Genomic DNA, 57671 nt, shown 5'->3' with positions numbered 1-57671 from the left:
GTCCGCGCTCAGGCCAAAACGATTCGCGATGCGCGTGGCCGCCGCGCTATTGGTTTCGCCTTCCTGCAAGGCGCTGGTGAAGTAGAAGCCGCGAAAAATCGGCTTGTACTGGAACGGGTTGGTCTCGAACAGCGTGGCGAGAAACGCGCGCAACGCGGGCTTGATGGTCGAGAATTCGAGCGGAAAGCTCAGTTGGCCTGGCGAGAGCTTGTTGCCGCGGTTGATCGACATCTGCGCGACGCTGATTTCTTTCAGGCCGTCGTACAGTTCTTCGAAACGCTCGTCGAACAGGCCGACCACGTCGCGCTTCTCATCGGGTTCGTAGGGCAGGGTGGCTCCCCACACGCGGTCAAATTCCTGGCGGTCGCTGCCGCTGAAGAATTCGGTGAAGCCGGTAATCAGGTCGGCCTTGGTGAACATCACGTACACCGGCGCGAACACTTCGAGTTTCTCGGTCAGCTCCTGCACGCGCTGGCGAAGATTTTTCGCGAGATTGATCGCGAACTCGGGCTTGCTGCTGGTCAACTCGGCAATGCTGGCCGTGACGATGATGCCGTTGATCGGCGCCTTCGGCCGGAAACGCTTGAGCAGGCCGAGAAAGCCGAGCCATTCCGTGCGGTCCTCTTCGTGCACGGAGTAGCGCCCGGCGGTGTCGAGCAGAATGCCTTCCGTCGTGAAGAACCAGTCACAGTTACGCGTGCCGCCAATGCCGTGAATCACCGCGTTGTTCTTGTCGGCGAAGGGGAATTGCAAGCCCGAATTCAGCACCGCGCTGCTCTTGCCGGCGGCGGGGTTGCCGATCACGATGTACCACGGCAGTTCATACAGCGCCGAGCCGCCCGAGACCTGGCCGATCTTCGAGGTCTTGATGGTCTTCACGGCGTCGACAAGGCGCGTGCGCAATACGTCGAGTTCGGCCTGGCGCGCGAGAGTGGGCGCCGGGCCGGCCTCGGTTTGCTGCTCAGCTTGCTGTTCGAGCATGTCGCCGAGCTTGCGGTTCGCGCTCCGCGTGCGCAGGCGGCGCACCAGCCAGACCAGCAGCCATAGCGCGATCACCGTGCCGAGCACGATGGCGGGCCACATCAGGTCGATCTGCAAGGTATCGGCGCCGATGAATAAAACAGCAGCGAGCGCGAGCAGGCCGATGATCGAGAGCGTGCGTGTGTGGGTCAACACGTTGAGGATGCGTCGCATAAGCCGTTCAGGTCTTGGTAATAGGTGTTGTGGCGCGTGGCGTGGCAGACAGCATGGCGCGTGTGCTGCGTTTGAAACAAAACGAAAGCATATTCAAAAGAATGGAAATTCGGCCGAATTGTTAAATCCATAATAACGGGTCGCCATGACGGTATCGGGATCAACGCCGTTATGCGCGCGGCATTGCCGCGTTTCGCCAGAAAATTTGCTTGAATGCCCCATTGCCGACCTCATTACTACCCGCCTCACCTTAATGAGCGCGCCCGATGACGAAGCCGGGTTTGTGATACTCAACATGCCCAAGATCCATCAATTTCCAGCGGCCACCCCACGTCAGACCTACCTGTTCGGCTGTCTGCCCGTATAACTGATAACCTCGCATGGCCCAGGGATCTTTTTCTGAAATGACGAGCTTGCCGTCACGCAAAAACGCGTTGTCCGCGGCAAGGCCGTATTGGTGATAGCTTTGAAACGCTGCGGCATTGGTGACGTTACCCCCCATTTGCGCAAGCCGGTTTTGCCGCTCCGGACTGCGATAACCTTCCAGCAAAGCCATTTCATATCCGTATTGCTCGTGCATGATTTTGTAGACGAGCAGCAAACGGGTTCTGAAATCGGCATCGAGCAAATTCCAGTCGCGGCTCGCGTCTTTAAGCGCGGGCCGAATCTGCTCGACTTCCTGCGTTGCGAACACCTCGGGCGGTAGCGGCGGCGGGGGTACGAGCTGTTCGCCGTTCAATAACGCAGCAATTTTCTCGTCCGGAACCCGAGCGGTGTCATCGAATTGGAATAATTGCCTGCCGCGTAATACCAATGCCACCAATGGCGGCGTCGCAAGAATACCTGTCGTAGTGAAAATCAGCAAGCGCCGCTTAATCAGTAACTTTTGCATATCCACTGCGGCTGATTGCGAAATTTTTGCCGAGCGAGTTAATTGACCGCGAGCACGAGATGCGCCGCGCGATGCCCCGCGCATAAATCGTCCGTGAATAGTGAGTGCCGCGCCCAATAAAGAGGCGCGTACAGCCGGCAATAGCAGCATTGCGGCGATCAGGACCGCGACGGCGAAATAAGCGAGAAGGACTACGGCAATCAAAGGCGACCCCGGAAATTGGAAACAATTGTATTTTGTAATGCTTGCTCTTAGAATCAGGCCTGCTCGAAGATGAGCCAGAACGTATTATCACGGCGAAATAATCCAGGATTCAATGAGACAGTGAATGAGTGCGCCGGAAAGTTCGAATTCCAAAGTCCCGCCTAGCCTGCTATCCGATAAGGCTAAGGGCACTGATGGCAATGGTTCGCGAATTCTTGCAAACCTCGAAGGCCGCGTCGCGCCGCCTACGGAAAAGCCACGCCGGTCCAAAGCTCCGCTTGCGCTGATCGCCTTGCTCGTTATCGCGGCAGGCGGCTGGGGCGCCTGGCATTTGCAGCAGCGTGGGCAGAGCGAGTCGTTGGCATCGGCTACCTCGGCCAGCGTCGAGAAGCCAGCCATGGCTGCGGCTGCAGCGAGTGCCGTGCCGCAGGTTGCGGCAAAAGCGGAGGCGCCGGCTCCGGCGTCGTCGCAAGCGGCGACGATCGTGGCGGACGATTCCGACAGCAAGGCCGCGTCGGGATCCGTGAGTGGCGACGAGAGCCGCCTGTCGCGTGCGCTCGCCGACGGCGCCGAGCCGAGCAGCGCACCTGCACCTGTTGCGTCCGCAACGTCCGCTTCGGCGGTCACCGTGCCGGCGGCGAAGCATGGCAAAGCCGCGACGGCGGTTGCAGCGAGAGACAAGCACGGCAAGAAGGAAAGCGCAACCGCCAGCAGTCACCACGCAAGCGCGCCGACAGCGGTCGCTCAGGCGAAGAAAACGCGCCCGAGCGGCACTGCTGCAAAAGATGATTCGGATGCCGATCTATTGGCGGCGCTCGTCGCACGGACCAAACCGGCGGAGACTAAAACCGCCAGCGGCAACGTCGCCACCAAGGTCAGCGCATCGACAACGGGTGATGCCAAACTCGCCGAGCGCGTCAAGGAGTGCGGACAGCGCGGCTTTTTCGAAGACCAGTTGTGCCGCTGGCGTGTGTGCGACGGCCATTGGGGTAAGGATCCGGCATGTCCTGGGTCGGCGACGCCGGCTCGTCCACAGTAGTGTCCAGCTTGGCGCGTCCGGTTACTGCGGCGCGCGAACCGTTCGGCTAGTGCCTTCCACGAGCGTTATCGGCCGCAATGGGCTTCGTCCCGTTGCGGCTCGCCGCTTGCTCTGCGCGCCATTCCAGGCGCACGTGTTCCGTCAACAAAACCGGGCATTGCGCGTATTCGTGCAGGGAGATGGCCACCCTGGACTTTCGTCCGGTACAGCAATATAAAAAAGGAGATATCAGTGAAGCGACTCTTCGTGGCAATGACGTGCGTGGCGAGCGTGATGGCGCTCTCGACGCTGTCGGCGTGTGGCGGCAGCGAGATCACGGCTCAAGATCCTCCCAAAGTCATTATCGACAGCGACTACAACACGTTGAGCGACGACGGCCAGCTCGGTGTCATGGCCGCGCAATTACAGGCGCAGGGCTCGCTGAAAGAGTTGGGCATTACGGTGGTGTCGGGCAACCAATGGTTGAAGCAGGGTGTGTCTGACGCGTTGAAATCGGTCGAACGTCTGGGCGTTGAGAAAGAGATTGGTGTGTATGCCGGCGCCAACTATGCGTTGTCTCACGATTTCTCCACCATTCAGGCCGAATTGAAGAAATTCCCTGGCGGCGACGGCTATCTTGGCGCATGGAGCACACCCGAGCCGAAATCGGACAGTGACCTCGTGGCCCCGCCGGATGGTTTTGCCACGCACACCAAAGTGCAGAGCAAGAGCGCGGTGGATTTCATCGTCGATTCGGTGAAGCAGTATCCCGGCGAGGTGACCATTCTGGCGATTGGTCCGCTGACCAATATTGCACTGGCCACTCGTCAGCACCCCGAGATCGTGCCGTTGATCAAGCAGATCATTTACATGGGCGGAGCGATCGACGTGCCCGGCAACACCACACCGACAGCGGAATTCAACTGGTGGTTCGATCCGGAGGCCGCAAAAACGGTATTGCGTCTGCCGATCAAACAGGTGGTGATTCCGCTCGATGTGACGGACACCGTGAAGATGGACAAGGCGCTTTACGACCGCGTCGCGCATGATCCGGCGAAGCAGACCATCATTACGCAACTGTTCAAGACGTTGAACGGTTATGGGTACGACGGCAAGAATGGATTCGAGACGAACCCGAACTACACGACGAACATCTGGGACACGCTCACGCTTGCCTATCTGATGCATCCCTCGTTTGCCACGCAAACGGTGGACGAGTGGGTGGATGTGGACATGAGTTTCGGCGCCAACGATGGCAAGGCTACCGGTTATGCGAGTTCGCCGCCGGCGGGATTGCAGAAGATGACCATTGTGAAACGCTTCGATAATCCGAATTTTTTCAATTTCTATGTCGATCTGCTGACACGGCCGGTGCCGGTCACGCTATCGAACTGATGTAGTTCAGGCTGTATTGCGCGCCTGCGTCCAGCCCGCCTCAGGCGGGATGCAGGCCGCGCAGCAGCTGACGGACACGCGAGAGATCCTGATCGACGTGCTCTGCTTTCTCGAACAGTTCCGCGAGCCAGTCGACGAAGGCCCTCACCCGAGGCGACACGCGGCGATTTTTCACATACGCAATCGACACCGGCATTGGCACGGGTTTCCATTGCGGCAGCACTTCGCGCAGCAGTCCCGAGTCGAGGAACGGTTGCGCGGCGATGCGGGCGGGCTGGATCAGGCCGAGGCCTTGCAGTCCGCAGGTGAGGTAGGCCTGTTCGTCGCTGACTTTGACAAATCCGCCGACCTTGACGCTTCGCGCTTCGCCGTCCACTTCGAAATCGAAATCCACTTCGCGTCCGTTGTGGGGCGACATGCAATTGACCGCGGCGTGTCCACGCAGATCGTCGAGATTGGCGGGCGTGCCGTAGCGGGCCAGGTAGGCCGGACTTGCGCAGGTCGCGTGTTCGAGCGTGCCCAGTTGCCGTGCGACCAGATTTGAGTCCGGCAGTTCGCCGAGTTGGATGCTGCAGTCGATTGCTTCGGATACCAGATCGACGGTGCGATTGCTGACGCCGATCGCCAGGTCGAGGTTGGGGTAGCGGGCGTGGAAATCGTCCAACGCGGGGAGGACGATGGCGCTTGCTACGGCACCGGGCATTTCGATACGCAGACGGCCTGTCAGGTTGTCGGTCGCGTGACGGATGCTGGCTTCCATTTCGTCGATGTCGGCGAGGATTTGTGCGCAGCGTTCGTAGTAGGCTGCGCCTTCTGGTGTGATGCTCAGGCGCCGCGTGGTGCGGGTTAGGAGGGTTGTGCCCAGTAGGGCTTCCAGATTCTGGACGGTTGTGGTCGCTGTCGCGCGTGGAATGTTTAATGATTCCGCCGCGCGGGTGAAGCTGTTCGTGTCCACGATTCGGATGAACGTGCGCATGGCGGTTATTCTGTCGATCATGGTTCGTGCTCCTGTGGGTTTTGGGGTTACGGTTTTTTGCCTGCGCGGCGGGTTTGGCTGTGTTCTTATGGTGTTGGCCTTTTCTTGAATTCGTGGTGGTCTGTTTTGTAGTGTTGGCCTTTCCTTGAATTCACGGTGGTCTATTAGCGTTGCCCCTGTGCGGGGCGGCACCTACTTTCTTTGCCGCGGCAAAGAAAGTAGGCAAAGAAAGCCGCTTCACACCGCTAACCATTAAGCGGGTCCCCTGGCTTGGAGGGGGCAGTGGAACATCTGGAATCCGTCGCCTCGCACACTCCGCGTTCGTGACAAGGCAGTCATTCTTCCGGCGGCGCTGCGCGCGCCGTCGCGGTATTTCTTTGGGATTGCTGCTTTTTTAGCGTGTCGCCGAGGCGAAGCCGACGGCTCCGCCGCGCAGAGGCAACGCGCTAGTTTTCCGTGCGGACCCTTCCGGCAAGCGCGTAGCGCGAGGCGGGAAGTATGACGGCTTTGTCACCACGGCTGAATGTGCGGGGGGCACCGATTCCAGATGCACCACTGCCCCCTCCAAGCCAGGGGACCCGCTTAAGAATTTGCGGTGTGAAGCGGCTTTCTTTGCCTACTTTCTTTGCCGCGGCAAAGAAAGTAGGTGCCGCCCCGCACAGGGGCAACGCTAATAGATCACCGCGAATTCAAGGAAGGCCAACACAAAAAATGATAGAAAAAGCTTACTTCCGTAAGGAATCCAGATCAACAACAAACCGATACTTAACATCCCCCTTAAGCATCCGTTCATAAGCCTGATTAATCCCCTGCATGGCAATCAGCTCAACATCAGAAGTAATCCCATGCTCACCGCAGAAATCCAGCATCTCCTGCGTCTCGGCGATCCCGCCAATCAGCGACCCCGCCAGCCTCCGCCGCTTGAAAATCAGATTGAAAACCTGCGGCGACGGATGATCATGCTCCGGCGCGCCCACCAGCGTCATCGTCCCATCCCGCTTGAGCAGATTCAAAAACGGATTCAGATCATGCTGCGCGGCAACCGTATTCAGAATGAAATCGAAACTATTCGAATGCGCTTCCATCTCCTGCGCATTCTTCGAAATCACCACCTCATGCGCGCCAAGACGCTTCGCATCCTCAATCTTCGACGGCGACGTCGTAAACAACACGACATGCGCGCCCATCGCCCGCGCCAGCTTCACCCCCATATGCCCGAGGCCGCCAAGGCCGACAATGCCGACCTTTTTGCCAGGACCCGCACCCCATGTGCGCAGCGGCGAATACGTCGTGATGCCCGCGCACAGCAATGGCGCAACCGCGGCCGGGTCGAGATTCTCCGGCACGCGCAGCGTGAATGCTTCGTCTACAACGAGTTGGGTGGAATAGCCGCCGTACGTAAGCTGACCGTCGACGCGATCGACACCGTTATACGTGCCCACAAAGCCGTTTTCGCAAAACTGCTCGAGACCTTCCTCGCAACTCGCGCACGTGCGGCACGAATCGACCAGACAGCCGACGCCCACCAGATCGCCTGCCTTGTACTTCGTCACGTCCGGACCCACCGCGGTAACGCGGCCGACAATTTCGTGTCCCGGCACCACCGGAAATACCGTGTTCTTCCACTCGTTACGCGCCTGATGCAAATCGGAATGGCACACACCGCAAAACAGAACTTCCATCTGCACGTCATGGGCGCGCAGTGCGCGGCGCTGGATTTCGAACGGGGCGAGCGGCGCGCTGGCGTCGGTCGCTGCATAGGCGTAAGTCGTGCTCATGGGTAGCTCCAGCTAAGAAGGTAACGTTGCAAGGCGCGGGCGGCAGTCGACGCATGTCGCCGTTCACGCCAACCTCGTCATGGACCGGGATCACGGCGCGTGCGGTGGCTGACGAATCCGTCGGATGGAGAATGGGCAGCCGAGCCCTGCGCAGCGGGGAAAAAGGTGATCCGGCAGGGTTCCCATCTTAGGAGCGCAACAGGAGCCCGGGAATACCTGAATGTCTTGAAGGTTTGCCTAAATCTCCTGGGAAGGAGCGCGATAGGCTGTTTGATGCTAAATTTCAAGCATTATTCTATTGCGCGTCACTATACCGTCATGTCAACCCATTCCGCTCAGGCCGTTCTGGCCGATCCCGCCCAGCAGCGTGTGATCGAATTGTTCGACGCGCTCGCGCCTAATCCGGGCATGACGCAATCGAGTCTCGAAGGCGTCAAGCTGTTGCGCGCGAATCGCCCCATGCCGCGCATACCTGTGATGTACGAGCCGAGCATCGTGATCGTCTGCCAGGGGCGCAAGCGCGGCTTTCTCGGCGATCAGGTGTTTCAGTACGACGCGCAGCAATACCTCGTACTCTCCGTGCCGCTGCCGTTCGAATGCGAGACCGAGGCGAGTCCTGAGACGCCGTTCCTCGGCATCTCGGTGCGCGTCGATCTGACCATGGTGGCGGATCTGCTGATGGCGTTGAACGAAACGCAGGGCGCCGCGCAGAACGAACCGGTCGGCATCTACTCGACGCCGCTCGATCCCGCACTGAGCAACGCGGTGCAGCGTCTGCTGGAAGCGTTGGCCTCGCCGCTCGACGCGCGCATTCTCGCGCCGGGCGTGGTGCGCGAAATCTGTTATCGCGTGCTGACCGGCGAGCAGGGCGATGCGATCCGTGCGGCGCTCACGCATCAGAATCATTTCGGCCGGATCGCGAAGGCACTGCGGCGCATCCACGCGGACTACCACGGCGATCTCGACGTCGACACGCTCGCCGCCGAAGCGGGCATGAGCCTCGCCGTGTTTCACGCGCAATTCAAGGCCGTGACGGCGACCTCGCCGATGCAATATGTGAAGACCACGCGTTTGCATCACGCGCGCGTGCTGATGGTGCAGGATGGGTTGAACGCGGGCGCGGCCGCGGCGCGCGTGGGTTACGAAAGCGCATCGCAGTTCAGCCGCGAGTTCAAGCGCCTGTTCGGCCTGAGTCCGGTCGACGAGGTCAAGCGCATGCGTTCTGTCCACGAAGCGCCGCGCGTGGAGAAGCCGGCGCCGCGTTACGTCACCGCGGTATAAACCGCTTCAGCCGCCGGCCGCGTCGCCCTGGCTCACCGGCTGGTTCGTGTAGTGCGCGCGTTTTTCTTCGTACATCAGCAGATCGGCACGCTGCACGCCCGCTTCGAGCCGGTCGCCGCGCTGGCAGGTCGCGGCGCCCATCGAGAAACTCAGCGGCGAACCGGGATAAAACTGGTTGTTCATCTCCACCAGCTGGTGGATCGCTTCGATCATCGCGGTGCCGCCGCGTTCATCCGTATCGGGCATGAGGATCGCGAATTCATCGCCGCCAATGCGGGCCGCGTGAAACGGCGTCTCGGTCGCCTTGGCGAGCACTTCACCGGCGCGGCGCAGGAGCGCGTCGCCCGCCGCGTGGCCAAGCTGGTCGTTCACGCGCTTCAAGCCGTTCAGGTCGGCCATGATGATCGTCACCGGCCACGGACCCTTGCGCTCCAGGCGGTTCAGCTCGTCCATATAGAAGGAGCGGTTGCGCAGCTTGGTCAGCACGTCATGCTTGCCGAGGAATTCGAGGTACGCTTCGGCCTTCTTGCGCGCGGTGATATCGGTGAGCGCGACCAGCACCAGATCCCAATTGTTTTCGTGACCCGGCAGCACGGAGAATTGCAGGTGCACGTGCACCTCGCTACCGTCGAGCGAATAGTTGAGCACTTCGCGCTGCTGGAACAGTTTGCCGTCCCAAAGATCGATCAGCTGCTCGCGGAAATGCGGACGCATATCGTCGCGGAACACGTCGGCGAGATGCGATAGCAGTGTCTTCTTGTCTTTCGCCGCAAACATGTCGAGCGTGTGCTGGTTCACGTCGAGCACGTGGATTTCCTGCATGCAGCGCTCGACAAACTCGGGATGCACGTCGGTAAACACGCGGAAATCGTTGATGCCGGCCGAGCGCGCTTCGTCGAGCAGGCGCTTGACCGCGCTGAAATCCTCCACCCAGAGCGACACCGGCGAATGCTCGAACAGGCCGCGCACATACTGTTCCGCGAGCGTCACGCGCTGCCGCGCCTTTTCCATCTCGGTGATGTCCTCGACGGACACCAGCACGCGGTCCCAGCGCGCTTCGTGGCCGGGCAGCACGGCGCCCTTGAGCAGCACGTCGAGCCGCCGTCCGCCGAGCGTGTAGTTGACCGTCTGGCTCGTGAAGTGCGATTGCCCCGCCCACAACTGACATAGCTCTTCGAGGTGCGTCTTGAGCATGTCGTCGCGGAATACCGAGGCGAGATTGTCGTTGAGCGCCTCGAAATCGGCCGCCTCGAATTGCGTCAGCGTCTTCTGATTGACCTTGATGACCCGGATGCTGTGCGCGCAGTCCGCAACACAGCCCGGATTGGCGGCGAAGTGGGCACGCAGATCGGTAATGCCTTCTTCGCGCCATGCGTCGAACAGTGCGCGTACGCCGCTGAAGTCCTCGAGCCAGAGCGAGACGGGCGCGAGTTCGAACATCTCGGAATCGTCGTTGGCGAGGGCGGGGGCGCTTGGGGGAATGTCCAGCATGGTGTTCTCGGGGTCGGAAGTACGGCTATTCTAAGGCGGGTCGCGCTGTGGCCGAAAAGAAAGACCGGATGCGCATGATCGTTGCGCCGGACTATCCAACACGATAACGGCCGGGCGGGGATGGACTTGAGCCGCGTCAGGCCGCGTTTGGCGGCGTGCGCTGCGGCATGCGGACCGCGCGCGGCAGGGGCGTCGGCCGGCACGTCTTTCAGAGCCTTGCTACACTGACCCGCAACCCGTTCAGCCCGCCGACGCCGCCACACACATGACGCCATCCCTGCTGGTTCTGATTCCGCTAACCGATGCAAGCCGCGCGAGTATCGAGGCCGTGTTCAACGTCGTCTACGCGCCCGATGCGACCCGGCGAGCCGCCGCGGTCGCCGCGCATGGCGGCACGATTCGCGCCGTGCTGACCAACGGCACGACCGGACTGAGCGCCGCGGAAATCGACCGCATGCCGCAACTCGAACTGGTCAGCGCGCTGGGCGCCGGTTATGAAAATCTCGCCATCGAGCACGCCCGCGCGCGCGGCATCGTGCTCGTCAACGGCGCGGGCACCAACGATCATTGCGTGGCCGATCACGCGTTCGCCTTGCTGCTCGCGGTGGTGCGCGACGTGCCGCAACTCGATCGGGAGACGCGCAAGGGCGCCTGGCGCGACACGCTGCCGATGCGCCCGAACGTCGCCGGCAAACGCCTTGGCATTGTCGGGCTGGGCAATATCGGCGACAAGGTGGCGCGCCGTGGCGCAGGCTTCGACATGGAAATGGGCTATCACAATCGCAAGCCACGTGAAGGTTCGCCGCTGCGGTATTTCGACAGCGTGGCAGCGCTCGCGCAATGGAGCGATTTCCTGGTGGTGGCGACGCCCGGTGGTGCGGGCACGCGTCATCTGATCGGCAAGACGGTGTTCGAGGCGCTCGGTCCACGGGGCTTCGTGGTCAACGTCTCGCGTGGCAGTGTGCTCGACACGGCGGCACTCGCCCAGGCGCTCACGGCGGGCACGATTGCCGGCGCTGCGCTCGACGTCTATGAGGGCGAACCGCATCCGCCGGAAGCGTTGCTGGCGCTGCGCAATGTCGTGCTGACGCCGCATGTGGGCGGGCGCTCGCCGGAGGCGGTCGCCGCCTCGGTCGAGAATTTCCTGAGCAACGCCCGGCGGCATTTCGCGGGTGAAGCGGTGTTGACGCCGATCTGAGCTGTCGGTTACACCATAAAATGAAATGATGTTTCTAATAAAATCAATGACTTACGATGGGTCCATTCACCATAAATTGAAATCAACCGACCGCATAAAGTGAAATATTCACCACACTTTTCCCCATAAAGTGAAATTTCCTCCAAAACGGGCGCAAAGCCTTACCCCGTAAGGCGCGGCGATTTCGGAATAACCGAACCGCACTGTGAATATTGCATGTAGTGCAAGCTTTTGCTCGCCGTAGGAGTGCCGGAAAATTGGAGCTATCTACGCCGGTTCGGGTTCACGAACGTCTCCAGCATCCTCGCTGCTTCAATGCTGCGATGAAAGAGGTCGCGGTCGACGCCAGCGTTCCTGGCGATGACGCTCTTGTTTGGCCTTCCGTAACACGTGGGAAGCGACTCGCCGCTTTGTTTCAACTGTTCCAGGTAGCTCCGCAATCGGACTACGGGGCGATCCGTGAAGTCGCCTGCAACTACTCGTCGATCACGTTCCTTGCACACAAAAGCGCGAAAAAGTTCGATTGCTTCTGGATTGGTGTAGAACACGTCGCGATCGAAACCGCACGCTCTCGCGACTGCGATTTTGTTAGGCAGGCCGCCTCGCCATGGCAGGGGTTGCCCGTTGTCTGTGAGATTCTGAAGATATGCGCGGAGTTGGTCGACGGGGTTTGGTTTCGTTTCTTTTGGCGTCCCAGCAGATCTGGCGCGGTTATCGTCGTTGAATGCTTGATGCAAAAGCTGAGAATCGCGGCGTTTGATGAAAGGAGACTTGCCGTTTTCGTAATGTGCAATTTCGAGTACTTTGATTCGTGCTTGACGGCAGATCTGTTTCAGATGCCGCGAACTCGACGCCCAGTCGGCAGCGCATCTGGCGAGCGGTACGTAGCTCTGGGCGAACCGCTCGACCGAATCTGCATCAATGTGGACCGACTTACCTCTCGTCACGTTCTTGAGGTATTTTTCATGGAGCAAGCCGCTTATTACCTGAACGTCGCACCCAATCGCTTGAGCGGCCTGCCTCTGTGTAAGTGCGCCTTCGGCAATGACAGCGCGGCTTGCTTCTGCGAGTGCCATGACTCGCTCTCTGTCAAAGAAGATTTCACCCAGGGTGTCGCCTGTTCTGCCCAAAGACGACAGCTCACCGTTCAGGTAGCCGATAAGAAGTTGCGCCTTATGCTCCACACTATGGAGCCGTAACGTGCGCAATATCTGACTCAGGCTGATCATCTGATCGGGTAAAGCCGCGTGTGCGATGAGCGGGCTACGATCGATCAGTCGCTCCCTGAACGCCATCAGATCAGCCCGATGATAGCCATATCGGAATGAAAGATGGTGACGCATAGGGAACTGGCCCAGATCCCGTAAGCGCTCGAGGACACTCACTGGGATTCCTATCCAGGCGGCTGCCTGGCGCTCTCCGAGAATCTCATTTCTTTGCGGTCGAGGCGGCAAAGTAATCGATTCGGTATCGACGACGTACCGCCGGTTCGTCCCGGCTCCTACACTGATAATATCCAGAGATCCTCTCTGATGCCATGCTTCAAGTGAGCGTATGTCGTGGCCGGTACGTCTTGAAAACTCTCTCAACGGGATGCGCCTGCGTTCATGAGAGCGATCAGGTATGGCTCTCGGATCTACGTACGATCGCTTTTCGTGTGCCAGTCCGAACTGGAGAAACTCGGAATGCAGCCAGTTAAATTTCATGCGCGTTTCTGGTGCGCCGAAGAACAGTTCGGAGAACTGCTCGAAGCGCTTATGAAATGAGGGAGCCTCCTTGCTCTGGCCGTGTAGGTCGAGAAACCGATGGAAGCCGTGAGGCCAATCCTCAAGAGCCTCTGCGGCGCCATCAATAAACTCCAGTGAATCTGGCGCGTAGGTCGCACGATTGAAGCGGCCGAATTTCGGAAGGTGCGTCAGCAATGAGCGCAGCGGCATGCTTAGCAACTGGCCAGTCGGGAAGCCTGCTACTGGCGTGGTTGATGAGAGTTCAACGCGCTCGAGATTGGCCTTCAGAACGGCCATCAGTGCAATGATCCGCTCACTTACGGTAGGTCGGATCTGCTCCGCTAAAGATGCGCTACATCTGCAGATGAGCAATCCGGGACGAAAGTGTGTCAGTCGATTCCCGCAACGCTCGCATTGAGATAGCAACTCCCGCCCATGCACGGGGCAAGCAACGGCGAGACTCAGATCAAAGAAGGCTTCTATGAATCCTCGATCAGATACGCATTCCGGACACAGTGCAGGACGTTGTAATCTCAAAGGGCTGGTAGTGAGGCTGCCACCAAGCTGATGTTCAAGGATTACGAAGCTCGTCTGGCGACCGACGGGCATCATATACGCGATGTTGCGAAGCGCTTCCGGACGCCGGCCCAGAATGGCTGCAAGTTTCGCCACAGGGAAACCCGCATTCGTCATTGCCCCCTGCTCAATTCCAGCGAGTTTGAGGATATGCCACGGCGTTTCATATCCGTTTGTCTCGGACACGCGCAGCGCATAGCCGAGCAGGCTTTCGGTTGGCGCGTGAAAAGGCGTGCGTACGAGCATCATGTGGCGCTCAGTGCCTCGCGGCTCGTCATGCGCTTGGAGCGGCCAGTGGCGCCTCTTCTGCTCTTTGGGGGTGGTTCAACGGATTTTCCAATAGTATGGGCGGCTGATAGAAGCTGATCGTTGGGAGTGGGACGGAACGACCTCGAAAACGGATTCAACAGATCGGTGCGCCCCTCTTCTGCCCATATTGCCTGATCTTGCGCAGCGGCAAGATCGGCCAGCGTGATTGTCTCCTTGCCTCCATCGATCGCATTCCAGACGACCTGCCTCAGGAACTTCGTCACATAGCCAATGAGGCCGCCGGAACCACAGTAGCATCGAAAAGCCATGCCTCTATCATCCAGCTTCGGTAAATCGAAATATCTGCTCATTGATTCATGAAATGCACCGAGAATGGCGATGAATTCATCCCGGTGGGCTTCAATCTTCCAGTCAAATCTCGGCATATGAACCGGAGCATAGAAACGCCCTTGAAACTGCTCGTTCTGGGTTAGGATTCCAACGGACGAGGGTAAGCCTGCGACGACCAGCACACAACGCAATTTGTCAACTAGCGTTTTTAGCCAGTCTGCGGCATCGTAGATTACTCTGTCTGAAGCTTTGTCGACGAAATGTTGGAACTCGTCAATTAAGATCATCAATGTGCCGCATTCCTTCATCAAGCGAACCAGTCTTCGCGTTTTATAATTTTCCGTTCCACTATTCAATGTTTGATCCTGCATGCCTTCGAGCATCGTTTCGGCCAGGCCTTTCACCGTTGGTTTGGACGGTGCAGTGACACAGAGGATAGGAATGTGCAGTCCCTCCTCACTGCGTGTAATTGGATGCGCGTCGGAAAACTCTGTAAGGACGCGGCTTTTTCCGGTGCGCGATTCGCCTACGACCGCAATACATATTGGCTCCCTTTTGCTGTGTGAAAATGCGAAGCATTGTTCGAGACGACTCGTCGCGTTTTCAAACGGCTGATGTGGCACCAGAGTGTCTTCGATCAGGCTAATGGGTGGCTTCTGTTTTTTCATCTTTTTTCTCGTGGATAGTCTTAGGTTCATTCTGACGGTCCGCGGTCGCGGTACCTTGGGGTAATCCGCCGTGGCGACGGGTTGGAGGTTGATGCCGGGTGCGTATCCGGAGTGGGGGCAACGTCATCCTGAAGAGAGCTATCAAAGTCGTCAGCAGCACTGCTTGAGGAAACTGGAAGGGCTGGTGTCTGCGGAACGCGTTCAGCAGTGGACGACTCGGTGGCATCCATGTTTCTGAAACGTGCCGCCTTCGAGCGCGTCCGACGTTTTTTATGAAAGATTTCTTCCTCTACAATCTTCCGGATCAGGGATTTTGCTTCTAGCCATCCTTCCGGAGAGTAGTTTTCAAGGTGCCTGTTGGCGAATCGCTTGCAAATTCTATGTTGATATAGCGACAGCGAAGCCGCATAGTCGATACGAAGACAAGGTACGTCGTACATTTCTGCCTTGTCTGGTGCGAGTACAACAATATGTCCCAGGTTCGATGTGTCGATGCGCACTTCTACACGAAGGCTGTCGCCGAGCCTTCGTCGCAGGTAGGTGAGTTCTACGGAGTTGTAGAAGAGGCCGTGAAGTTCAATTCCCTTATGAGACAAGGTCCGCTCATCGCACTTTCCGAAGATGAAATTGAGTGATTTCGGGTCGTCGGGGAGAGGGATGTCTTCCTGGCGAATACTGGAAGCCCATTTGATCGCGGGTGGTACGCCCAGCGATCGGTGTATTTTTTGGTGATATACATCGACCACCCAGATATGCGAAATTTTCTTGAGGGTACTCCACCGCACAACCGCGAATTTTGTTGGATCGTAGTCGTCCTTTTCGAGAATATTTCTGAATGTTGTTCCCGGTATTCCGTGAGAAACGTTCTCATTAAATGTCTTCAGGAATCGCTCGATCTTTCCCTTGAACCACGCTTTTTTGCGTGGTGAATAGTTAATTTCGATACCCGACGAATAGCATCCATTTTCGAAACTGTCACTATGAAATTCGAGACCATTGTCTACATCTAGCTGGCTCATGACACCGTAAGCTATCCATGCATTCTTGACTTCTGGATATGATTGAATGAGCGACGTTTTCGGCATAAAAGCATGTTGCAGACAGCGGGCCACAGTTAGGTGGCTAGGGGGTTCGAAGCTGATATGCAAGCCGAGTACACAACGTGTGGCACAGTCCAGACACGCTGTTACATACGGTCGTCCCAGCGGGAGCAGCGACTCATCGTCAACTACAATCAGATCAAGTGGCGTATGGTCTATTTGTGCGCGATCCAGGGGGGCGCCGGTCACGTGATGATGCAGGACTGCCCGGAAGCGTTTTTCCGCGGCAGTACGGCCATAACGGGCCACATAGCGGTCGAATTCGGGAATCCTGGCGATCGCACGTGCAACGAGACGGAACGTAGGCAAGGGCAGTTGCTGAGAGCTCGGTCGAAGCTTGTTCTCTTTGATAACCCTATCCAGTGCTTCATCGAGAGTGTCCTGGATTGTTTTTCTCTCCGAAGTCAGATAGATGTCTTCAATAGATTCTGCGACGAATGTGAGAACTTCATCCGGATAGCGTTCCTTTCTATTGCCCCTGAGTGCCTTGGCCGGAAGTAGTGCACGGATATCCCTCCCGGCATTAAGGTAGCGGAGCTTCCAACGCCAAACGGTTACCTCCGATGGACATTTCGCTGGCTTGTTTTTCAGCTTCTCCCATGTCCGATGTATCAAATCCCTGGTTTGCTGTCCCAGGCTTGGCATATCCATCACGGCTAGAACATATCTGCGCCGTATTTTTGCGATATCCCACGCTGCCTTGTCAGCGTGAGCCTCAGGGAGATAGCGGCGCCGAGAATTTCCTTCTGGGCGGACGGCGAACACAAGCTTTCCAGATTGATACAGCGCAAGAAGGTCACCTTGTCTGTATTCACGGATTCGCCTTGTGCGGTCGTCCTCGATCTGCCACGTATCGTCGTCGAGCTTTCTAAATAGAGTCCCATCTATGCCATCGATTATGACACGCACTCCTGCTCGAAATCTCGATGTACTCATTTTGGATTCCTTAAATACTGCACCAGATGAAAGTGGTTTTGGGATTCAAGGGAGCGTCGCAGGAGACGCTAAGCATGCCTTCGAGCGCGAGCCGGGAGATGATTGTGCGGCTGCGTGGACCAAGTAGGCCGGCATCCGCTGTACCCCAGTGGATATAACCCGTTTTTTCGAGGATGCGCAGCAGGTGCTCGCGTTCTGTCAACGTGATGGTCTTGCGCCCGTAGCGCAGCAGCGAAAGTGCGATTGAAAGACGAGGTTCCAGGGCAAGGGATTCCGAGGTAACGATGCGATAGGTATACCCATAGGACGGGAGCTGGGCCTTCAGTAGAGAAGTCAAGGCAACTTCGTCAGGGGAGGCAGCCTGTTCTGCTGTGCACACGCGCCAAAGCTCGCGTCCCGAGCTTAGATCGACCTGTATTTCTGGATAGTGCTTGAACGCCCGGTCGTTGCAGATGAGTTGGATCGCTAAAGGATATTCTCTGAAGGCGAGGACTCTCGGTTCTGCGTCAAGCAAGCGGAACGCGTTTAGCTCGCTGCTTTTTCCCCACTGCATCATCCTTCCCATCTTCCATGACGGATATTTCCCGGATGGCGTCGCGTTGGATCGGCTGACGATAGTTTTGGCACGTAACTGGCCCTCGGCAGGGTGAAGAATGGAGACAATCCGGTTCCCGGACGCGCTGATGGGTGTTTGCATGCGGACCCTGGTCGAAGGGGGTTCGTCGAATCTGATATCGATGCTGTGATTTGAATTGAGGCGGTTCATTCGAGCAGGCGACCGTCATTTCTTCGCGGATGGTCTCGCGCGGTGACTGTGTCTTCACGCTCTGCGCGGGTGTGCCCCGTAGCCTTCGAACCAGCTGTCGAGCTGGGCGAGGACGGTTACTGCGTCGCGCCGACCATAAGCGTAGAGGTAGTCAACCAGTAACGTCCTCGCGAACGACTCCGCCACGCCTTTGGATGCGGTACAGCTAAGTGCCGCAAAGCGCGGCAGCAGGCCAAGTCCTATCGCAAAGGCTACTGTCTCGTATGAAGTGTTGACACGCCCTTTGTCCGAGAGCCATTCGACTGCATGCGGCGTTCGATGCTGCCTAAATCGCCGCTTTATACACAGGCGCATGAAGTCTCGCAGTGAATCCCCGGTAAAACCGACCTTGCCCGCCGTCCACCCAATGATTTCGTGGGAATAGGTGTCAATGGCGAATGTCACACGGACGATTTCCCCGTTTTCACACCGCAATTCCAAGTTATCCGATACCCAACGCAAATTCGGGCCGGGGGTAATGATCTTGCCCTCATGCCGATGGTCCGGTGCCTTATCCGAAGGGCAATGCAGCAGCAGATTGTTTTGGCTCATGGACCGATGCAGCGATTTGCGGTTCAGGTTGGAGCGCCCCTTGTCACGTCGCAGACGATTCACGATAAGCATCGATAGGTCCTCCTAAGGCTCGTCAAGAAAGCAATCTTTGGCGGAATTTCTCACCTACGGAATGAACGCCATCGATCCATGGCGGTGCCGAGTGCCCGCCGGAGTTTCACTGTTTCCAGACAGGGTCGGGATCAATTAGTGTAGCTACGTTAAATATATATATGGTTATAAATTTTTGCAATAAATACAGATTATCGGTATTTCGATTCTTTTGGAATTATCTGTAAATGTTAAAAGATAATCGTGTTAATTTCGGCTCGTTCGCGCTGAGAGGAACTTCATGGTGCCTCGCCGCGCGCTGTTCAAGTGCGGCGTAATGTCTGATAAATCATTTGGAACGATTGGAAGCCGGGATATCCTCAGTGCGTTCGGGGCTTCACGATTCGTTGCGCCGCTCGACATACATATGCAAGCGACAGGGTGACGGTGAATCGTAGCCGGCCTCATTCACATGCGCGGATCGAATCATTAAACGGCGCAATGCGAGCATCAACTAGACGGGATTTACATTCATTCCGGTTTGAGAGTTAGCCGTCCATTTTTTGTCCGATTCGACCATCTTGTCCCGGCACCGAGACGGTCTACATGCTTCTGAAGTCCCCGAGCCCACGAAAAATCCGCCTCAAGGCCGAGGTCCCGCACGAGCCTGACCACCTTCACCCGGTGGCAATGGCTCAGAAACTCGTCCAGCACGTCGGCGCGCAGATTGCGCAGGCCTACCATCAGGTTGCTCGCTTCCTCAAACGACTGCCCCTTGCCGATGTCGCTGGCAAGTTCCAGGATGGCGCGTTCTGGCACTGACACCTTGACCTCCGGGTCGCCAGAGGGGAGTGGCTTGAGGCCGTTTTCGTAGGGCAGATCGACGTCGAACAGCGCCGTGGTCTGAAACGAGTAGCTGAGGTGCTGGTCCACCCACGAGGGGATGCGATAGGGCTTCTGGCCCCATAGCACAACCTTCTCGTGAAACGCGATGTTGTGACGGACGCCCTGCCACGAAAGCGCAGTTTTTCCCCCAACGTGAAGACCGGCGATGCGTCGACTCAGATACGCGATCGAACCATCCCTTGTTGGCGCGTCCCCGGTCAAAAGGTATGCGCCGTTCGAGAGCCGTTGCAGCCAGCCGGATTTGACCATGTGGGACGCGAGCGCAGCACTGATTCCCATGTCCCTGAGCATGCCTGAATCGACAGGATGGCCGCGCCGGCTTTCCTGCATCAATCGCTGGACTGTTTTGTTGCTCATCGTCTCCCGCCGTTTCGCGTTATCTGGTCTCAGTATATGCCGACTTCATTTGATTATCTGCAAATGTTTAACGCGGTATACGATTTGAGGTATCAAGCAGTCAGGCGTGTTGCACGCCTGGCCCTTCAGAATGTTCGCTGCTGATTGCTTGCGGAACGGTCAGAGGAAACTACCGAAAACGCCGCTGTTTGTGGCGAGAGCAGAGTGATTACCGGAGTAGTGTTTAATGCGTAAAATCTGCTGGAGGGCGCTTCGCTTCGCACAAATTCTTTCAAATAGCGTTCCAAGAGAACCATAGAAACGAACCCAGCTCGCGTACGACCATAGCCCGCAAAGTTGTTCCAATGGGAGGGTGAGAATTCAATGCAAATCGTGGGGGTCAGGATTCCGTGCAAATCGACACGATGTCGTTTCGTCAGTATTGAACGCCGCCTGCTTGGGGAGAGTATTCGTGTGCTCGTTGCGGATAGGAAGCTCGAAAGTTCTAGAAAAGAATCGTCCTCGAATCGTCATGGTCATTTAACGTCGCCTGTCTCGTGTGCGAGGATTCCCGGGACAGGATCATTTGCGCTTACCGGATGACCTCAAAAACTCGTCGCCGCCTTCCGTGTCGGCGTTGCCACGAAAGGAGCGACGTTAGACCTCAACCGTCTCAATATTCAAAAGCGAGGGGCGCAGCGAGACGACTTAGGCCACATGAGATCCCGAGCATTGCTCATCCGGGCTTAAGTCTCAAGCGTAGGATAGTCCGTGAGCCCGCGCGGGCCGGGTGCATAAAATGTCGAGTGGTCGGGCGCGTTGAGGGGCGCATCAAGGGCGATTCGACGGACGAGATCCGGATTTGCGAGAAACACGCGCCCGAATGCAACTGCATCAAGCACGCCACTCTCGACGGCCCGCCGGCCATCGCCGGGCACGAAATCACCTGCGCCAATCAACCGCCCACGGTACATGTCGCGGATTTCTTCGAAAGATAACCCCTCGCCCCATCCTCGTGCACGATCATCGTGCGTAACACGCGTCACATGAACGTACGCCAACTCAATACGCGATAGATCAGCCAGAAGCGACGCAAACGTAACGGACGACGCAGTGTCCGATTCGCCACGAACTGGTGCACTCGGAGAGAATTTGATGCCCACGCGGTCTGGTCCGATGGCGTTTGCAACCGCCGCGACGATTTCTCGTGTCAACCGCGTACGGTTGCTCGTATCCCCTCCGTAGTGGTCGACACGCAAATTTGCCGACGGACGAAGAAAGCGATCGAGCAGGTTAGAGCTACCGCTATGAATTTCTACTGCGTCAAATCCGATCTCTCGCGCGCGCTGTGCAGCTCTCGCGAAGTCCAACGGGATTTGCACAATATCGATAGCGTCCAAATCGTGTGGGTGCAGTTCATCCGTGAGTGCCCAGTATTTCGGTCGCTCCTCACCAGGTGGATTCAATCGGGCACGCCCGACGTGCCAGAGTTGCGCTGCGATCAGACCACCTCGAGCGTGAACGGCATTCACAACGCTTCGCCACGCAGCGAGCTGAGTGTCCGTATATAACCCTGGGACATTCGGCCAGCCATCGCCATAATTTCGGATAGCGATAGACTCAGAAATGATCAGGCCTGCCGTGGCGCGCTGAGCGTAGTACGTACCGACGTAATCTGGTGGCGCTTGATCGGCATCTGCGCGCATTCGTGTCATTGGCGACATGATTACGCGATTCTCAAGGCGTAGCGCGCCAAGTGAGACGGGAGTGAGAAGTTCGTTCGCTATCATGGGTACCTCTTTAAATGTATCAATGATGATCGCATATATGGGCGCCGTTCTGCAAGACCAAAAATAGAGCATCGAAAATCTGGGGGGGCTCGGGAGGGCAGAGGTATTACTTCCCAAATGTTACAGCGGGACATCGCGATGTGCGTCGCGGTGAAGAGCAAGCGATCGCAGTCGAACGTGGGAGTGGTGACACGATTTCCCTCAATCCCGGTGGGCAGTAGCTCAAACGGCGAATCTGCAATTTCGACCTTGGCCGAGGTGGGACGCTCAGAGACTCTAGCGAGATTCCAGCGTCGGAATGGTCCTTGCGTTGTCGGAAAACCAATTCAGTTGGCGAACAATCGAGAGATCGTTGGGTGTTCGCCGAGGACGTTGTTAGATGCAGGCATGTAACACTTATCGATGATTCAGGGCGGTCACATTCTTCCGTATCGACATCGCTTCTTCCGTGGTGGAGAGTACTGCACAGCAGTGTTTTACTCCCCAATTCTCGGGCGCAATGTCTTCGTAGTGTCACGAGAGGCGGGGTTGGCGCTCGGATTTAGGGCAGAACTGTGTGTTGGTGTTTCGCCAACGTTTTCGCAAGGCGAACGAGGGATTTGAACTGAAAAGCTAACATTGTTCCATGTGCAGAGGGTTGTGGTACTACCCGGCATCGACTCATTGCCAGGTGCCGATATGTTTGGCATCTGATCTCGTGAATCCGAACGGACGCTCAGGTCAGCATTGGTTCGTCGCAGTGCGGTGAGTTCCGCAACCCGCGCGATAAGGTAAAGAAGAGACGTCTCCCGCGAGGCCATCGGCTCGCACCGTCATCGGCACCCGACTAACTTTTCGGATGCCAGAGTTCACGCTAGTGATGGTTCGCCTTGAACAGCGGTCATCCAATGTTCGCGCAATAGGCTGTGCAATAGGGGAACTGCTTGGTTAAGCAGCGGCCCGTGTGGACGTTGTGCGGAAGTGGCGATCCATAACGTGGTTTCGAGAGTCGGCTGACGGATAGGCCGCACGTGAAAATCATGCTCGTGCCCGCGCGATCGGACTGCCTTAAGCGACAGTACCGCATGTACGTCTTCATCACGTACGAGAGTCAGGATCGCTGGGATACTTTCGATTTCGAGCGCGATTCGTGGCTTCAGCGCGGCCTGCGCCATGCTTGCTTCGACGAGCATACGAATCGAATGAGGCCGGCTCGGCATGACGAGATCCCGTTCGGCTACTTCTGCCAGGCTAATTTCGTCGTCGATTGGAATGGTGGCTCGAGCCGCGCCGGTTTTGCGACCGGAGACCAGATATAGCTGCTCATCGAGTACTGGCGCTAAATCAACGCCAGAAGAAGTGGGGACAGTATAGACCACGGCGCAGTCGACACGCCCAATCGCCAGCCACTCCAGCACGTATGTGGACAACCCCTCAAGGACGCTAAGGGTAGCTTTGGGGAAGCGCTCGCGAAAGGCTCTGACGAGTGGCGCCGTAAGCGTATGGCTGACGCTAGGCGGCAGCGCCACTACGAGCCGTCCCGTCGAGGCGCCTCGACCTTCCTCCATGTCGAGTTGGGCTCGCTCAATTTGTGCGAGGACGCTCCGCCCGTGCTCCAGAAAGCGCTTGCCCGCTTCGGTCAACGTTACGCCCCGACCGTTACGCTCCAGAAGCGTCTGCCGGAACTCCACCTCTAATGCGCGCACCTGCCGACTCAGTACTGGCTGGGCGACGGAAAGGAAATTCGAGGCCCGTGTGAAGCTTCCCAGTTCCGCGACATGGACGAAGAATTCCAACTGACGAAGCTCCATGGCAGTCTCCTGAGTTGCAATTTATGCATATCTAATATGACGGATATGTCATTGCAGAATGACAGATAAAGCGAAAGAATGCAAGCACATCAACGCGGCGAGATCGATGAAGTCCCTGCAGCGCGCAATGTCATGTCGCCTCATGCGTGCCGACACGTCGGACGGGCGAACTTTCGACGTCATCAATCTTCCGATCGATGTCGATACGTGCGACCGACTGCGGCTTGGTGTAATGGTGTCCCCCAATCGGGGTCGGATTCACTGACTGAGTGAGGCGCACCCCTGATGGGCAAGTTCGGGATAGCGAGCCGCCGCAACCGGCCCGGCATAGATCCGGAGTCCCTGTTTGACTCGCTGCGTTGAGATCGACCCAAACAATCCTCATACATTTCGACGCGTGGAGTTTCTGCGGATGGCGCGATTGAATACGCGCGGCGAGGTCATGGTGGGTAACTCGGTACATATTGGAGAAGACGCAACATGATCATTGATTGTCACGGCCACTACACGACTGCGCCGAAGTCGTTGGAGGAGTGGCGCAACCGCCAGATCGCTGCGCTGAACGCTCCGGTTGAAAAACCGGCAATGAAAGATCTAAAGATCAACGATGACGAACTCCGCGAATCAATTGCTTCCAATCAGTTGAAGAAGATGCAGGAGCGCGGCAGCGACCTGACGATCTTCTCTCCGCGTGCCAGTTTCATGGCCCACCACATCGGCGACTTCGAGACGAGCGCGACGTGGAGCGCGATATGCAACGAACTCTGCTATCGAGTTTCGCAACTCTTTCCTGATAATTTTATTGGCGCCGCAATGCTGCCCCAGTCTCCGGGCGTCGACCCGAAGACCTGCATCCCTGAGTTAGAGAGATGCGTCAAGGAGTACGGATTTGTTGGTCTTAACCTGAACCCTGATCCGTCGGGTGGACATTGGACCTCGCCGCCATTGTCGGATCGTTACTGGTATCCCATCTACGAAAAGATGGTCGAGTACCAGATTCCAGCGATGGTGCATGTTTCGACCAGTTGCAACGCCTGCTTCCATACCACAGGCGCGCATTATTTGAACGCCGACACAACAGCATTCATGCAGTGTCTTACCTCGGATCTGTTCAAGGATTTTCCGGATCTGAAGTTTGTGATCCCACATGGCGGGGGTGCAGTTCCATACCACTGGGGGCGCTTCCGCGGACTCGCGCAGGAGTTGAAGAAGCCGTTGCTCAGTGAGCACCTACTCAAGAATATTTTCTTTGATACCTGCGTATATCACCAACCAGGCATTGACCTGCTGACAAAGGTTATACCAGTTGACAACGTCCTGTTTGCAAGCGAAATGATTGGTGCAGTGCGCGGTGTCGATCCGGAGACAAACTTCTACTACGACGACACCAAACGCTATATCGAGGCTTCGATCAATCTGTCATCAGAGGATCGGCACAAGATTTATGAAGGTAATGCAAGACGTGTTTATCCACGCCTTGATGTGCAACTAAAACAGAAAGGGCTGTGAGAATCATGATCGATACCAATCTTGGTAGCCAGCTTGGTGTGGTGAAGCGCAACATCGTTCGTGCTGACCCAGGTGCAGTACAGCAGCTTTCAGCTTTGGGCGTAGCAACTATCCATGAGGCAATGGGCCGAATGGGGTTGATGAAAACCTACATGCGTCCAATTTATGCCGGGGCGTACGCCTGTGGTCCCGCAGTGACCGTGCTTTTGCACCCGGGTGACAACTGGATGATGCACGTGGTTGCCGAACAGATTCAGCCGGGTGACGTCGTCGTTGCGGCGGTAACGGCCGACAGTACGGACGGGTTCTTTGGGGACCTTTTAGCCACTAGCTTTCTAGCCCGCGGAGCGGCGGGTCTAGTAATCGATGGGGGATGCCGCGATGTCTACGGCCTAACCGAAATGAAGTTCCCCGTATTCTCGAAGGCAGTCAGTGCAAAGGGTACGGTCAAGGCGACGCTCGGATCGGTAAATATACCTGTCGTGTGCGCTGGAGCCCTAGTGAATCCGGGTGATGTTGTGATCGCTGACGATGACGGTGTTGTCGTCGTACCCGCCGCGTTGGCGGCGCAGGTCGCCGATGCTGGTTTAGCGCGCGAAGCTAACGAGGCACAGAAACGGAAGAAGCTGGCCGCGGGTGAGCTCGGTCTTGACATGTATTCAATGCGCGAATCGCTAAACCGGGCAGGTCTCAAGTACATCGATTGACCTCGATCGTCTGCAGACCGCGTTTAACGCCTCTGACGCTGGCATGTCGTGGTCTATTGAGATTCAGGCCATATTACATCCGATCAAGAAATAACCTGAGATGGTGCGAGAAAGAAGATGAGTGAGCGTTTCCATAAAACACCCGGTTGGCTCGACTGGTTCGAAGGTCCTTCGTTGCCCCAATTCAAGTTGCCGCCCGGATCAGTGGACGCCCACTGCCATGTTTTCGGGCCGGCAGAGCGGTTTCCTTATGCTCCTGAGCGCAAGTACACTCCCTGTGACGCTACCAGGGACCAACTCTTTGCGCTGCGCGATCACTTGGGCTTTGAGCGCAACGTGATTGTGCAGGCCACCTGCCACGGTGCAGATAACCGCGCACTAGTCGATGCGTGCTTGAACTCTGATGGCAAGGCGCGCGGCGTAGCAACTGTCAAACGCGATGTGAGCGAGCACGAGTTGCAAGGATTGCATGACGCTGGCATACGCGGAGTACGATTCAATTTCGTCAAGAGGCTGGTTGACTTCACGCCAAAGGAAGATTTGATCGACATTGCGCATCGCGTCGCCCGACTCGGCTGGCATATTGTTGTCTATTTTGAAGCTGCAGATTTACCAGAACTCTGGGACTTCTTTACGGACTTGCCGACGATTCTGGTGATTGATCACATGGGGCGGCCTGACGTATCCATGCCTGTCGACGGAGAGGAGTTTGATCTCTTCGTGAGATTCATGCACGAGCATCCGAACGTATGGTCTAAAGTAAGCTGTCCGGAGCGACTATCTCTGACTGGAAAACCTGCGCTGAACGGCGAGCAAGATGCCTATCACGATGTCGTTCCGTTCGCTAGGCGGATAGTCGAAACATTCCCTGATCGCGTGCTTTGGGGCACTGACTGGCCTCACCCAAATCTGAAGAGCCATATGCCAGATGATGGTTTGCTCGTTGATTTCATCCCTCGAATAGCCACAACCGCGGAACTTCAGAAAAAGTTGCTCGTCGATAACCCTCTACGCCTGTACTGGGGAGAATGATGGATACAGCTACCGAGCGCGACTATCGCACGATCCCTGGGACCTACGTGTTCGATGGTGAACATTGCCGCAATGGATACGCGTTGAATATGTTCTGCAAATCACTCGATCTGGAGAGCAATCGTGAAGCCTTTCGGTCCGATTCGTGGGGTTATCTGCAGAAATTCAAGATGAGCGAAGATCAGTGTCGCGCGGTGCTGGATCGGGATTGGCTCGCTATGCTGAGACTCGGCGGAAACATTTATTACACTTTTAAGCTCGCCATCTTCGATGGCCTGACAATGCAACACGTTGGGGCCGCCATGTCGGCAAACGCGATGTCCGTGGATGAGTTCCGCACGATGATGACTTCTGGGGGAAGATCAATCGAGGGTAATCGCACCGTTGAGGAGTGGACTCATGGCTAAGTTTGTTGGAGGCGTCGGCACTTCGCACGTGCCATCGATTGGCGCGGCAATCGATCATGCCAAGACGCAGGATCCCTACTGGAAGCCGCTATTTGACGGCGTTGCTCCTGCACGTGAGTGGATGGACGCAGTCAAGCCCGACGTCGTGATCGTTATCTATAACGATCACGCTTCACGATTCGGACTCGATTTGACACCCACTTTCGCCATAGGCATGGCAGAGGAGTTCCCGCCTCACGACGAAGGTTATGGCCCGCGACCTGTTCCCGTGTGTCAAGGCGATCCGGACTTGGCTTGGCATCTGACTGAGTCGCTGGTATTGAAAGACGAATTCGACGTCGCAATGGTTGGCGAGATGTCGGTCGACCACGGCCTTACGGTGCCACTGTCGCTGATGTTCGGGCAGCCCGATCAGTGGCCTTGTCGTGTGATTCCGCTGTGCGTCAATGTGATTCAATATCCTCAGCCGACCGCTTTGCGCTGCTTCAAGCTGGGACAAGCACTTCGTCGAGCGATCGATTCGTATGGCCCGGATATCAAAGTGGCGCTGCTCGGAACGGGCGGAATGTCTCATCAACTGCAAGGTGAGCGTGCCGGATTGATCAACGCTGCGTATGATCAACGTTGGCTAGACTGCATGGCGAATGACCCGTTGTCGCTGACGAAGGTCGGGCACACCGAGCTCCTGCGCGAGGCTGGCTCTGAAGGTCTCGAGATCATCATGTGGCTCATCATGCGTGGAGCGATGAACGAATCCGTACGTCAGATTCATCGCTTCTACCATGTACCTGCATCGAACACAGCCTTCGGCTTACTGGTATTGGAGGACGCGTGACAACTTCGGTCAAGGTCGCGGTGGTCGGTGCCGGGGCTTTCGGTATTCAGCATCTGGATGCGATTTCGAAGCTCAACGAAGCGGAGGTCGTTGCGCTTGTAGGCAGGGACTTGCAGGGGACGCACGAAATTGCCAGTCGCTATGGTATTGCGCGGGCTAGCGCCGAGCTGGACGAGGTCCTGGCACGTCCCGAGATTGACGCGGTGATTCTTTGTACGCCGACGCCCTTGCATGCCGCGCAGGCGATTGCCTGTCTCCAGTCCGGTAAGCACGTGCAAGTCGAGATTCCGTTGGCCGACTCCCTAGACGATGCTGAAACGGTAGCACTTTGGCAGGAGCGTACAGGTTTGGTTGCGATGTGTGGACACACGCGACGCTTTAATCCAGGCCACCAGTGGCTGCGAAATCGTATCCTCGCCGGACAGTTTTCGTTGCGCCAGCTTGACGTGCAGACCCATTTTCTGCGCCGATCAAATACGAATGCACTCGGGCAACCGCGAAGCTGGACAGATCATCTGCTCTGGCACCATGCAGCTCATACTGTCGACCTGTTTCAGTATCAAACCGGAGAAGACATCATCGCGGCTAACGTGCTTGAAGGGCCGATTCATCCGGCGCTTGGCATTGCGCTTGATATGTCAATCCAGCTAAAAAGCCGAGGTGGTGCGTTGTGTACGCTTTCGCTGAGTTTCAATAATGCAGGGCCACTGGGATCGACCTTTCGATATATAGGTGATGGCTCGACCTATATTGCACGCTATGACGAGTTGACCGACGGAAAGGGAGAAAGCGTCAATCTCGACTTGAGCGAGCTAGGATTGGGAGGTGTCGCACGACAAGATCGTGAATTTTTCGCTGCGATCCGCGAAAGGCGCGAACCGAACGCGAGCGTGATGGGTGTGCTTCCATGCTATCGGGTGCTGCACCAGCTAGAGCAGAAGCTGAAATGAGAAATTTTATTAACGAATTTGTGTATCGGCGCTGACATAGCAGCTATGTACGAAGTGGTATTTCTCGCGCGACGTTATTCGAATACAGTAAATCAAATTGGTTCGGGTTTGTCTTGCGTTAAGTCAGAGCAGAACTCGCGTCGGGTTGGCGATTCGCTTTAGGCATCTGATTGAAGTCAGAAACGGGACAAGGGCGTGTCATAGGATACGCACTGACTTATAAAAATAAGTTGGTTAAATAATTAGTATGGCTAAATAAAGCCAGATGGAGACATCATTTTGAGGAATTCTAGCCGTTCGGGCCGAAGCTGCTCGATGGTCCTGGGTGCGTTCGCGATCATTCACTCCGCTGGAGCGATGGCGGTCGACGGGCTATACCTCAGTGCACTGGATGTGAAATCGGCAGGCATGGCCGGGACCTCGATTGCATTTCCACAGGACAGCGGGGCGGCCGGAACCAACCCGGCGGGGATGGCTCTTGTTGGATCGCGTGCCGACTTTGGTGTGCAACTACTCGAGCCATTGATCGATTTTCAGTATGGTGATCCGTCGAACAAGCTGCATTCGGGAAAGGTGTACCCGGTACCGGAAGGCGGGATCAATTGGCAATTGAGTCCTCGCGTTACGCTCGGCGTCTCACTGTTTGGAGCCGGAGTGGGAACAAGTTACGGTCGACCGGCGCTGCCCATACCCGGCGCAGGCGTCGCGCAATCGAGTCTGCAGACGGCAATTGCAGCGCCAACGATCACCTACAGACTGGACGAACACAACATCATAGGTGCAAGCCTGGCTCTCGCGTATCAGCGGTTTTCAGCGGAGGGCGCGATTGTGCCAACGGGGTCAGGGGATCTGCAGCCGGTCCCGTCTCATGGCATCGCAAGTGCATTTGGTTATGGTGCACGTTTTGGCTATCTGTGGCAACCAACCCGGGTCTTCACATTTGGCGCGAGCTACGCGACACGTATTCGGATGGGGAGGTTGTCTGGGTATGACAACGACTTGCTTGCGGCGGCGGGTGGTCGCATAGATGTCGGGGAGCAATACGGAGTAGGTATCGCGTACAAGATCGTACCCGCCGTCGTGCTAGCGGCTGACTGGATGCACTTCGAGGTTTCCAACACAGTCTTGGGTTCAGCGCAGGGATTCGGGTGGCAGAACCAGGATGTCTTTCGCATCGGCGCCGCCTGGGACGTTAGCTCTCGCTGGACGTTGCGTACCGGATTCTCACGAGGAAACCACGCATTCGGACCCTCTGTGGTGGCGCAAAATCTGTTGTCGGCGTTGCCCAATTCCACTTCCATTTCCGTTGGGACGACATATCGAATTGGACGAGACAACGAAGTAAGCGGTGTGTTCGAGTACGGATTTCCAGTGACGGTCAACGGGACCGGCGCGAGTGCAGGCTTTAGTAGTTACTCAAAGACGGAAGTATTTGGTCTTAGCTTTGGTCACAATTTCTGAAGGTGGTGCATTTGGAAGACATTCATGCTTTTGGACATTAGAGATTAGCGATCGCGTGCAGTGAAAGTATAAGAATTATTCTTGAAGGATTGGAGACATGAAACTAGTTCTGAAGGCGACGTTGGTTACAACGATGGTGCTGGCTTCGGTTTGTGCACGTGCACAGGGCAGCGTGACGCTCTATGGCATTATTGATACGGGCATAGATTGGGAGAGCCAGGCGGCGAAGGCGCCGGGGCAAATAAGTGCGTCCGGATCTGCCATCCGGATGACATCGCTCTCGAGCTCGCTACCGTCACGTTGGGGGCTGCGTGGCAAGGAAGATCTGGGTTCGGGGATGAATGCTATTTTTGAACTCGAGAGTGGTTTCGCGCCGAACTCCGGGGCCCTACAGAACGGCAATCGGTTATTTGGTCGGTCAGCGTGGGTAGGACTTGAGACGCGGTATGGAACGATCCGCGCCGGTCGTCAGATTAACATGACGTACATCGCGTTGATGAAGTCGACGGTCATGGGGCCGGCCTTGTACTCTCTGGCGTCGCTTGATCCGTACCTGCCCAATAGCCGGTCCGATAACACAGTGAGTTACTTCGGAGAACTCCATCATTTTGTGTTGGGGGGAACATATAGCACTGGCCGGGATTCGGCGAGCTCAGCGGGAAGTGCGACGGTGAATGGCGGGGCGGCGTACAACCCCGGTGCAACGAATTGCCCTGGCAACGTTCCAGGTAGCTCGACATCCTGTCGCCAGATCACGGCGCTGGCCGGATACTGGGGCGATCAGGTGGGCGTGCAGTTTGTCTATGATGAGCTGCGCGGCGGCCCCGGCCTGCTGCCCGGCAGTGTTTCTTACGATCCGTCGATGCCACTTTTGCTTTCGAACTCGAGCCAGAAGACGACTCGATACATGGCCAGCGGCTATTTTCAGCTGGGAGATGTCGCATTGCGTGGCGGTGTCATCCATCGAAAGACGACCACCACGACGGACTACCAGACGAACATCTTCTATGGTGGCGCATCGTACATGGTTACGCCGTATGTTGAACTGGACGGTGAGATCTCAAGAATTGCGACATCAGATCAAAAGAACGCTAACTTGTACGTGATGCGCGCTACGTATTTTCTGTCCAAGCGAACGTCGCTTTACACGATGGTAGGTTTCATACAGAACAATAGTCGTGCGTCGTATGCGGTTGGCGCAGGATACTATACGGTGCCTGGTGCAAAGCAGACGGGCATCCTCGTCGGCGTTCAGCAGCGTTTTTAATGCATACGCGCTGTATCTGGAAGATCCCGGCATTCCGCCTACTTGAAGCAAGCGCTTATTGCACGAACAGGCTGGATATATGACGCCAAATGCACGCCGCCCGCTGGTAATGGTCACCCTAGATGGTCAAGTTGATTATGTGAATGATGAGTTCGTGGAATCGCTGGGGTGGTCACGCGACGCTTTGCTCTATATGGCAGCGTCGTCATTGTTGGCGGATATACCTAAAGCGGTCGTCCTCGACATCCAGGAAACAGTGCGGAGCAATCGGCCGTGGATAGGATTCTTGTCCTATCGGACGGCGGCCGGCGAGATCTTCTGGGCGCGATCTAACGTTATGCCGAGCCGGTCAGGCAGGCGGGCGGTGGCGCTGATTCAACCGATTGAACCGGCTGAAGCCGCGGATGTGGCGTATGCCTATCAGAAGCTTAGCGATGAAAGCACCCGTTGGGCGATTCGCGGCGGCAGGGTGACCAGGAGAAGGTGGTTCGGGTCTTTGCCTGGGATCAAGCGTGTGGGCTTGCGCTTGAAGGTTGCGGGTATTATTTTGGGCCTGTCGCTAATGTCGTTGGCAGCTTGCGCGGCATCCTCGAGGGGGGGCTCTTTGCCGATCGTCTGCATTACCTTGCTTCCACTTTTCGCTATCGCGGGTTCAATCCTGACGAACTTGTTCTATCGGCCGTTGCTGGACATCACTCGCGTTGCGGTCGGATTGGCTGGTGGTCAACTCGATATCGCACCGAACGTACCGAGCGAGGACGAGATCGGTGACGTGTTGGTACTGCTCAACCAAGCGATCCTCAACCTTCGAACTACGGTTGCTGACGTGCGCGATGGCGTTATGCATATGTCATCGCGAACCAGCGTGTTGTCGAGCGGGAATAGCGACCTGTCGGCAAGAACTGATCAGCAGGTCAGTAGCGTTCAAAATACCGCTGCCAGTGTTGAGCAGTTGAATGCGACAATTTTTAATAACACCGAGTCGGCGACTGAAGCCGATCGACTTGCGCGCGAATCTACGCTCGTGGCGCGCGCAGGCGCAGAGAGCGTCGAGCGGGTCATTGAAATCATGCGGCAGGTTGATACATCGAGCTCAGAGAGCGAAAACATACTCGGAGTGATAGACGGCATTGCATTTCAGACCAATATCCTTGCGCTCAATGCTGCGGTAGAGGCTGCGCGAGCGGGAACTGAGGGGCGTAGCTTTGCGGTTGTCGCCTCCGAAGTCCGGACGCTCGCCCAGCGGAGCGCCGCTGCTGCTAGTGAAATTCGCATCCTCGCCACAAGAAGCGTTAATTTGGCACGAGAGGGGCGCGAGGTGGCCGAGACTGCCGGTGCGAGAATGCGGGAGACTGAGGCTGCCGTGGTGGCAGTCAGCAGCCTGATCGGGGAGATCAAGGTTGCGTGTTCCGAGCAGCGCGATGGAATGACGCAAATAGAGGAGGCCATCGCGGCGATCGATCTGACTACGCAGCAGAACGCGGCACTCGTCAATGATGTTGCGTCGATCTCGGAAGACATGCGCCAGCGCGCGGTTGGAGTCGCGCAGGCAGTATCGCTCTTCGATATTTGAGACATCGCCGTCGTGCCCTGGTCAGAAGAATCTGGCTGGCGCGACCATTATTAAAGCATTACGGGACGTTCTAATGCAGGAGGCTTTTCATGTCCTGGAAATGCACGCCCAATCCGGTCGTATTGGAAGCTATATCGAATTTTGCTTGACTACGGCACATCAAAGCGTGGCCTGCGGCATTCCTGTGTCGATCCGGCGGCGTGTACGAGTGATATTCGTGGGGGAACTGGCGCACGCTTCTGTAATCATCCCTCCGTGTCGTCAAGCCCGAACTTTCTATTTTAGGCCGCGCGAGATCGTGGGTATTCCAAATGTCGAAACCACTTGAGCTGAATATTGGTGATGTGCCACTAGGGTTCCGCGCAAGAATCCACTCGATCACAGCGGGTCGTGATCGCAACGAGTTCAAGTGGAGCGCTTTGGTTCGATGCCCGATCCCCGGGCACGATCTGTATAGGGGGGGGCAGTCTCGCTCGCGTGGTACGTTTCATTTCCGCGGCAGGTGGCTCAAGCCCGGTCGTTATAGTCGGTGGCAGAAGAAGCAGAGCCTAATGCAGGTCTTCGGCGCGGCTGTGCCAGAAAAACCCGTGCGGTTCGCAGTGACGGTCGACGCCTCTGGGACGATCCCGCTCACGCATTTTTCCGTGCTGCAGCACTATTGCCCTCCCTCGAGTCAGGGCTGAGCGGCGCATCACCAATCCGAGCTTGCCCGTGGATGTACTTGTCTCGAGATATGCGAACCATCAGCCGTTGCGACCCGCAATCGAGAACTAAGACGTATGGCGGCGTGAAAGTCCAGAACAGGATGCTCGGTCAGGTCGTCGCGCGACACTGTGCCTGCCGGGAACAGAGGACCTGCGCCGCTATGCGGCGGCTACTATGAAGCTGAACGGCAATTCCGGTGCTTGCGCTCGGGCTGTGTTACCAGTGGACGATGTCTTGACCTATACGCCGATGGCTTGCTCGACGTCTTTGTGAAATTGCGCGAGTTGCTGACGCACGACTTCGCGGATCAGCAACGTGCTTTGCGCGATCAACGCATCCTGAAGCGCGCGGGTCGGCGTCGCTACTGAAAGACTGCATCTTAGGACGGCCTTGCGGATGCGATGCAATCGCAACTCCGGGTCACCAATACATGAATGGACTCCGCTCAACGGGATGACCGAACTTCCATAACCCTTCCGGACCAGGTCGAGGATTGCGGTTAGGTTCTCGATCTCGTGCGCGACTTGTGGCTGAAGGCCTATCGCCGCCATCGCAGTTGCCAATACTGCGTGCACTGCATTCGCGTTTCCCGCAGTCACAAGCGGCAGCGACGCTACGTCCGCGAGCGTGAGCGTACGTGGCAGCGCTTTTCCCGCGCGACCGGTCTTGGATCCGGCGACGAGGTACAACTCCTCGTCTGCCAGCAGGCGCAATTCGGCGGCATCGCTTTGAGGCTGGTTATAAACCACAGCGCAGTCGAGCTTGCCGATGCCAACCAACTCCACCAGATTCGCCGAAAGGCCGTCGACAGTACGCAGCGCAACCTCAGGTAGCCGTTCCCGGAAAGCATCGATCAGCGGCACAACGACAGTTCGCGCAAGGCTCGGCGGCAAACCGAGCACCAGCGTACCTTGAACCGGTGCGGTACTTCCTCTTACTGCGCGTTCCGCCAGCGCGATCTGACGAAGAATGTTTGGCACATGATCGAGCAGCCGCTGGCCGGCATCGGTTAGAACAAGCCCGCGGCCGTTTCGCCGGAATAGGTCAGTGCCAAGTTCCGCCTCAAGTTGCGCGACCTGACGGCTCAAGGCGGCCTGCGTCAGACCAAGGACGGTCGCGGCCCGTGTCAGGTTTCCAATCTCGGCAATGCGAGAGAAGTGCTGGAGTTGCTTGATTTCCATACGCTAGCCCCTGCTGAATGTGCATAACAGATATGCCAGAAATCCGATTTGTTTAAGTCTGATATCAATATATCTTAACACTCGTTGACATCGAGTGGACGAGTAATGGATTTGCTGCGAATCGTCAGAGTATGGCAGCGCGGAAGCGTTGTTATCGGCATGGGCCTGTTCTGTTCGTTTCTTACCTGCCTCGCGGGGACTCTGCTCAACGTGCTGCTCGACAGGCACGATTACGCACTCGACCCGAGCGAGTTGATGCGGCGCTTGATCATAGGCTACGCCGGATCTGCCGCAGTGGTCGTGCTGGCATTCCCGTTTCTTGCCAGGGGCCCGCGTCGGCAGGAATCTGGTGACGGCGCATAGACCTTTACAGCCCGGGCGACCACGCCCACTTTTTATTTAATCAGCTTTTTTGAATAGAACACAGGAGACGTCATGGAAGCCACCACGCATCCAATCACGGTGAAGCCTCGTCCGCGAGGGGCGGATCGCTACCAATACCTGACACAAACCAACGCGGGCACGCCAGCAGGTGAACTGCTTCGACGTTACTGGCAACCTGTTGCCTTGAGCGATTCGCTGCCGCCTGGCGCGGCGCCGCAGCCGATCCGCATCATGGGCGAAGATCTGGTGCTATTCCGCGATGACGGCGGTCAGGTAGGCCTGATCGACCGAAAATGCGCACACCGCTGCACTGATCTCGCGCTGGGTCGTATCGAATCTGGTGGCATCCGTTGTCCGTATCATGGCTGGCTGTTCGACGTGAATGGTCGCTGTCTGGATCAGCCGGCCGAAGCGTCGCCGACTGCCAAGGACCGCATCCGGATGAAATCCTACCCAATCCTTGAGGTGGCTGGTGCGTTCTGGGCGTACATGGGCCCTGGTGATCCGCCGCTTTTCCCCAATTATCCGGCACTTGCTGGTGGCAGCGAATATCGCTACACCACGCGTTGGTTCGGCGACTGCAACTGGATGCAGGCAAGCGAAGGCAATATCGATCCGGTCCATACCTCCTATCTGCATCAACTGGAGCTGTCCAGTCCTGACATGCAAGCCCGTTGGGGCGTGTTTTCGAATCAGGCTAGACCCGAACTCGGCGTTGAGGACACCCGCTTCGGAGTGAGGCTCTACACACTGCGCAAGATTGAAGGTGCGGACCGCTCTTCGATCCGTATTACCAATTTTGTGATGCCCAACGCCTGCGCGGTCGGCGGCTTCGAGGGATACCTTGGTGAAGGCGGTGTCACGATGTTGTGGGACGTTCCTATCGACGACGAACATCACTGGCGCTGGGAGTTCATCTTTCATCGCAGCGGAAATCTGGACAAAGCTGCCCTCGAACAGCAGTACGAATCGGAGAAGGCTGAGGGGGATCGCATGCGCCGCGCCAAGGACGATCTGTATTCGCAGGACCGTGGTTCGATGAAGAGCGAAGCTTACCTGGGCCTCGGTGAGTGCTTTTCGGTTCACGACATTGCTATCACTCAGTCGCAAGGCACGATCCACGATCAGACTGGCGAACATCTTTCGTCATCCGACATCGCTATCGTACGCGCACGCCGCATGCTCGACGAGGCGGCCAACGCGGTAGCGGCGGGGGAGGACCCGCGCGGCGTGGTCCGCAATACCGCAGAGAACGATTTCACGGACTTGGTGGTGATCACGGGCGAGATCGACTCGACCGAATCCCGGGAGAGTTACTGCTCGCGATATGCCGGTGACCATAGTCTCTTCGCTTTGGAATCTAAAGCCTCAGGCAAGTGACGGCGTTCACGCGCTGTACGAAGAACCGGTTGGCTGTTTCTCTGTAAAACGACGGAAGCCGGTGTTGTTATACGGAGACGAAGGACGTGGGCATCTCGTCGGAGACGACTGGATGCCCGCCACCCACATCGTTTCCCATGAACTGGATTTTTCACTGATGAAGACCATTCTCGTGCGGGTGACCTCGGCGTTGCCGATTGCGCAAGACATTCGCCTGATCACACTGGCTGCGGTTGATGGTTCTGAACTGCCCGCGTATCAGCCTGGCTCGCACATCGACTTGCACCTCAGGTCGGGTTTAATACGGCAATACTCGCTTTGCGGACCGCAAGACGATGCTTCCAGCTACTCTGTTGCTGTGAAGCTCGAGCCAGAATCGCGCGGTGGGTCGAAATGGGTTCACGAGAAGCTCTATGCTGGATATGAGTTAGATATCTCGGTACCTCGCAACAACTTCCCGATGGCGGCGCAGGCGCAACACAGTATCCTGGTGGCGGGCGGAATCGGCATCACGCCGTTGATCAGCATGGCGCGTTCGCTTCAGGCGCAGGGGCAATCGTTTGAGCTGCTTTATTTCAGCCGTTCGCTCGAGCATGTGGCCTTTCGCGATGAACTCGAGACCGGGGCGCTTTCCACTGCCTCCCGTCTCCTCCTTGGGCTGAATAGGGACGACGTAACTGCCGCTCTGCATGATGCGCTTTCTCCGCGCCCTGACGGGGGCCATCTGTATCTTTGCGGTCCACGGCCGTTTATGGATGCAGTACAGGCCGCTGCTGCACAATCGGGGTGGCCGGAGGAGGCGGTGCATCTCGAGTATTTCAGTGCCTCCGAAGCAAGCACCGATACGACGGGAAATACGGGCTTTCAGGTGACGTTGGCTCAAAGTGGCGTGACAGTCGAGGTCGGCGCCGGCGATACCATTATCGATGTGCTGCGCGCTCGTGGAATTGATGTTGAAACTTCGTGCGAGCAAGGCGTCTGCGGTACCTGCGTGACATCCGTCCTTGAGGGGACGCCTGATCATCGCGATTGCTTCCTCACTTCACAGGAAAAAGCGCAGGGCAATTGCATGGCGATCTGCATTTCGAGATCCAAATCGCCCCGACTGGTTCTTGATCTCTAGTGAGATTGTTGTACACGCGGTCATCAGAGTCATCACAATACGGAAATAACCATGAGACAGCCGCCATTCAGTCCTGCGACCGAAGTTTCCGACGACGTACGCTCCCGGTTTTATATTGGCGGAGCATGGGTTGCAAGTCATTCGTCGCGACGTAGCACGTTGACGACACCCTCGACAGAAGAGTTCTTGCTGGACGCTCCGCTGGCCGACGAGACCGATGCGGAGCGGGCCATTGATGCCGCTCGCGTCGCTTTCGACAAGGGCGTCTGGCCCCGTATGAGCGGCGCAGAGCGGGCTGTGTATTTGAGGAAACTTTCGGCTGCGGTGAAAGAACGTTTGCCGTTGCTGAGTCGCATTTGGACGGCGCAGGTTGGGGCACCAGTAAGTTTCGCTTCGATGTTTACTCCAGTCGCGCCAGCAATGCTCGATTACTATGCTGCGCTCGCCGAAGGCTACCCGTTCCTGGAGACCCGCAAGACGCCGCAGGGGGAGGCGCGGGTACTTGGGACGCCGGTGGGTGTTGCGGTTCTCATCTCGCCCTGGAACGCGCAGTTGCCGATTCTGTCCTACAAACTCGGAGCGGCGTTGGCCGCCGGCTGTACTGTGGTGGTGAAGTCCTCGCCCGAGACTCCGCTGGATGCACTGCTTCTTGCTGAGTGTGCGCATGAGGTCGGACTGCCGCCAGGGGTGTTGAACGTCATTACGGCGGACAGGGATGTGGGTGCACATCTGGTGGCATCGCCAAAAGTAGACAAGGTGAGCTTCACTGGCAGCACGGCGGCTGGAAAGCAAATTGGCGCGGCGTGCTTGGCGCGCATGGCGCGCTTCACGCTGGAACTCGGCGGGAAGTCGGCTGCGGTTGTGCTTGACGACGCGGGCCTCGAGAAAACGCTATCTGCGCTGATCCCGTTTTCAATGCCTTTTTCCGGTCAGATCTGTTTTGCGCAAACGCGGATCCTTTTACCGCGATCGAGGTACGAGGAATTTCTGGATGCCTATGTTGCCGGCGTGAGGAGCATGGTGGTTGGCGACCCATGGGACGACGCGACGCACGTCGGTCCTCTTTCGACCGCAGCGCAACTCGAGCGTGTCCTTCGCTATATGGACGAAGGCAAGAAGGAGGGCGCTCGCCTCATGGCGGGCGGTATCCGCAGCAAGCAGTTCGAACGTGGGTATTTTGTCGAGCCTACCGTATTTGCCGATGTCACATCGGAGATGACGATAGCCAAAGAAGAGATATTTGGTCCTGTGGTCTCCTTGATGGTCTATGACGACGTCGAAGAGGCGATAAGAATCGCAAATGCTTCAGATTTCGGCCTGAGTGGCACTGTCTTTACAAGTGACCCCGCCCGGGGCTATCACGTCGCGAAGCGCATGAAGACTGGGAACGTGACCGTCAATGGCCTGGAAATGGCTCCTAACGTTCCCTTTGGCGGATTTAAACAGTCGGGAATTGGGCGAGAAGGCGGCCCCGAAGGATTGGACGCCTTTCTGGAGTACCAAGCTGTCTATTTGCCGCAAGCATAAGCCCCGTTAGCATACGAGGATACATGAACTACGACTATATTATCGTCGGTGCGGGGAGTGCCGGATGCGTAACCGCCAACAGACTCGTGACGGAGCACGGCAAACGCGTTCTGGTTCTCGAAGAGGGTCCGCTCGATACCGGTATGCTGCTAAAGATGCCTGCCGGCACCTTCAAGATGCTCTTTGAGGGCAGTCCTTTTATCAAGCGGTACGAATCGGAGGCGCAACCTTCTCTTGGTGGCCGAACAGTCTCGGTGCCGCAGGGGCGCGTCATAGGGGGGAGCAGTTCTGTAAACGCGATGGCGTATGTCCGTGGGTCACGCTTCGACTACGATTGCTGGAATGAGGCAGTCGGCGGGCAAGGTTGGAGTTGGGACGATCTTCTTCCATATTTCAGGCGTCAGGAGGGCAACCAGCGCTTCGATAACGATGCACACAGTGGCGATGGGCCACTAAAGGTTTCAGATCCTCGCTACGTCGTCGATGCTGCTGATCTCTTCGTACGCACCATGCAGCGAATGGGTCTGCCCTTTACTGCGGATTTCAACGCAGGCACGTTGGGCGGTGTCGGCTACATGCAAACGACGACATTTCGCGGGGAACGTTGCAGTGCCGCCACCGCGTTCCTACGTCCGATTATGGATCGGCCGGAACTTACCGTGATATCTAAAGCAAAGGTTAGCCGGCTGCTATTTGAAGGAGATCGGGTCGTAGGTATCGAATACAGCATCTACGGTAGCACCGAAACGGCTTACGCAGTCGCAGAGGTGATCCTCACTGCGGGCGCCTATGCGACCCCTCGGCTGTTGATGCTGTCGGGTATTGGCCCGGCCGAGCACCTCGCTGAGCACGGCATCAAGGTCAGAGTCGACCTGCGTGGTGTTGGCCAAAACCTGCAGGATCACAATTCTGTCGTGGTTTCCATGACTACCAAGGGTGCGCACGGTTACTTCGGCGAAGACAAAGGCCTGCGAATGCTGACAAACGGCTTGCGCTATTTGGCGTTTCGTGACGGACCGGTTTCTTCGAACGGTGCGGAAACGATGGCATTTGTAAATCTGGAGAACCCGGACTCCGACCCTGACCTTCAAATTTACGGCGTAGGCGTGATGTGGCCAGATCCTCAAGGTGGTGAGATTTCGCACGGCATTTCGCTGATGGCGAATCTGGTCAAACCACGCTCCCGAGGTTCGGTGAAGCTACGTTCTTCGGACCCCGAGGATGATGCATTGATCGATCCAAACTGGCTGAGCGATCCCTCTGACCAATCGCGACTGCTAGGTGCGATTAAATACCTTCGCCGCATCGCGGCGACCGCACCGCTTTCCGATGTGATTCATAAGGAAAGTCAACCCGGTGCAGAGTTTCAATCGGACGAACAGTTGCTGAGCTATATGCGTCGTACCACGGAGAGCAACTATCACCCTTGTGGGACTTGCCGCATGGGCAGAGCAGATGATCCCATGGCGGTGTTGACGGCCGATCTTCGAGTGAAGGGAGTGCCGGGATTGCGGGTCTTTGATGCCTCAATGATGCCGTCGGTGATTAGCGCAAATACGAACGCGACGGTTATGGCGGTTGCCGACAGAGGTGTTGACATCATGATGGGCGCGTGCTGAACGGGCGGCATCGATCACGGGCCGACGCGTAGGTGAGTTAACGCGTAGCTTGCGAGGGACCGTACTTGCACGCAGGCATTGTCACGATCCGGCGCCTTGCTGCGTCTCGAAGGGCTTGAGACCGACGAAAGCTCGGCACCGATCGAAATCCCGAAGACGCCACGCACGGCCGTGGAACAGGCCCCGCGCAAGCCACTGCCCGAACATCTGCCGCGCGCGATTCAAACACACCTGCCCGAATCCACCGGGAAGTGCATGCAGTGTGGTGGCCTGATGAAGTCGCTCGGCGAAGACGTCTCCGAACAGCTTGAGTACGTACCGGCCAGCTTCTGGGTCATCCGTCATGTTCGCCTGAAATTTGCATGCGTGTGTTGCGACCACATCTCTCAGGCGCCGGCACCGAGCCGCTCGATCGACCGTGATCTCGCCGGCCTCGGACTGTCGGCACACGTGCTGGTCTCGAAGTTCGCAGATCAAGAGCCGCTTTACCGGCAGTCGGTCATGTACGCGCGGGAGGGCGTCGAACTTGATGGCTCGCTGCTCGCGAAGTGGGTCGGGCACGCGGCGACGCTGCTGCAGCCGCTCGTTGAAACCCCGCTTCGTTACGTGATGTCGGCGACGAAACTGCATGCGGACGACACACCGGTTCCCGTGCTTGCACCGGGCAATGGCAAGCCGAAGACTGGACGCTCGTGGGTGTACGTGCGCGATGATCGTGCGTCGGCCGACATGACGCCGCCTGCGGTCTGGTTTGCCTATACGCCGGATCGCAAAGGCATCCATCCTCCGCAGCACCTCGAGTCATTCAACGGTACGCTGCAAGCTGACGCTTACGGTGGTTATCAGGCTATCTACGAAACAGGACGTGTCACGGAGGCGGCTTGCTGGGCGCACGCCCAACGACAGTTCTATGAATTACACGCAGCGCGCCCCAATGCGTTGAACACCGAAGCGCTCGAGCGTATCGCCGCGCTATAGAGGATTGAAGAAGCGATCCGCGGCAAACCGCCCGACGAGCGGAGTACGCATCGCCAGGAACATGCGCGACCGCTACTCGATCGATTCCGTGTGTGGCTCGCAGCGGCGCTGGAGCCGCTCTCGCGCAAATCGGATACAAGTCAGGCGATCCTCTATGCGTTGAACCGATGGGAAGCGCTCACGCGCTATTGCGATAACGGCCAGCTCGAAATCGACAATCTGCCAGTCAAGCGCGGTACGCGGGTTGGCCGTCGGTCGGCGCAGCTATATGTTTGATGGAGCAGACTCTGGGGGCGAACGTGCCGCTGCCATCTACAGCTTCGTTCGCACCGCAAAACCCAATGGCATCGGTCCTGAGGCGTATCTACGCTACGTACTAGCACGCACCGCCGACCATGCGATCAACCGCATCGACGAACTCAACTCGTGGGTCGTCACCGCTCAGCTCCGCAGCGCAGTCTGACGATCACGATCCCCAGTTAAGGCGTCATTGCTGCCACGCTTACTTGCAAGCTGTTTAGTTGCTAAAGCGACGAACGGGATCGGGCAGACCGGTACGCGCGAGCATACTTATCGGTCAGGCTGCGTTCAGCTCCGCATGGCTCCATAATCCGGTGGCTGAAGTCAATACGGAGCTGCCAGAGGATGCGGTAGTCGCACTATTTGCATCCCCGTATCTACCTCCCGACGTACGAAATGTTTGTACTAGAGCGACTGAGATGTTCTCGGTCGGAGGGAGCCGCAGACCGCCACGGATGCTGCTGCCAACAGGGCAGCTGGCGCTAGCAAGCTTACCGTCGTTTCTATTCCGAGGCCTTCATGCAGCAAGTAGCCTCCCGCGAATGCACCGACGATCCCGCCCGCTCGTCCGACGCCGAGCATCCACGCGCTTCCCGTTGCGCGACAGCTGGTGGGATAGAAGCTCATCGCCAACGAGAGCATGGAGCTCTGCGCGCCGACCAGAAATACTCCTGAAGCGAACATGGCGGCAGAAAGCGGGGCAACACTTGAGAGAGATCGGCTTGCGGCGAACAGGCTTAAGCCTCCGAGAGCAAATGCGCATGCTACAACTCGATACGATGCGAAGCGATCTAGCATCCAGCCACAGACTACTGTTCCGAGTACGCCGCCAAACGGCAGAAGAGCGGAAATCGTGGCTGATTGGCGTGGACTAAAGTTAGCGCCTTGCAGCAACGTGGGCAACCAGCTCGTCTGCAGGTAGAAAACGAGCAAGCCCATGAAATACGCGAGCCACAACAGGACCGTGCCTGGCATAAAGCGGCGTGACATGATCATGCGGAGACCGCCGCCTTCGGATTTGCCCTCTGACGCCGCTGTATCAGTACCTAACACGATGGTTCCGGCTGGAAGGCGTGAGAGGACTCGACTTATCTTCGTTTCTGGCCAGTTCCTGACCTTCATGAAACGAATGGACTCTGGCATCGCGAAGAGGCCCAGCAGCAGGAACAATGGGGCAATACCGCCCGCGAAGAAGACACCCCGCCAGCCCCAATGTGGAATGATGGTCGCAGCGAGAAATCCGCCCAGCGATGCGCCGAGCGGAAAGCCGCAATACATGAGATTCGTAAAGAAAGCTCGACGCGATGGCGGCATGTATTCGGAGAGCAAAGTGCCGGCGCTCGGCATTGCACCACCGAGACCGAGACCTGTGAACAGCCGAAGGACGGTGAGTTCGAGAATGGAATCGGACGCAGCGCAGGATAGTGTGCAGAGGCCGAATAGCAACACTGAACCGAGGAGTACAGGTTTGCGCCCGATACGGTCGGCGAGTGGTCCTGAAATCAATGCGCCGACGGTCATGCCGATAAGCGCCATGCTGAGAAATGGCCCCAAGGCGGTATGTGCAACCGAGAAGTCGTGCGCCAATGATGGAGCGACGAATCCTGTCACCACGGTGTCAAGTCCGTCGAATACGACGACGAGGAAGCAGAGAAAAACCAGCAAAGACTGCAGCGTGGACAATTTCCCTTTTACTTCGCCAGGTGTCTCTGGCTGCGCAGATTTTGCGCTGTCTACAATGACACTCACTCTTTCGTCTCCATGTCCAATACGGGAAAGCGACGCATCCTCGTGGCCTGGCAGGCGAGTTCACGAGCATGCGTGGCGCTAAATTTTGTTATGTCGCGTTGAGACCCTATGCTCCGGGTCTAACTCAAGACTAGCTAACTTGGTTGTCAGCATCAATGTGCAAACCCTAATCGTACGGATGCGAAACTTGCATACTGCAATGAAGATGTCTGAGCCCTATTGGCGTGACACAGTGATATCAGAATGCAGGTTGCGTGGCCCGCTCACTGTAGTGATGTTGTGCGGAAAGAATGTCGGACACGCGGAGAACGATTGTCATACGGAATGATTCTTCAACGTCCTTGGTCCGGCGCACAACTCGCAAACTATTTTGGACTCTTTGTATGGCTTAGGTCGTCATGAGATGGCTAATCCGCAAGCCTGTCGGGCGATCCTTCGCTTATCCGATGGGGGCGAGATCGAATGAAGAATATCGATCGTGTCTTCGAGCCCCTCTTGGAATCGCACGGAGCGAGGCATTCTGTCCGAGGCACAGGAATCGCGGCACGCGCTAATAACAACTATGCATTTTCTGCATTGTGTGCGGGAATCGCGGCTGTATGCAGTCTCGTGCGGAGAATTGAGCGCGCGAGGTCGAGGGGTAGGGGTTGCTCCTTATATGCGCGACAGTCTGCGTGTCACTAACATTCGCCCCATATTGATTAGGTTGAGATGTACACACCTATTGCGACGGGATGGTGCATCTGATTTTTAATGTTATGAGGATGCCGATATTTAATATAAAAGTGACGTATCCATAGTTCTAGAAAATCCCGCGAGTCGACGAGGCTTCATGCATGCGCGTTGGCGTCGGCATTAAGTTCATATGATCAGAAGAGGTTGGGCGTTAAAATTTAAGATTGCCACCTGTAGCCGGCGATTTGCGTTTATCCACCAAAGCCGAGTGGTGCCGGATGGCTATATTTTTGATTCACTTTCTAGTGTGGCGTGGATTTTAAACTGATGAATTGATTAAGCGCATATTGAGATTTATCGTGATTGAGAAGGGAGGTTTTGTGTTGTGGCAAACCAGAGGGATTTGAAATTAATTTCTTTGGTAGGTTGGTTTAAAAAATTGTCGAACTAATCTATTTATTCGATGCGCCTCTACTTTCCATGCCGATCTCTGATGAAGCATCTTCATCAAACTGAAATGGACGCGAAGTGAGAACTTGCCGATCTGTTCAGATTAGGTCGAGTCATTCTGCGAATGGCGAAATTTCGAGCGAAGTGATTTCGCTTGGCGGATTGGTGTCCACAATGATCTGGGGAAATTTTATGCATTGAAAGGAATGGGGTCTGGATTAGGTGATTCCATATTTTTGATGTCACTGAGAAATCCTAATGAATTCCAGAAACACGGAGAGGTCCCAACTCATGTTGACGCTGTTTGTTCGGGGAATCAGGCCGATCTTTCGATTCCGATCCAAGGGGCAGTGCAATCCCCTTGGAGTCGAATTGATTCGTGAAATACGCGGTAGTGCATTGATTTCGCCAGTGCCTCACGGAATTGTGTGCAGAAGGTCAGTGCATAGAGTGAAATGGCGATCATTCATCAGCATGATTGTCAATGGAGGTCGAAATACTCTAGCTTTTCGACCTTTGCCAATCACGCGTTCGACCTGTTTCGCAGTGAAGGTCCTAATGCTCTTCTTAGGATACTCGGCACTTCTAAGCGTTCCCGTGAGCGTCGCCGCAGCAACAGCAAGTAGTCCGCAGACCCCGGAGACAGCGGCGACTGCCGAGCTGCCCATGCCCATTCGAAAGCTCGTCGCGCAACACATGACAGTGGTCACGAGTTTCAAGGCGGAAGCTGGCCTTGCAGGCTGGGTGCTCGCAAGCGAAGGTCGCCAGGTTGTCGCTTACACGACGTCCGACGGGCAACATCTCATTGTCGGTTCACTCATTGACGAAAATGGCCGAAACCTGACCTCCGTTTATGCCTCGACTTATGAACGTCGACCGGATCTCACCTCATCGTACAGACAACTAGATAGCGCACGCTATGTAACTGACGGACCAGTTACGTCGACGCATGTAATTTACGTTTTCTTCGATCCAAATTGCATCTTCTGCAACTTCGCATGGAAAGCTTTGCGGCCTTACATTCAGGCTGGCTTACAGGTGAGGTGGATTCCAGTCGGCTTTCTCAAACCAACGTCTTCCCAACGCGCAGTTGCGATTCTGGAAGCGAAGGAGCCCACGCGGGCGCTTGAAATTAACGAAACAGGATTTGTCGCTTCGGCAGAAGAAGGCGGTATTACCTCTTTGTCGGTGGCGAAACCAGGAACGCTCAGTGCCCTGACGGCCAATCGTGCGCTGATGGACGCATTCGGTGGCCACGGGACACCGACTTTTGTCTGGAAAGACAGTCGCGGTGCCATTCGGACGAAATCTGGCATGCCACCGTTATCCGAACTGGCCACCATTAGTGGCCTTCCAGAGCAGCCCCAGACCGACAGGAGTCTCGATCGCTTTCGATAAGAGTCAAATGCCGGGCGACAAAATTAACAAAGCAGCCATATAGAGGCTAGGAGATGATTGTATGAGACAAAGTCAAGATTCTTTCGTGTATCGATACAGGGTAAGGGTGGGTGTGCCACTTCTCGCTGCAATTTGCACAGGCGTTGTTGTGCTTGCTGCGTGCAGCGGGGGCTCGATCGCCGGCTCTCAAACGGCCGCCGCTGCCAAGCCGCTGACGTGCGACGATTCCATGAAGACGGCATTCAAGCCCGACGCAAACACGACGGTGACTCTCGTGAAGGCCTTCAAAAAAGGCGATGATATCAACTTGAACGGGAAAGCATCAGGTGTCACCGCAGCAAATGACGAGTGCCTCGTGAAACTTAACGTTGGCCCCGGCAATCCCGGACCTGCCGGCGCGCCCTCCACTTCAGCGGGTATTGGGGTCGAAGTTTGGCTGCCGTCCACAGCTAACTGGAATGGTCGGATTCACGTACTTGGTGGCGGTGGATTTGCTGGCTATCCCCAGATAAGCTCGCTTACAGACGTTGGTGGCATCATGGCACTGGGTGTGTCCGGAACGGCCGCAGACGTCGCGGGGGTGGAGGGCGCAGTCAGTGCTATTACCGACACTGGCCATATCTCCTTCAATCCGATTAGCAGCGTTTTGGACGGCTCCTTCCTGATGAATCCGGACGGCAGCATCAATACTACCCTTGCGACGGATTTCACAAGTCGAAGCATTCATCAAATGGCCGTGCAGACGAAGGCGCTAGCTACGGCCTATTATTCAGCGCCGGCCAAATATTCGTATTGGGACGGGTGCTCGACCGGTGGCCGGCAGGGACTGGAGGAGGCACAAAGTTTCCCGGATGACTTCGACGGAATTCTTGCCGGGGACGCCGCAGCCAACATGTCCCGGTTCCAGACAGCTCAACTTTTCCCGCAAGTCGTTATGCAGCAAGATCTGGGTGGTGTAGTCCTGACGCCAGCCCAGGTTAACCTCGTTTCGTCTTCGGCCGTCAGTGCGTGTGACACAACGCTTACGGGGCAGCATGACGGCTTCATTAGTGACGCGGCCTCATGTAACTATGATCCAACACAGGACAAATCCGTGCTGTGTACCTCGAGTGGGGGAACCAACACAACGAGCGCGTGCGTGACGACCGTGCAGGCAAGAGCGGTAAACAAGATCTGGTATGGTATGACGACCGATGGCAGTGTTCCTGCACCCCAGCAGGCGACTGGCTTCGCGGAACAATTGCAGCCGAACCAGCTCTGGTTCGGCTATCCCCGAGGGGCGCAATTGACCGCTGGTGGGACTGGCCTGGCAGTTGCTGACTCGGCGAATGGTGTGCCGATGCCGATTCCATTTGCTACGCAGCAGGTTGCGCTTGAACTGCAGAAGCCGAGCCTCGCGTCACCGTTCTTCCAGAACGCCACCGGAAACGGAACGGCGAATGGCTGGATGTCGCTGTCGTATGCGAGTCTTGCGTCTGCTTTCGCTCAGGGAGTGGCTCTGAACACGGTGTTTGGCAACATCAATACCGACAGCACGGACCTTTCAGGTTTCAAGGCCCACAATGGCAAGCTCATTACGTTTCATGGCATGGCCGATCCGTTGATCCCCCCCCAAGGGTCGATCAGCTACTTCGCCAATGTGGCGAACGGAATGGGGGGAGTTGCGGCGACCCAGAACTTCTATCGCTTGTTCCTTATCCCCGGGATGGGACACTGTGCCGGCGTCTCCGTGAATGGAATTACCGGTGTGAGTCCGCCTGCGGATCCGCCGCAGCTTGCTCTCAATCAGCTGTACGCCCAGCTGAAGAATTGGGTTGAGAACGGTGTGGCGCCAGATAAGATTCCCTTGCAGAGCCAGGATGCAACGATCACTCGCCCGATCTGCATGTATCCGTCGAAGCTCACTTACCGCGGAGGGCCGGTCGGCGCGGCGTCGAGTTTTACCTGTAGCTAGTAGTTAAGGACGGCGCCGCAAATCGTTTCTCTAATTGCGGTGCCGCATTCTAACTTGTTCCCGGGCAGGGTCCGCGGTTCAAACGCGACTGAAGTATCTCCTCCGAATCATAGTAACCACAGCATGGAGGCGTGGCCCGGTCGACCAGATCCTGCTCCGAGATCAGTTGACAAAGATGGTGCGTTTAAACTATGCGCGACTGACTCATCTGTCCATGTTTGGATGTGCTGCCAATCTCCGTGTGTTGGATACAGGAAATTAACGTCTCAACGTGCATGCTTTCTGTGGCACGTCATATTAAACACACTCTGAATCATCGAACACGGTGAGGTTTCGGGCTTTCAGAGTGTCTCGACCCGGACAATGTGGACTTGTCATCGTAGTTTCCCGATTTTCGATTATGTGGAAATGTCGGCACCTTGCTTAGATAGCAAAAGAAGCTCGGTCAATGGCATTTTTTATCATTTTTCATGCTACGTTGGTAAGAATGTTCTTGCTTGGCTACCAGCTGACCATGCTGTAATCGGAGACACCAGACGGGTCGCCTCTGCCGTGCAAAGCGAGCGATTCGGGGGACGCGAATGCTTCAAGAATGTATTGTCGGGTAGGCTGCCGAAAACGATTTGGCGGTCGCGACTGCTTCCATCATGAGCATCAGGTATCGACCTTTCTGAGGTGTCATCGGCCAACGCCTGCATCGGCAATGCAATGTCGCGTTTCGAGAAGACTGCGGACCAGATGAATTGCAATTTCATCTGGCAGCCGCTGTGCGGCGTGGAGCGAACTTGAGATGGAGCAGAAAATCTCCTGTCGGTTCATCCTCAACGTGTGTCACGTATATGATCGATTGGTATTTATATTTATCATGTAACTATGAGGGAGTTTGCAGTGAATAGGGAGCTTGAAATGAAAAGGCAGGGTTCCACACAACTCGGAACCCTGCCTTTGTGACATTAGTCTGTGGGGGGCAAATTTTCGGGGGATGGTACAGCTGATATTTGGAAAATTCGAGATGGCGTCGTCAGCAGATCTGATCGGCGCGTACGATCGAACTCAGCATAGACGTTTCCATGAGATATTCTCGACTCTTTTGTGGGTCGAGAGAAATCTCGTGCATCGCTTGCTGGTTGCGAAGGCGAACATTGGGATCGTGTTCGTCCATCAAGTTTTTGTTCCGAATGCTATTCTTCTGTACGACTTCGAGCGCGACCGTACGGCGCTGGCGCGAATAGAGCTCCAACGCATCTTCTCCGGCGAGCCCCTCCCATACGTCTGCGAGTTTGGGTGCGAGATTGCAGGCATCGTGTATGCCGCCGTTGAGGCCAAAGCCGCCGATTGGGTTATTGATGTGTGCAGCGTCTCCAGCAAGGAGAATTCGCCCCTTGAAGAAAGTATCCGCAACGCGTTGATGCACGCGGTAGGTCCCAGAGTAGGCCACGGAAAAGGTCATATCGCTGCCGAGCACCTCTCTCAAGCGGCGCTGGACGTTTTCAGGTTCAAGGAGGACCTCGTCTTCAACATGTGGATCGGCGGGCATTGCGACGCGCCACAGATCATCACATGCATCGTCGTAGAGCTTCAGCACGACAGCCCACGCATCCGGATCTGAAACGTACGCTGTACCCGTATAGCCGAGTGTTTCGAGTGCGTTATGAACATTCGTCACCAGAAATTTCTCGCGCCATGTGAAGCCGTCGAATTCAAAGCCTCCCGTCTTGCGAACCGTACTGCGTGCACCATCGGCGCCAACGACCCACGGTACACGTGTCTCGCGGTGCTCGTTTTCCGTCGAGAAGATGAGGCGCACTGACTTGTCCTCCAGCTCTACGCGCTCGAGCGTTTCGCCGAAACGGATCTCTACGAGTGGATGTCGTCGCAGCTCGTCGAGAAGAGCAGCAGAGAGGTAGTGTTGTGGCAAATGAAATCGGAACGGAAATTTCGTCACGTCAGCGAGCGATCCGAGATCAAATTCTGCGTAGATGCCATTGACGCGGTCTCTCATCTGCCAGACAGGTATGCGCAGGCCCATGTGCATGAGAGCTTCGCCTAGGCCGAGCTCATGTAGCATTTCAAGCGTAGGCGGGTGAAAGGCAGCGCCACGCTGTTCGCGGGCAAGTGTGCTCAGTGACTCATAGACGACGCAAGGCACGCCGCGACGCGCGAGCCCAAGTGCTGTCGTCAGGCCAACGGGCCCCGCGCCAATAATCGCGATTCTTTCATCTTGATGCATGTTGCTTTCCTAGTGATGCGTTTAATCGTGCCGGGGAAGCGCTCCCCGGCGTCCCTCAGAATCGGTTCTGAAATCCGAACAACAAACCAACCTGCTTTGCGCCTGGCGTCGTGAAATACCCCGAGCCGACTGAGTAGGAAGCGTGGCTATTGTTTTGTGCGAAGCCGAGCATCGAATAGATCGATGTCCTCTTTGATAGAAGATATGTTGACCTTAAGACATAGTAATTGGCGTTTTCATGATCAGTCGTGGTGATACGCGAAACTTCACCGTCGAAAATCAGATCGGGGCGAAGTCGATAAGACACGCCTCCGTAGAAGATATTTGTCTCATACGTTGATTGTGTTTTTGTCCGACGATGAATTACGCCACCTTCGATGTCGAAGTTGCCGTATTTGACGTAGCCGCTCGCCATATAGCGAGTGGTCTTGTCTGCGCTGCTGCGCAACAGGATTGGCGACGACGGATCGAATGCCACACTATTGGGCAGTCCTCCCGGCCCCCCGCGTAGTTCGTCATAGACAAGTTGGCCGCCTACGTTGTCGCCCCAGTATCCGACCAGCGCAGTGATCTGGCGACACGCGAGCGTGTCACCTGCCACGTTGCCTGGGCAATTCGATGCACTCGGACTGAACGATGCGCCACCTGTTGCTGACGGTACGGAAGCAGCATCGCGCCCAAAGCTGTATGTTGCGCCCAGGACGAAGTGCTGATAAGTGCCGAGGTAGCTAACCGCGTTATCGGAGCGTGCGTTCGGCAAATACGGATCAAGCGAGGCGATGGAATACAGGCTGGGGCCCAACACGGTACTTCTGAGTAGCCCAACATAGGTCATGTTGATTTGCCGACCGAATTTAACCGTACCATAAGGTGTTTGCACACCGACCCACGCTGAGCGTCCAAACAGACGCCCGCCGTTCTCCAGAACGCCCGTGCTGGGCGAAAATCCGTTCTCGAGTTCAAAGATCGCATGCAAGTTGTTGCCGAGGTCTTCATCGCCTCTCAGTCCCCACCGCGATGGTAGTGAAGATGACAGGGATGTCATGCGAACAGCAGAGCCACTGGAGGTTTTTTGTCCAGGTCCATTGGCAACGTGGTTCTCCCAGTCAATCCCAGTGTCGATGATCCCATAGAGTGTCACTGAACTTTGCGCATGTGCGGCTGCGGTCATGGTTATCGCTGAAGCAAGCACCACAACCTTGATGATCGATTTGCTCATTTGTCTCCTAAACCCGTTCTGTTTGTCGTTTGCTGCTCCTAGCAAACTAACGGGCCAACCGCGTGCTGTCGACACATGAACCTGCATTCACGTTATGCCAAATATGAATGCGCGTCCTTGGCAGCGGTCAAGGTCTTTCCCTATTGACGTGCAAGCGCTGGTATATGAGGATCGCTGCGAAATCAAGGGAGGTCTCAGCGGTGACAGTCAGCAATGGTCTCGCTGCGTCGCTCGATTTACGGCTGTTGGTCGTGTTCGACGCGGTTATGCGCAAAGGTAGTCTCACGGTAGCGGGTGACAGTCTCGGAATGAGCCAGCCGCTAGTGAGTCAGTCGCTCGCAAGGTTGCGGCAGTATTTTGGTGACCCTTTATTCGTGCGGGTATCTGGCGGCATGTCGCCGACGCCGCGAGCGCATGAACTTGCCCCAAAGATTGCCTTGATGATTCAGCTGATGCAGGAGGCGCTAGAGGGCTCGACCGACTTCGACCCTGCTACTTCGTCCCGCACGTTCAGTTTTGCGGCAACGGATTTTGGCGCTGCCTTCCTATTGCCAAAGCTGCTTTCATTCCTGTCGAGGAATGCACCGGGAATTCGCGTCCGGGCTACCAATGCTCCGCGTCACGGGGTCGATGAAATGCTGGAGCAGGGCGAGGTGGACGTGGCCGTGGGCAGCTTCGCTGTCAACCGGCAAGCGTTCTACCAGCGGCGCTTGTATTACTCCGACTATGTTTGTCTCGTGCGCCGCGCGCATCCGACGATACATGGGAACCTGACGCGTAGTGACTATTTGTCCGCTTCTCACGCGTTGGTTGCTCCACTTCCGACTGGTTATGAAGCCTTGGAACGCTTCTTGTTGGAAAATATTCCCGCCGCGCGCTTCGCGGTCATTGTCCCGAACTTCCTTACAGCAATCACTACACTCCCGAGCTCAGACGCGCTCTTCACCGTCTCCCGGCGAGCAGGCGAGCAGATTTCACAACTCCTTGGCGCCCAGGTCCTGGAATTGCCCGTCGATATCCCTGGTTTCACCGTGCGGCAATTCTGGCACGAGCGCTTCCACAAGGACTCCGCGAACAAGTGGTTCCGGGATTTGATCTACACTTTGCTGGCCAATCCTGATGGTCTCGAGGGCGTCGACGGGCTTGCTCCTCCCGATTCGACGACGCTGGGCGGCTGACGCCTTCACTTTCCTAGTTTCATGCTGATTCGGCATGCAGCCCATTCAGCGAAGAGGGTGGCGCTTCTTTCCCCCCTTATCCATACTCGCTCCCATGCCTACCGGCTCTAAAGAAGTTGTGCCGGATGGGCTGTTCATCAACTAGGAGACGCAATGGAAACTGGGCTAATCCGTGGGCTCCACCACATCACGCTCTGCACGTCGACTGCGCAAGGGGACGTTGACTTCTTCGTCAAGGTCATTGGGCAGCGCTTCATCAAACGCACGCTGTTCTACGACGGACGTATTCCGATCTACCACCTGTACTTCAGCGATGCCGACGGGACGCCTGGCACGGTTATGACAACGTTCCCGATGCGCCGTACGGGATTAATGGGCCGCAAGGGGTCGGGGCAGTTCACGGCTATTGCGTACTCCATCCCTGGTGGTTCGCTTGAGTTCTGGCGTGAGCATTTCCGCCGCAATGGTGTGGAGATCGCGGAGGAGTCGGAACGGTTTGGTGAGAAGTATCTTCGGGTAGTGCACGCGGGTATCGACTTCGAGGTTGTCGAGGATCCGCTGGACACACGCAAGCCATGGAAATCGGAGTACGTTCCCGAGCAGTATGCTGTACGAGGCTTCCACAATTGGACTGCAACCGTGCGCGAACTGGAGGACATGGACATCTTCATGAAAGATGCGTGGCATTTCCGCTTGACCATGACGGACGGCCGTTTCGCGCGCTACGAAGCGGACGTGGGGGGGGCGGGCCGCCGGATCGATGTCCTCCATGACCCCGATCTGCGCCAAGGTACGTGGACGCTCGCGGAAGGCATTGTTCATCACGGCGCGTTTGACGTTCCCGACTACGATGCCCAGGCACGCGTCAAGTTTGATACAGAGGGTATGGGGTTCACTGATTTTTCCGACCGGAAGAACCGGGGTTATTTTGAGTCCGTCTACGTACGCACGCCGGGAGGCGTCATGTTTGAGGCGACGAAATCGCTGGGCTTCAAGATGGACGAAGAAGAGTCAATGCTCGGCACGGAGCTGAAGATCTCGCCGCAGTTCGACATGTCGCACGATGATTTGCGCAAGATGATGCAGGTGGAGGATCCCATTCATGTATGACGGGAAGAATCGGCTGCAACATCCGAGTACGAAGGAGGGGCGCTCGTGAAATCGATGAAACTCGTTGGGCGCGGTCGGAATAAAGTGTTGCTGTTTCCAGGTTTGCTCGGCACTCGTGACGCCTTTGACGACATGCTGCGCTACGCGGACTTGGACGCCTTTCAATATGCGATCGCGGAGTACCGCGGCTACGGTGAGGCGCGTGGGGAGGTTGGCTTGCTGACCTTGCGCGAAGTGGTCATTGATGCGGTGCGACTGATTGAATATTTGGGCTGGAGCCGCTTCGCTGTGGCAGGCCACTCGCTGGGTGCGTTAGTCGCGCAAATGCTCGCTGCCGCGTTGCCGAATCGCGTGAACGCGATCATTTCGATTGCCGGCCTAAGCGCAAAGGGTGCTGGATCTGATCCGGAGCGGGTTGCGTTCATGCAATCGCTCGCCGATTCGCGTGAGCGACGCGAAGCACTGGTGCGGATGGGCACGGCCGGCCGCTATTCGGTAGCCACTGCGCGCAAAATTGTGGCATCCACCTGGGGTGAAATCGACGGCCGCGCGCTCGCCAGCTATGCACTTGATGCAAGTCGCACGGACATCCATGCAGAAGTCCAGAGCCTGGATGCGAAAATGCTCGTGCTCATTGGCGAGAATGATCCGAACTGTACTGAGGCGGCTGCGCGCGAGACCACGTTGCGGTGGTATCGACATGTGGCTCTAGAGGTATTGCGTGGTGCGGGCCACTATCCGACGTTCGAAACCCCGGCCGCAACGATATCGGCGATCGAGCGCTTCGTGGATCCGTCGAGCGCTAATGCCGCGGATGGCGAAGGCGCACATTGACCTCTACGATGGTGTAAGAAACGCTGGGTGGGGCGCCAGATCGCGAAATCGGTCTACTGGAAAGGCGCCCCTTCCTACGGCGACTTGCATTTGGGGCACGCATATATTCTCTGCGGTGCGCCAGCATTCTTGTTGAGCTACAAATACATTTCGGTATCTTTATGTTCCAGCGTTCTTTCATTTTCTCGCCTATCTTGTCGCGGGTGGTTTTCGGTCGAGGTGCCTTAAGCAATCTGCTTGCCGAGTTCTCTCAGTTGGGGGTCGGGCGCGCCCTTGTCGTTTGTACGCCTGAGCAGGTCGATCTCGCCCGAGCAATTGCCGGCAAGCTCGGCAGTGGATGCAGCGGTGTCTTTCCCAAAGCGGCCATGCACGTGCCGATCGAGGTAGCGCGCGAGGCACGTTTGCTTGCGGCCAGTCTCGGTGCCGATTGCATTGTGGCTGTCGGTGGCGGTTCAACTATTGGACTCGGAAAGGCTATTGCATTGGAGTCCAGCATACCGATTCTGGCGATTCCCACCACCTACGCTGGCTCTGAGATGACGCCTATCTATGGCATCACTGAGGGCGGCGCGAAGAAGACGGGGAACGATATCAGGGTGCTGCCACGCACGGTCATTTACGATCCGGAACTCACGCTTTCATTGCCGGTCAGAATGAGCGCGACTAGTGGCATGAATGCAATCGCGCATTGTGTTGAGGCACTCTATGCAGCGAACGCCAATCCGGTCACGTCAATGATCGCCGAAGAAGGCATAAGGTATTTAGCGCGGGGTTTGCCGCGTGTTGTACAAAATTCGACAGATATCGATGCACGAGAGGAGTGCCTGTATGGCGCCTGGCTCGCGGGGACGGTGCTTGGGACGACCTCAGTTGCGCTACATCACAAGCTGTGCCACACGTTGGGGGGAATGCTGAATCTCCCGCATGCGGAAACGCATACAATTGTGTTGCCCCATGTGGCGGCGTACAACGCTTGGGCGGCGCCAGACGCGATGGCGTCCATTTGCCGCGCGTTGGGGGCGGAGGATGCGGCACAAGGTTTGTTTGATCTGGCGGCTCAACTGGGTATCCCTCAGTCGTTGCGAGAACTTGGCGTGAATCAATTCGACCTTGATCGTGTAACAGACGCCGCACTGACCAAACCCTATCCAAATCCTCGTCCCCTAAATCGCGAGGCAATCCGTGCGTTGCTTGAGAATGCATATTGGGGTCACCGCCCAGAGCTGGTCTGAGCCAGGTGGTGCAAGGGGGGAGCGTGGTCGACTGGCAGTGAGTCAGCGGTATTCAGCGGCCGTCATTTATCCGATGGGAAACACGTCCCTGAAGCGGTGGACGGTGGGGTGGATGCGTTGTTGACAGCGCGTGCGAGCTGGTGGACTTCCCCCGTATGCAATGACTCTCGGCCGTCAGGCTCGAGCTCATGCCCAATGATGAGTCGTTTGCGCGACCGCAACGCAACGCTGCTGTGTGGTGGGTTGTCTACAACAAGGTGCTGGCGTTGTAGAAGCAGCCTTTCGTGGCTGGCGGCAGGTTCTGAAGCCACATGGCGATGACCCGGCGGGACCAACGGCCGCGGGGGGCGCTTCTAAATGCCAAAGCCCGACATGCGAACCAACCAGCAGATCCCGGTCACCCGACTTGGGGGGGCTTTGGCCTCGGACGAGTTGAAGTGCTGCGAACCCGTTTTGGGGTGGTCGCGTTCATCGACCTGAGGGCGTCCAGACTTTGCGCGAGCGTTTGCTTTTCAAGAACCTCATATACAGCTTCGTTCGCCTGGTCAGCCAGGCTCCGAAAAAACTGCTCTACATTTGAGCTCACCAAGCATTGATGGGGAACGTCTTCACGCGGACTCCAGATGCTCTTCTCGCCGATAACGGCTCTGTAGATATCGCACAGGGTAATCGTATCCGGCGATCGACCGAGACGAACTCCTCCATCGCGGCCGCTCGCCGCACTTACTAGACCTTCGCGAACCAATGGGACGATCAACTTCCTCAGGAAGCTTGGGTTTGCGCCGATGCCTTTCGCCAGTGTCGATGAGCTTACACGTTCCACGTGCTCCGCATCAGCTAGCGCCAGACTGAGCATCAGTTGCAACGCCGTAGGAAATCGTAGGTCAATCACGTCAGAAGAGACCCTAAGAGTCCACTAGGGAGGGGTTCAAAAATGTATCAATAACTCTTGCATGTTACCATAACAATATGTATCTTTAAAAGATACCGTTTTAGGGGCATACTGAATGGAAGAGTTCGCAGTGCTGCAAGTGCTTGCGCGCTATGTGCGTGCGGCTGATCGACGAGATGGTTCTGCTATGGCAGAACTATTTACCCCCGGGGGGCGCGTTCAGCTCTTATATAACAATGCCGGTGTTCCAGAGCTCGTTGGGGAACTGGTTGGCCGCGAAGCTATCGCGGCGGCAGTAACTCATATGATGAAGCCGCATCCTGAGCGCGGCTGGAGCCACCACACGACGCACGATCCAATTGTCACGATAAACGGCAACAGAGCGGAAATTGACGCGCAGTTCATTGTCTACAATGTGGTTGGTGCTGAACGACCCGCCGGCGGCTGGCCTAAAGGTACCTCAGGGGCACAGGGGACGGTGACCCCAATTGAATCGGGCTACTATCTGCCGCGGCTGATACGTGTTGACGGACGCTGGCTCATCGAAA

43 protein-coding genes and 1 pseudogene (2 of these 44 cut by a window edge) are annotated in these 57671 nt (G+C 56.6%); 26 read left to right on the top strand and 18 right to left on the bottom strand.

The genetic code is table 11. The annotated features are described in order from the left end of the window. Together tssM and A6V37_RS35135 are read right to left on the bottom strand one after the other, a co-directional pair. Positions 1-1194, bottom strand: partial view of a type VI secretion system membrane subunit TssM gene (gene tssM / locus A6V37_RS35140; protein WP_064286832.1) — the 5' end (the start) only. 2703 nt of this gene lie to the left of the window's left edge; the window shows 1194 of its 3897 coding nt (coding positions 1-1194); it begins with the start codon at positions 1192-1194; its stop codon lies beyond the left edge, outside the window. Between the two features lie 250 nt (positions 1195-1444). Then, positions 1445-2290, bottom strand: coding sequence for a M15 family metallopeptidase (locus A6V37_RS35135; protein WP_064271901.1), 846 nt, complete (start codon positions 2288-2290; stop codon positions 1445-1447). A gap of 124 nt (positions 2291-2414) precedes the next feature. Between A6V37_RS35135 and A6V37_RS35130 the strand changes: the two genes are divergently transcribed. Both A6V37_RS35130 and A6V37_RS35125 read left to right on the top strand, forming a co-directional pair. Further along, on the top strand, positions 2415-3329 hold the full coding sequence (locus tag A6V37_RS35130) for a hypothetical protein (protein WP_064286831.1): 915 nt from the start codon (positions 2415-2417) through the stop codon (positions 3327-3329). A 231-nt stretch (positions 3330-3560) separates the two neighbouring features. Further along, positions 3561-4703 (top strand): nucleoside hydrolase, encoded by a 1143-nt coding sequence (locus A6V37_RS35125; RefSeq protein ID WP_064271903.1) that lies wholly within the window; start codon positions 3561-3563, stop codon positions 4701-4703. Between the two features lie 40 nt (positions 4704-4743). On the opposite strand, the gene A6V37_RS35120 is transcribed toward A6V37_RS35125, so the two are convergent. Both A6V37_RS35120 and A6V37_RS35115 read right to left on the bottom strand, forming a co-directional pair. Further along, positions 4744-5700: a LysR family transcriptional regulator gene (locus A6V37_RS35120; protein WP_064271904.1), complete on the bottom strand. Its 957-nt coding sequence runs from the start codon at positions 5698-5700 to the stop codon at positions 4744-4746. Between the two features lie 704 nt (positions 5701-6404). After that, positions 6405-7457, bottom strand: a complete 1053-nt coding sequence (locus tag A6V37_RS35115) for an NAD(P)-dependent alcohol dehydrogenase (protein ID WP_064271905.1) — start codon at positions 7455-7457, stop codon at positions 6405-6407. 318 nt (positions 7458-7775) lie between these two features. On the opposite strand from A6V37_RS35115, the gene A6V37_RS35110 reads away from it, so the two are divergent. Further along, entirely contained in the window at positions 7776-8738 is a 963-nt protein-coding gene (locus A6V37_RS35110; protein WP_064272040.1) for an AraC family transcriptional regulator, read from the top strand. A gap of 6 nt (positions 8739-8744) precedes the next feature. On the opposite strand, the gene A6V37_RS35105 is transcribed toward A6V37_RS35110, so the two are convergent. Continuing rightward, entirely contained in the window at positions 8745-10229 is a 1485-nt protein-coding gene (locus A6V37_RS35105; RefSeq protein WP_064286830.1) for a sensor domain-containing diguanylate cyclase, read from the bottom strand. Between the two features lie 265 nt (positions 10230-10494). Here A6V37_RS35105 and A6V37_RS35100 point away from each other — a divergent pair, with 265 nt between their 5' ends. Further along, positions 10495-11427, top strand: coding sequence for a 2-hydroxyacid dehydrogenase (locus tag A6V37_RS35100; RefSeq protein ID WP_064286829.1), 933 nt, complete (start codon positions 10495-10497; stop codon positions 11425-11427). Positions 11428-11690: 263 nt separating this feature from the next. Here A6V37_RS35100 and A6V37_RS35095 read toward each other — a convergent pair whose 3' ends face one another. The 8 genes from A6V37_RS35095 to A6V37_RS35050 all read right to left on the bottom strand — a co-directional run bounded on the left by A6V37_RS35095 (position 11691) and on the right by A6V37_RS35050 (position 23264). Continuing rightward, positions 11691-13979: a TniQ family protein gene (locus A6V37_RS35095; protein WP_064271908.1), complete on the bottom strand. Its 2289-nt coding sequence runs from the start codon at positions 13977-13979 to the stop codon at positions 11691-11693. Further along, positions 13976-14998 carry a TniB family NTP-binding protein gene (locus A6V37_RS35090; RefSeq protein ID WP_064271909.1) on the bottom strand — a complete coding sequence of 341 codons (1023 nt, stop codon included), beginning with the start codon at positions 14996-14998 and terminating at the stop codon, positions 13976-13978. Before A6V37_RS35090 ends, A6V37_RS35095 begins: the two co-directional genes overlap by 4 nt. A gap of 26 nt (positions 14999-15024) precedes the next feature. After that, positions 15025-17034 (bottom strand): Mu transposase C-terminal domain-containing protein, encoded by a 2010-nt coding sequence (locus tag A6V37_RS39730; RefSeq protein WP_082904894.1) that lies wholly within the window; start codon positions 17032-17034, stop codon positions 15025-15027. 10 nt (positions 17035-17044) lie between these two features. Beyond that, positions 17045-17731 (bottom strand): hypothetical protein, encoded by a 687-nt coding sequence (locus A6V37_RS35075; RefSeq protein WP_064272041.1) that lies wholly within the window; start codon positions 17729-17731, stop codon positions 17045-17047. Positions 17732-17854: 123 nt separating this feature from the next. After that, positions 17855-18463, bottom strand: a complete 609-nt coding sequence (locus A6V37_RS35070; protein ID WP_064271912.1) for a DDE-type integrase/transposase/recombinase — start codon at positions 18461-18463, stop codon at positions 17855-17857. Between the two features lie 510 nt (positions 18464-18973). Beyond that, complete coding sequence (locus tag A6V37_RS35065; protein WP_064271913.1) at positions 18974-19705, bottom strand: type IV toxin-antitoxin system AbiEi family antitoxin domain-containing protein; 732 nt, start codon at positions 19703-19705, stop codon at positions 18974-18976. 725 nt (positions 19706-20430) lie between these two features. Then, positions 20431-21474 carry an oxidoreductase gene (locus A6V37_RS39725; protein ID WP_075643608.1) on the bottom strand — a complete coding sequence of 348 codons (1044 nt, stop codon included), beginning with the start codon at positions 21472-21474 and terminating at the stop codon, positions 20431-20433. Between the two features lie 848 nt (positions 21475-22322). Then, on the bottom strand, positions 22323-23264 hold the full coding sequence (locus tag A6V37_RS35050) for a LysR substrate-binding domain-containing protein (RefSeq protein ID WP_064271916.1): 942 nt from the start codon (positions 23262-23264) through the stop codon (positions 22323-22325). A 480-nt stretch (positions 23265-23744) separates the two neighbouring features. Here A6V37_RS35050 and A6V37_RS35045 point away from each other — a divergent pair, with 480 nt between their 5' ends. The 9 genes from A6V37_RS35045 to A6V37_RS35005 all read left to right on the top strand — a co-directional run bounded on the left by A6V37_RS35045 (position 23745) and on the right by A6V37_RS35005 (position 33005). Next, on the top strand, positions 23745-24773 hold the full coding sequence (locus A6V37_RS35045) for an amidohydrolase family protein (RefSeq protein WP_064271917.1): 1029 nt from the start codon (positions 23745-23747) through the stop codon (positions 24771-24773). A gap of 5 nt (positions 24774-24778) precedes the next feature. Next, positions 24779-25480, top strand: coding sequence for a 4-carboxy-4-hydroxy-2-oxoadipate aldolase/oxaloacetate decarboxylase (ligK, locus tag A6V37_RS35040; protein WP_064271918.1), 702 nt, complete (start codon positions 24779-24781; stop codon positions 25478-25480). Between the two features lie 117 nt (positions 25481-25597). Beyond that, on the top strand, positions 25598-26512 hold the full coding sequence (locus tag A6V37_RS35035) for an amidohydrolase family protein (RefSeq protein WP_064271919.1): 915 nt from the start codon (positions 25598-25600) through the stop codon (positions 26510-26512). After that, positions 26512-26919 (top strand): protocatechuate 4,5-dioxygenase subunit alpha, encoded by a 408-nt coding sequence (ligA, locus tag A6V37_RS35030; protein WP_064272042.1) that lies wholly within the window; start codon positions 26512-26514, stop codon positions 26917-26919. The genes A6V37_RS35035 and ligA overlap by 1 nt, the downstream gene beginning before the upstream one ends. After that, on the top strand, positions 26912-27754 hold the full coding sequence (locus tag A6V37_RS35025) for a class III extradiol dioxygenase subunit beta (protein ID WP_064271920.1): 843 nt from the start codon (positions 26912-26914) through the stop codon (positions 27752-27754). Before ligA ends, A6V37_RS35025 begins: the two co-directional genes overlap by 8 nt. Next, positions 27751-28704: a Gfo/Idh/MocA family oxidoreductase gene (locus tag A6V37_RS35020; protein WP_064271921.1), complete on the top strand. Its 954-nt coding sequence runs from the start codon at positions 27751-27753 to the stop codon at positions 28702-28704. Before A6V37_RS35025 ends, A6V37_RS35020 begins: the two co-directional genes overlap by 4 nt. Before the next feature lie 315 nt (positions 28705-29019). Beyond that, a complete protein-coding gene (locus A6V37_RS35015; RefSeq protein WP_064271922.1) occupies positions 29020-30165 on the top strand; it encodes an OmpP1/FadL family transporter in 1146 nt (381 codons plus the stop codon). Positions 30166-30262: 97 nt separating this feature from the next. Further along, on the top strand, positions 30263-31432 hold the full coding sequence (locus A6V37_RS35010; protein ID WP_064271923.1) for a porin: 1170 nt from the start codon (positions 30263-30265) through the stop codon (positions 31430-31432). Positions 31433-31490: 58 nt separating this feature from the next. After that, the gene (locus A6V37_RS35005; protein WP_131799948.1) at positions 31491-33005 is read left to right on the top strand and encodes a methyl-accepting chemotaxis protein; all 1515 of its coding nucleotides are present in this window, start codon (positions 31491-31493) and stop codon (positions 33003-33005) included. Between the two features lie 944 nt (positions 33006-33949). Here the strand turns inward: A6V37_RS35005 and A6V37_RS35000 are convergent. After that, positions 33950-34891, bottom strand: a complete 942-nt coding sequence (locus A6V37_RS35000; RefSeq protein WP_064271925.1) for a LysR family transcriptional regulator — start codon at positions 34889-34891, stop codon at positions 33950-33952. A 105-nt stretch (positions 34892-34996) separates the two neighbouring features. Here A6V37_RS35000 and A6V37_RS34995 point away from each other — a divergent pair, with 105 nt between their 5' ends. From A6V37_RS34995 to tnpC, 6 genes and pseudogenes are all read left to right on the top strand, one after another. Next, entirely contained in the window at positions 34997-35254 is a 258-nt protein-coding gene (locus tag A6V37_RS34995; RefSeq protein ID WP_064271926.1) for a hypothetical protein, read from the top strand. 72 nt (positions 35255-35326) lie between these two features. After that, complete coding sequence (locus tag A6V37_RS34990) at positions 35327-36655, top strand: Rieske 2Fe-2S domain-containing protein (protein ID WP_064271927.1); 1329 nt, start codon at positions 35327-35329, stop codon at positions 36653-36655. A gap of 112 nt (positions 36656-36767) precedes the next feature. Further along, complete coding sequence (locus A6V37_RS34985; RefSeq protein ID WP_242665967.1) at positions 36768-37778, top strand: PDR/VanB family oxidoreductase; 1011 nt, start codon at positions 36768-36770, stop codon at positions 37776-37778. Between the two features lie 51 nt (positions 37779-37829). Beyond that, positions 37830-39305, top strand: coding sequence for an aldehyde dehydrogenase (locus A6V37_RS34980; protein WP_064271928.1), 1476 nt, complete (start codon positions 37830-37832; stop codon positions 39303-39305). A gap of 23 nt (positions 39306-39328) precedes the next feature. Next, a complete protein-coding gene (locus A6V37_RS34975; protein ID WP_064271929.1) occupies positions 39329-40924 on the top strand; it encodes a GMC family oxidoreductase in 1596 nt (531 codons plus the stop codon). 99 nt (positions 40925-41023) lie between these two features. Continuing rightward, positions 41024-42365: pseudogene (gene tnpC, locus A6V37_RS40275) on the top strand (IS66 family transposase); the annotation flags it as partial. 242 nt (positions 42366-42607) lie between these two features. Here the strand turns inward: tnpC and A6V37_RS34965 are convergent. Continuing rightward, on the bottom strand, positions 42608-43951 hold the full coding sequence (locus tag A6V37_RS34965) for an MFS transporter (protein ID WP_165614497.1): 1344 nt from the start codon (positions 43949-43951) through the stop codon (positions 42608-42610). A gap of 1722 nt (positions 43952-45673) precedes the next feature. Here A6V37_RS34965 and dsbG point away from each other — a divergent pair. Both dsbG and A6V37_RS34955 read left to right on the top strand, forming a co-directional pair. Beyond that, positions 45674-46474, top strand: coding sequence for a thiol:disulfide interchange protein DsbG (gene dsbG / locus A6V37_RS34960; protein WP_165614498.1), 801 nt, complete (start codon positions 45674-45676; stop codon positions 46472-46474). Positions 46475-46535: 61 nt separating this feature from the next. After that, positions 46536-48428: a tannase/feruloyl esterase family alpha/beta hydrolase gene (locus A6V37_RS34955; RefSeq protein ID WP_064271931.1), complete on the top strand. Its 1893-nt coding sequence runs from the start codon at positions 46536-46538 to the stop codon at positions 48426-48428. Positions 48429-49449: 1021 nt separating this feature from the next. Here the strand turns inward: A6V37_RS34955 and A6V37_RS34950 are convergent. Both A6V37_RS34950 and A6V37_RS34945 read right to left on the bottom strand, forming a co-directional pair. After that, positions 49450-50658, bottom strand: coding sequence for an FAD-dependent oxidoreductase (locus A6V37_RS34950; RefSeq protein WP_064271932.1), 1209 nt, complete (start codon positions 50656-50658; stop codon positions 49450-49452). A gap of 55 nt (positions 50659-50713) precedes the next feature. Beyond that, positions 50714-51877, bottom strand: a complete 1164-nt coding sequence (locus tag A6V37_RS34945) for a porin (protein WP_064271933.1) — start codon at positions 51875-51877, stop codon at positions 50714-50716. Positions 51878-52077: 200 nt separating this feature from the next. Here A6V37_RS34945 and A6V37_RS34940 point away from each other — a divergent pair, with 200 nt between their 5' ends. From A6V37_RS34940 to A6V37_RS34925, 4 genes are all read left to right on the top strand, one after another. After that, entirely contained in the window at positions 52078-53055 is a 978-nt protein-coding gene (locus A6V37_RS34940) for a LysR family transcriptional regulator (RefSeq protein WP_165614499.1), read from the top strand. A gap of 153 nt (positions 53056-53208) precedes the next feature. Continuing rightward, positions 53209-54165: a VOC family protein gene (locus A6V37_RS34935; protein ID WP_064271935.1), complete on the top strand. Its 957-nt coding sequence runs from the start codon at positions 53209-53211 to the stop codon at positions 54163-54165. A gap of 54 nt (positions 54166-54219) precedes the next feature. Further along, positions 54220-54999, top strand: coding sequence for an alpha/beta fold hydrolase (locus A6V37_RS34930; RefSeq protein WP_242665976.1), 780 nt, complete (start codon positions 54220-54222; stop codon positions 54997-54999). 161 nt (positions 55000-55160) lie between these two features. Then, complete coding sequence (locus A6V37_RS34925) at positions 55161-56231, top strand: maleylacetate reductase (RefSeq protein ID WP_064271937.1); 1071 nt, start codon at positions 55161-55163, stop codon at positions 56229-56231. 397 nt (positions 56232-56628) lie between these two features. Here A6V37_RS34925 and A6V37_RS43275 read toward each other — a convergent pair whose 3' ends face one another. Continuing rightward, on the bottom strand, positions 56629-57123 hold the full coding sequence (locus A6V37_RS43275; RefSeq protein ID WP_082902918.1) for an RrF2 family transcriptional regulator: 495 nt from the start codon (positions 57121-57123) through the stop codon (positions 56629-56631). Between the two features lie 115 nt (positions 57124-57238). On the opposite strand from A6V37_RS43275, the gene A6V37_RS39715 reads away from it, so the two are divergent. Next, positions 57239-57671, top strand: the 5' portion of a protein-coding gene (locus A6V37_RS39715) for a nuclear transport factor 2 family protein (RefSeq protein WP_075643607.1). Its footprint extends 53 nt past the window's final position; the window shows 433 of its 486 coding nt (coding positions 1-433); its start codon is at positions 57239-57241; its stop codon lies beyond the right edge, outside the window.

This window comes from Paraburkholderia ginsengiterrae, from assembly GCF_001645125.1.
Taxonomy (GTDB): domain Bacteria; phylum Pseudomonadota; class Gammaproteobacteria; order Burkholderiales; family Burkholderiaceae; genus Paraburkholderia; species Paraburkholderia ginsengiterrae.
Note: the sequence above shows the minus strand (reverse complement) of the source record. Positions and strands in the feature narration are given on the sequence as shown.

What these genes read in the sequence shown, in the direction of transcription:
- A6V37_RS35130 (WP_064286831.1), top strand. Translation starts at nt 2,415, where the DNA reads ATGAGTGCGCCGGAAAGTTCGAATTCCAAAGTCCCGCCTAGCCTGCTA.
- A6V37_RS35120 (WP_064271904.1), bottom strand. Translation starts at nt 5,700, where the DNA reads ATGATCGACAGAATAACCGCCATGCGCACGTTCATCCGAATCGTGGAC.
- A6V37_RS35115 (WP_064271905.1), bottom strand. Translation starts at nt 7,457, where the DNA reads ATGAGCACGACTTACGCCTATGCAGCGACCGACGCCAGCGCGCCGCTC.
- A6V37_RS35110 (WP_064272040.1), top strand. Translation starts at nt 7,776, where the DNA reads ATGTCAACCCATTCCGCTCAGGCCGTTCTGGCCGATCCCGCCCAGCAG.
- A6V37_RS35105 (WP_064286830.1), bottom strand. Translation starts at nt 10,229, where the DNA reads ATGCTGGACATTCCCCCAAGCGCCCCCGCCCTCGCCAACGACGATTCC.
- A6V37_RS35100 (WP_064286829.1), top strand. Translation starts at nt 10,495, where the DNA reads ATGACGCCATCCCTGCTGGTTCTGATTCCGCTAACCGATGCAAGCCGC.
- A6V37_RS35095 (WP_064271908.1), bottom strand. Translation starts at nt 13,979, where the DNA reads ATGATGCTCGTACGCACGCCTTTTCACGCGCCAACCGAAAGCCTGCTC.
- A6V37_RS35090 (WP_064271909.1), bottom strand. Translation starts at nt 14,998, where the DNA reads ATGAAAAAACAGAAGCCACCCATTAGCCTGATCGAAGACACTCTGGTG.
- A6V37_RS39730 (WP_082904894.1), bottom strand. Translation starts at nt 17,034, where the DNA reads ATGAGTACATCGAGATTTCGAGCAGGAGTGCGTGTCATAATCGATGGC.
- A6V37_RS35075 (WP_064272041.1), bottom strand. Translation starts at nt 17,731, where the DNA reads ATGCAAACACCCATCAGCGCGTCCGGGAACCGGATTGTCTCCATTCTT.
- A6V37_RS35070 (WP_064271912.1), bottom strand. Translation starts at nt 18,463, where the DNA reads ATGCTTATCGTGAATCGTCTGCGACGTGACAAGGGGCGCTCCAACCTG.
- A6V37_RS35065 (WP_064271913.1), bottom strand. Translation starts at nt 19,705, where the DNA reads ATGAGCAACAAAACAGTCCAGCGATTGATGCAGGAAAGCCGGCGCGGC.
- A6V37_RS39725 (WP_075643608.1), bottom strand. Translation starts at nt 21,474, where the DNA reads ATGATAGCGAACGAACTTCTCACTCCCGTCTCACTTGGCGCGCTACGC.
- A6V37_RS35050 (WP_064271916.1), bottom strand. Translation starts at nt 23,264, where the DNA reads ATGGAGCTTCGTCAGTTGGAATTCTTCGTCCATGTCGCGGAACTGGGA.
- A6V37_RS35045 (WP_064271917.1), top strand. Translation starts at nt 23,745, where the DNA reads ATGATCATTGATTGTCACGGCCACTACACGACTGCGCCGAAGTCGTTG.
- ligK (WP_064271918.1), top strand. Translation starts at nt 24,779, where the DNA reads ATGATCGATACCAATCTTGGTAGCCAGCTTGGTGTGGTGAAGCGCAAC.
- A6V37_RS35035 (WP_064271919.1), top strand. Translation starts at nt 25,598, where the DNA reads ATGAGTGAGCGTTTCCATAAAACACCCGGTTGGCTCGACTGGTTCGAA.
- ligA (WP_064272042.1), top strand. Translation starts at nt 26,512, where the DNA reads ATGGATACAGCTACCGAGCGCGACTATCGCACGATCCCTGGGACCTAC.
- A6V37_RS35025 (WP_064271920.1), top strand. Translation starts at nt 26,912, where the DNA reads ATGGCTAAGTTTGTTGGAGGCGTCGGCACTTCGCACGTGCCATCGATT.
- A6V37_RS35015 (WP_064271922.1), top strand. Translation starts at nt 29,020, where the DNA reads ATGGTCCTGGGTGCGTTCGCGATCATTCACTCCGCTGGAGCGATGGCG.
- A6V37_RS35010 (WP_064271923.1), top strand. Translation starts at nt 30,263, where the DNA reads ATGAAACTAGTTCTGAAGGCGACGTTGGTTACAACGATGGTGCTGGCT.
- A6V37_RS35000 (WP_064271925.1), bottom strand. Translation starts at nt 34,891, where the DNA reads ATGGAAATCAAGCAACTCCAGCACTTCTCTCGCATTGCCGAGATTGGA.
- A6V37_RS34995 (WP_064271926.1), top strand. Translation starts at nt 34,997, where the DNA reads ATGGATTTGCTGCGAATCGTCAGAGTATGGCAGCGCGGAAGCGTTGTT.
- A6V37_RS34990 (WP_064271927.1), top strand. Translation starts at nt 35,327, where the DNA reads ATGGAAGCCACCACGCATCCAATCACGGTGAAGCCTCGTCCGCGAGGG.
- A6V37_RS34985 (WP_242665967.1), top strand. Translation starts at nt 36,768, where the DNA reads ATGCCCGCCACCCACATCGTTTCCCATGAACTGGATTTTTCACTGATG.
- A6V37_RS34980 (WP_064271928.1), top strand. Translation starts at nt 37,830, where the DNA reads ATGAGACAGCCGCCATTCAGTCCTGCGACCGAAGTTTCCGACGACGTA.
- A6V37_RS34975 (WP_064271929.1), top strand. Translation starts at nt 39,329, where the DNA reads ATGAACTACGACTATATTATCGTCGGTGCGGGGAGTGCCGGATGCGTA.
- A6V37_RS34955 (WP_064271931.1), top strand. Translation starts at nt 46,536, where the DNA reads ATGAGACAAAGTCAAGATTCTTTCGTGTATCGATACAGGGTAAGGGTG.
- A6V37_RS34950 (WP_064271932.1), bottom strand. Translation starts at nt 50,658, where the DNA reads ATGCATCAAGATGAAAGAATCGCGATTATTGGCGCGGGGCCCGTTGGC.
- A6V37_RS34945 (WP_064271933.1), bottom strand. Translation starts at nt 51,877, where the DNA reads ATGAGCAAATCGATCATCAAGGTTGTGGTGCTTGCTTCAGCGATAACC.
- A6V37_RS34935 (WP_064271935.1), top strand. Translation starts at nt 53,209, where the DNA reads ATGGAAACTGGGCTAATCCGTGGGCTCCACCACATCACGCTCTGCACG.
- A6V37_RS34930 (WP_242665976.1), top strand. Translation starts at nt 54,220, where the DNA reads ATGAAACTCGTTGGGCGCGGTCGGAATAAAGTGTTGCTGTTTCCAGGT.
- A6V37_RS34925 (WP_064271937.1), top strand. Translation starts at nt 55,161, where the DNA reads ATGTTCCAGCGTTCTTTCATTTTCTCGCCTATCTTGTCGCGGGTGGTT.